General features: G+C 71.9%; 50 protein-coding genes and 1 tRNA gene (1 of these 51 running past the window's edge). 35 read left to right on the forward strand and 16 right to left on the reverse strand.

Going from position 1 to position 57,671, the window contains the following annotated elements:
* The first annotated feature begins 578 nt into the window (after positions 1 to 578).
* The 4 genes from DEJ24_RS14640 (at position 579) to DEJ24_RS14655 (ending at position 5,317) form a co-directional block, all read left to right on the forward strand.
* Positions 579 to 1,805, forward strand: a complete 1,227-nt coding sequence (locus DEJ24_RS14640) for an alcohol dehydrogenase catalytic domain-containing protein (protein ID WP_111079247.1) — start codon at positions 579 to 581, stop codon at positions 1,803 to 1,805.
* A 196-nt stretch (positions 1,806 to 2,001) separates the two neighbouring features.
* Positions 2,002 to 3,429, forward strand: coding sequence for a bifunctional UDP-N-acetylglucosamine diphosphorylase/glucosamine-1-phosphate N-acetyltransferase GlmU (glmU, locus tag DEJ24_RS14645; RefSeq protein WP_111079248.1), 1,428 nt, complete (start codon positions 2,002 to 2,004; stop codon positions 3,427 to 3,429).
* A 111-nt stretch (positions 3,430 to 3,540) separates the two neighbouring features.
* The gene (locus DEJ24_RS14650; RefSeq protein WP_111079249.1) at positions 3,541 to 4,518 is read left to right on the forward strand and encodes a ribose-phosphate diphosphokinase; all 978 of its coding nucleotides are present in this window, start codon (positions 3,541 to 3,543) and stop codon (positions 4,516 to 4,518) included.
* A 16-nt stretch (positions 4,519 to 4,534) separates the two neighbouring features.
* On the forward strand, positions 4,535 to 5,317 hold the full coding sequence (locus DEJ24_RS14655; RefSeq protein WP_258374642.1) for a putative protein N(5)-glutamine methyltransferase: 783 nt from the start codon (positions 4,535 to 4,537) through the stop codon (positions 5,315 to 5,317).
* A 192-nt stretch (positions 5,318 to 5,509) separates the two neighbouring features.
* Here the strand turns inward: DEJ24_RS14655 and DEJ24_RS14660 are convergent, their stop codons facing one another.
* Complete coding sequence (locus DEJ24_RS14660; RefSeq protein ID WP_309147020.1) at positions 5,510 to 7,087, reverse strand: molybdopterin-dependent oxidoreductase; 1,578 nt, start codon at positions 7,085 to 7,087, stop codon at positions 5,510 to 5,512.
* A gap of 116 nt (positions 7,088 to 7,203) precedes the next feature.
* Between DEJ24_RS14660 and DEJ24_RS14665 the strand changes: the two genes are divergently transcribed.
* On the forward strand, positions 7,204 to 7,902 hold the full coding sequence (locus tag DEJ24_RS14665) for a hypothetical protein (RefSeq protein WP_111079250.1): 699 nt from the start codon (positions 7,204 to 7,206) through the stop codon (positions 7,900 to 7,902).
* 168 nt (positions 7,903 to 8,070) lie between these two features.
* On the opposite strand, the gene gndA is transcribed toward DEJ24_RS14665, so the two are convergent.
* On the reverse strand, positions 8,071 to 9,528 hold the full coding sequence (gene gndA / locus DEJ24_RS14670; RefSeq protein ID WP_111079251.1) for an NADP-dependent phosphogluconate dehydrogenase: 1,458 nt from the start codon (positions 9,526 to 9,528) through the stop codon (positions 8,071 to 8,073).
* A gap of 113 nt (positions 9,529 to 9,641) precedes the next feature.
* On the opposite strand from gndA, the gene DEJ24_RS14675 reads away from it, so the two are divergent.
* Positions 9,642 to 10,169, forward strand: a complete 528-nt coding sequence (locus tag DEJ24_RS14675) for a gluconokinase (RefSeq protein WP_111079252.1) — start codon at positions 9,642 to 9,644, stop codon at positions 10,167 to 10,169.
* A gap of 36 nt (positions 10,170 to 10,205) precedes the next feature.
* On the opposite strand, the gene DEJ24_RS14680 is transcribed toward DEJ24_RS14675, so the two are convergent.
* The gene (locus DEJ24_RS14680; protein WP_111079253.1) at positions 10,206 to 10,451 is read right to left on the reverse strand and encodes an SHOCT domain-containing protein; all 246 of its coding nucleotides are present in this window, start codon (positions 10,449 to 10,451) and stop codon (positions 10,206 to 10,208) included.
* 216 nt (positions 10,452 to 10,667) lie between these two features.
* Here DEJ24_RS14680 and DEJ24_RS14685 point away from each other — a divergent pair, with 216 nt between their 5' ends.
* The 11 genes from DEJ24_RS14685 to mfd all read left to right on the forward strand — a co-directional run bounded on the left by DEJ24_RS14685 (position 10,668) and on the right by mfd (position 23,808).
* Positions 10,668 to 12,044, forward strand: coding sequence for a sensor histidine kinase (locus DEJ24_RS14685; protein WP_111079254.1), 1,377 nt, complete (start codon positions 10,668 to 10,670; stop codon positions 12,042 to 12,044).
* Positions 12,041 to 12,739, forward strand: coding sequence for a response regulator transcription factor (locus DEJ24_RS14690; RefSeq protein ID WP_111079255.1), 699 nt, complete (start codon positions 12,041 to 12,043; stop codon positions 12,737 to 12,739). Before DEJ24_RS14685 ends, DEJ24_RS14690 begins: the two co-directional genes overlap by 4 nt.
* 307 nt (positions 12,740 to 13,046) lie before the next feature.
* Positions 13,047 to 14,282: a D-mannonate dehydratase ManD gene (manD, locus tag DEJ24_RS14695; protein WP_111079283.1), complete on the forward strand. Its 1,236-nt coding sequence runs from the start codon at positions 13,047 to 13,049 to the stop codon at positions 14,280 to 14,282.
* A gap of 45 nt (positions 14,283 to 14,327) precedes the next feature.
* Entirely contained in the window at positions 14,328 to 15,293 is a 966-nt protein-coding gene (locus tag DEJ24_RS14700; protein WP_146245992.1) for a hypothetical protein, read from the forward strand.
* 78 nt (positions 15,294 to 15,371) lie between these two features.
* On the forward strand, positions 15,372 to 16,682 hold the full coding sequence (locus DEJ24_RS14705; RefSeq protein ID WP_111079257.1) for a sensor histidine kinase: 1,311 nt from the start codon (positions 15,372 to 15,374) through the stop codon (positions 16,680 to 16,682).
* Positions 16,679 to 17,335, forward strand: a complete 657-nt coding sequence (locus DEJ24_RS14710; RefSeq protein ID WP_111079258.1) for a response regulator transcription factor — start codon at positions 16,679 to 16,681, stop codon at positions 17,333 to 17,335. Before DEJ24_RS14705 ends, DEJ24_RS14710 begins: the two co-directional genes overlap by 4 nt.
* A 28-nt stretch (positions 17,336 to 17,363) precedes the next feature.
* Positions 17,364 to 18,551: a hypothetical protein gene (locus DEJ24_RS14715; protein WP_111079259.1), complete on the forward strand. Its 1,188-nt coding sequence runs from the start codon at positions 17,364 to 17,366 to the stop codon at positions 18,549 to 18,551.
* Between the two features lie 124 nt (positions 18,552 to 18,675).
* Positions 18,676 to 19,305, forward strand: coding sequence for a 50S ribosomal protein L25/general stress protein Ctc (locus DEJ24_RS14720; protein WP_111079260.1), 630 nt, complete (start codon positions 18,676 to 18,678; stop codon positions 19,303 to 19,305).
* A 44-nt stretch (positions 19,306 to 19,349) separates the two neighbouring features.
* A complete protein-coding gene (gene pth / locus DEJ24_RS14725; protein WP_111079284.1) occupies positions 19,350 to 19,934 on the forward strand; it encodes an aminoacyl-tRNA hydrolase in 585 nt (194 codons plus the stop codon).
* On the forward strand, positions 19,931 to 20,110 hold the full coding sequence (locus DEJ24_RS14730; protein WP_111079261.1) for a hypothetical protein: 180 nt from the start codon (positions 19,931 to 19,933) through the stop codon (positions 20,108 to 20,110). Before pth ends, DEJ24_RS14730 begins: the two co-directional genes overlap by 4 nt.
* A 104-nt stretch (positions 20,111 to 20,214) precedes the next feature.
* Positions 20,215 to 23,808 carry a transcription-repair coupling factor gene (mfd, locus tag DEJ24_RS14735; RefSeq protein ID WP_111079262.1) on the forward strand — a complete coding sequence of 1,198 codons (3,594 nt, stop codon included), beginning with the start codon at positions 20,215 to 20,217 and terminating at the stop codon, positions 23,806 to 23,808.
* Between the two features lie 72 nt (positions 23,809 to 23,880).
* Here mfd and nhaA read toward each other — a convergent pair whose 3' ends face one another.
* The gene (nhaA, locus tag DEJ24_RS14740) at positions 23,881 to 25,059 is read right to left on the reverse strand and encodes a Na+/H+ antiporter NhaA (protein WP_111079263.1); all 1,179 of its coding nucleotides are present in this window, start codon (positions 25,057 to 25,059) and stop codon (positions 23,881 to 23,883) included.
* A gap of 127 nt (positions 25,060 to 25,186) precedes the next feature.
* On the opposite strand from nhaA, the gene DEJ24_RS14745 reads away from it, so the two are divergent.
* The 8 genes from DEJ24_RS14745 to DEJ24_RS14780 all read left to right on the forward strand — a co-directional run bounded on the left by DEJ24_RS14745 (position 25,187) and on the right by DEJ24_RS14780 (position 33,473).
* Positions 25,187 to 25,978, forward strand: a complete 792-nt coding sequence (locus DEJ24_RS14745; protein ID WP_111079264.1) for a MazG family protein — start codon at positions 25,187 to 25,189, stop codon at positions 25,976 to 25,978.
* 216 nt (positions 25,979 to 26,194) lie between these two features.
* On the forward strand, positions 26,195 to 27,439 hold the full coding sequence (gene hisS / locus DEJ24_RS14750) for a histidine--tRNA ligase (protein ID WP_111079265.1): 1,245 nt from the start codon (positions 26,195 to 26,197) through the stop codon (positions 27,437 to 27,439).
* Between the two features lie 97 nt (positions 27,440 to 27,536).
* A complete protein-coding gene (gene eno / locus DEJ24_RS14755) occupies positions 27,537 to 28,820 on the forward strand; it encodes a phosphopyruvate hydratase (protein ID WP_111076424.1) in 1,284 nt (427 codons plus the stop codon).
* 402 nt (positions 28,821 to 29,222) lie between these two features.
* Positions 29,223 to 29,762 (forward strand): septum formation initiator family protein, encoded by a 540-nt coding sequence (locus tag DEJ24_RS14760; RefSeq protein WP_258366137.1) that lies wholly within the window; start codon positions 29,223 to 29,225, stop codon positions 29,760 to 29,762.
* Between the two features lie 35 nt (positions 29,763 to 29,797).
* A complete protein-coding gene (locus DEJ24_RS14765; RefSeq protein ID WP_111079266.1) occupies positions 29,798 to 30,346 on the forward strand; it encodes a DUF501 domain-containing protein in 549 nt (182 codons plus the stop codon).
* A gap of 44 nt (positions 30,347 to 30,390) precedes the next feature.
* Positions 30,391 to 31,863, forward strand: coding sequence for an NAD(P)/FAD-dependent oxidoreductase (locus DEJ24_RS14770; protein WP_110903349.1), 1,473 nt, complete (start codon positions 30,391 to 30,393; stop codon positions 31,861 to 31,863).
* A 94-nt stretch (positions 31,864 to 31,957) separates the two neighbouring features.
* A tRNA-Leu gene (locus tag DEJ24_RS14775) sits at positions 31,958 to 32,031 on the forward strand.
* 119 nt (positions 32,032 to 32,150) lie between these two features.
* The gene (locus DEJ24_RS14780) at positions 32,151 to 33,473 is read left to right on the forward strand and encodes a threonine/serine exporter family protein (RefSeq protein ID WP_181432920.1); all 1,323 of its coding nucleotides are present in this window, start codon (positions 32,151 to 32,153) and stop codon (positions 33,471 to 33,473) included.
* Between the two features lie 158 nt (positions 33,474 to 33,631).
* On the opposite strand, the gene DEJ24_RS14790 is transcribed toward DEJ24_RS14780, so the two are convergent.
* Positions 33,632 to 36,013 (reverse strand): Ig-like domain-containing protein, encoded by a 2,382-nt coding sequence (locus DEJ24_RS14790; RefSeq protein ID WP_111079267.1) that lies wholly within the window; start codon positions 36,011 to 36,013, stop codon positions 33,632 to 33,634.
* A 280-nt stretch (positions 36,014 to 36,293) separates the two neighbouring features.
* Between DEJ24_RS14790 and DEJ24_RS14795 the strand changes: the two genes are divergently transcribed.
* The gene (locus DEJ24_RS14795; RefSeq protein ID WP_111079268.1) at positions 36,294 to 36,878 is read left to right on the forward strand and encodes a LemA family protein; all 585 of its coding nucleotides are present in this window, start codon (positions 36,294 to 36,296) and stop codon (positions 36,876 to 36,878) included.
* Between the two features lie 33 nt (positions 36,879 to 36,911).
* On the opposite strand, the gene DEJ24_RS14800 is transcribed toward DEJ24_RS14795, so the two are convergent.
* Positions 36,912 to 38,174, reverse strand: coding sequence for a winged helix-turn-helix domain-containing protein (locus DEJ24_RS14800; protein ID WP_111079269.1), 1,263 nt, complete (start codon positions 38,172 to 38,174; stop codon positions 36,912 to 36,914).
* Positions 38,175 to 38,280: 106 nt separating this feature from the next.
* Here DEJ24_RS14800 and DEJ24_RS14805 point away from each other — a divergent pair, with 106 nt between their 5' ends.
* Both DEJ24_RS14805 and ilvA read left to right on the forward strand, forming a co-directional pair.
* Entirely contained in the window at positions 38,281 to 39,537 is a 1,257-nt protein-coding gene (locus tag DEJ24_RS14805; RefSeq protein ID WP_258374640.1) for an AI-2E family transporter, read from the forward strand.
* A 46-nt stretch (positions 39,538 to 39,583) separates the two neighbouring features.
* Positions 39,584 to 40,828, forward strand: a complete 1,245-nt coding sequence (gene ilvA, locus DEJ24_RS14810) for a threonine ammonia-lyase (protein WP_111079286.1) — start codon at positions 39,584 to 39,586, stop codon at positions 40,826 to 40,828.
* 238 nt (positions 40,829 to 41,066) lie between these two features.
* On the opposite strand, the gene greA is transcribed toward ilvA, so the two are convergent.
* Complete coding sequence (gene greA / locus DEJ24_RS14815) at positions 41,067 to 41,555, reverse strand: transcription elongation factor GreA (RefSeq protein ID WP_110903343.1); 489 nt, start codon at positions 41,553 to 41,555, stop codon at positions 41,067 to 41,069.
* A gap of 102 nt (positions 41,556 to 41,657) precedes the next feature.
* The gene (locus DEJ24_RS17015; protein ID WP_258374842.1) at positions 41,658 to 41,981 is read right to left on the reverse strand and encodes a DUF4307 domain-containing protein; all 324 of its coding nucleotides are present in this window, start codon (positions 41,979 to 41,981) and stop codon (positions 41,658 to 41,660) included.
* 231 nt (positions 41,982 to 42,212) lie between these two features.
* Between DEJ24_RS17015 and mca the strand changes: the two genes are divergently transcribed.
* Positions 42,213 to 43,103, forward strand: a complete 891-nt coding sequence (mca, locus tag DEJ24_RS14825) for a mycothiol conjugate amidase Mca (protein ID WP_181436628.1) — start codon at positions 42,213 to 42,215, stop codon at positions 43,101 to 43,103.
* Entirely contained in the window at positions 43,100 to 43,408 is a 309-nt protein-coding gene (locus tag DEJ24_RS14830) for a hypothetical protein (RefSeq protein ID WP_111079272.1), read from the forward strand. Before mca ends, DEJ24_RS14830 begins: the two co-directional genes overlap by 4 nt.
* 187 nt (positions 43,409 to 43,595) lie before the next feature.
* Here the strand turns inward: DEJ24_RS14830 and DEJ24_RS14835 are convergent, their stop codons facing one another.
* A complete protein-coding gene (locus DEJ24_RS14835; protein ID WP_111079273.1) occupies positions 43,596 to 44,318 on the reverse strand; it encodes a hemolysin III family protein in 723 nt (240 codons plus the stop codon).
* Positions 44,319 to 44,393: 75 nt separating this feature from the next.
* Here DEJ24_RS14835 and DEJ24_RS14840 point away from each other — a divergent pair, with 75 nt between their 5' ends.
* From DEJ24_RS14840 to DEJ24_RS14850, 3 genes are all read left to right on the forward strand, one after another.
* The gene (locus DEJ24_RS14840; protein WP_181432916.1) at positions 44,394 to 45,179 is read left to right on the forward strand and encodes an isoprenyl transferase; all 786 of its coding nucleotides are present in this window, start codon (positions 44,394 to 44,396) and stop codon (positions 45,177 to 45,179) included.
* A gap of 151 nt (positions 45,180 to 45,330) precedes the next feature.
* Positions 45,331 to 46,443: an aminotransferase class V-fold PLP-dependent enzyme gene (locus DEJ24_RS14845; RefSeq protein WP_111079274.1), complete on the forward strand. Its 1,113-nt coding sequence runs from the start codon at positions 45,331 to 45,333 to the stop codon at positions 46,441 to 46,443.
* 373 nt (positions 46,444 to 46,816) lie between these two features.
* Positions 46,817 to 48,199, forward strand: coding sequence for a PhoH family protein (locus DEJ24_RS14850; RefSeq protein ID WP_111079275.1), 1,383 nt, complete (start codon positions 46,817 to 46,819; stop codon positions 48,197 to 48,199).
* 516 nt (positions 48,200 to 48,715) lie between these two features.
* Here the strand turns inward: DEJ24_RS14850 and DEJ24_RS14855 are convergent.
* From DEJ24_RS14855 to xseA, 5 genes are all read right to left on the reverse strand, one after another.
* Positions 48,716 to 50,128, reverse strand: coding sequence for an aspartate ammonia-lyase (locus DEJ24_RS14855; protein ID WP_111079288.1), 1,413 nt, complete (start codon positions 50,126 to 50,128; stop codon positions 48,716 to 48,718).
* Positions 50,129 to 50,231: 103 nt separating this feature from the next.
* Complete coding sequence (locus tag DEJ24_RS14860) at positions 50,232 to 50,846, reverse strand: carbonic anhydrase (RefSeq protein ID WP_111079276.1); 615 nt, start codon at positions 50,844 to 50,846, stop codon at positions 50,232 to 50,234.
* A gap of 93 nt (positions 50,847 to 50,939) precedes the next feature.
* Positions 50,940 to 51,578, reverse strand: a complete 639-nt coding sequence (locus DEJ24_RS14865; protein ID WP_111079277.1) for a DUF4245 domain-containing protein — start codon at positions 51,576 to 51,578, stop codon at positions 50,940 to 50,942.
* Entirely contained in the window at positions 51,575 to 51,838 is a 264-nt protein-coding gene (locus DEJ24_RS14870; RefSeq protein ID WP_110903337.1) for an exodeoxyribonuclease VII small subunit, read from the reverse strand. Before DEJ24_RS14870 ends, DEJ24_RS14865 begins: the two co-directional genes overlap by 4 nt.
* Positions 51,839 to 51,971: 133 nt before the next feature.
* Positions 51,972 to 53,213, reverse strand: a complete 1,242-nt coding sequence (xseA, locus tag DEJ24_RS14875) for an exodeoxyribonuclease VII large subunit (protein ID WP_111079278.1) — start codon at positions 53,211 to 53,213, stop codon at positions 51,972 to 51,974.
* A 124-nt stretch (positions 53,214 to 53,337) separates the two neighbouring features.
* Here xseA and DEJ24_RS14880 point away from each other — a divergent pair, with 124 nt between their 5' ends.
* Together DEJ24_RS14880 and DEJ24_RS17020 are read left to right on the forward strand one after the other, a co-directional pair.
* Positions 53,338 to 54,402 carry a 4-hydroxy-3-methylbut-2-enyl diphosphate reductase gene (locus DEJ24_RS14880; protein WP_110903335.1) on the forward strand — a complete coding sequence of 355 codons (1,065 nt, stop codon included), beginning with the start codon at positions 53,338 to 53,340 and terminating at the stop codon, positions 54,400 to 54,402.
* Positions 54,399 to 55,241, forward strand: coding sequence for a DUF6264 family protein (locus DEJ24_RS17020; protein WP_181436629.1), 843 nt, complete (start codon positions 54,399 to 54,401; stop codon positions 55,239 to 55,241). The genes DEJ24_RS14880 and DEJ24_RS17020 overlap by 4 nt, the downstream gene beginning before the upstream one ends.
* 72 nt (positions 55,242 to 55,313) lie before the next feature.
* Here DEJ24_RS17020 and DEJ24_RS14890 read toward each other — a convergent pair whose 3' ends face one another.
* On the reverse strand, positions 55,314 to 56,573 hold the full coding sequence (locus DEJ24_RS14890) for a M18 family aminopeptidase (RefSeq protein ID WP_111079279.1): 1,260 nt from the start codon (positions 56,571 to 56,573) through the stop codon (positions 55,314 to 55,316).
* A 108-nt stretch (positions 56,574 to 56,681) separates the two neighbouring features.
* Positions 56,682 to 57,671, reverse strand: partial view of a class II fructose-bisphosphate aldolase gene (gene fbaA, locus DEJ24_RS14895; RefSeq protein WP_110903332.1) — the 3' portion only. 39 nt of this gene lie beyond the right edge of the window; 990 of the gene's 1,029 nt are visible here — the last part of the coding sequence; the start codon falls outside the window, past its right edge; the stop codon is at positions 56,682 to 56,684.

The following is a 57,671-nucleotide window of genomic DNA, read 5'->3' on the forward strand; positions in this document are numbered from 1 at the left end:
ACACCCCGCTCAGTTCCGCCGAGGTGTCGCGATCCGTCTCTCTCGGGCGCTCAGAGCGACGCATTGCGGCCTCTCGGCGTCGGGCAGCGGGGGTGTCGCGGTGGCCGGCGGCCGGCGGGCGGGAGGCGCGGTGCCGGACGCGGGGCGTGCCTCCCGTCCGCGGGCTGCCGCGGTCGCGCGACACCCCGCTCGGTTCCGCCGAGGTGCCGCGATCCGTCTCTCTCGGGCGCTCAGAGCGACGCATTGCGGCCTCTCGGCGTCGGGCAGCGGGGGTGTCGCGGTGGCCGGCGGGCGGCGGACGGGAGGCGCGGTGCCGGACGCGGAGCGCGCCTCCCGTCCGCGGGCTGCCGCGGTCGCGCGACACCCCGCTCAGTTCCGCCGAGGTGTCGCAATCCGTCTCGCGCGGGCCCCCAGAGCGACGCATCGTGACCTCTCGACGCCCTGCGCCCGCGCGCGTCGACGCCCTGCGCCCGCCCGGCCAGCGCGCCCGCCCGCCTGTCCGGATGCCGCTCCGCCCTCCGTGGCCGCGGAGACCCCCGCGCGTAGCGTCCGCCCGGACGACCCACGAGGAGGAACCCATGAAGGCAGTTGTCTGGCACGGCATCGGCGACATCCGGCTCGACGAGGTCCCGGAGCCCACCATCCAGGACCCCCACGACGCGATCGTGCGCATCACCCGCTCCGCGATCTGTGGCACCGACCTGCACTTCGTGCGCGGCACCATGGCCCCCATGATCGAGGGCACGATCCTCGGGCACGAGGCCGTCGGCGTCGTCTCCCAGGTCGGCGACGCCGTCCGCGGCTTCAGCCCGGGCGACCGCGTCGTCATCAACTCGACCATCTCCTGCGGCGCCTGCCGGTACTGCCGCATGGGCCAGACCGCGCAGTGCGACGTCGCGAACCCGAACGGACCCCAGGCGGGCACGAGCTTCTTCGGCGGCCCGCAGTCCACCGGCCCTGTCGACGGACTGCAGGCCGAGTACGTCCGTGTGCCGTGGGCGCAGAACACCATGCACCCACTGCCGGAGAACGTCAGCGATGAGCAGGCGATCCTGCTCTCGGACATCTTCCCGACCGGCTGGTTCGGCGCGGAGCTCGCCGGCGTCCGCCGCGGTGACGTCGTCGTGGTGTTCGGGGCGGGCATCGTCGGCCAGTTCGCGGCCGCGTCCGCCTACAAGCAGGGCGCCGGCCGCGTCATCGTGGTCGACGGGCACGAGACCCGGCTCGCCGCGGCACTCGCGCAGCACTGCGAGGTCGTCGACTACAACCGGGAGGACCCGGTCCAGGCGATCATGGACCTCACCAACGGCATCGGCGCCGACGCGGTCATCGACGCGGTCGGCGTGGACGCGGAACGGCCGAAGCACGGCCCGGCCGCCGTGTCGGACGAGCAGGCTGCCGCGTTCGACGCCGAGGTGCAGCAGGTCGCTCCGGACGCCTCACCCGACGGGTTCGGCGAGCAGCAGCAGTGGAAGCCCGGCGACGGACCGTCGCAGGTCGCGCATTGGGCGGTCGCCTCGGTGGCCAAGTACGGCCGGATCGGGATCATCGGCGTCTACGGCCCGACCGCGCAGTCGTACCCGATCGGCGAGGCGATGAACAAGAACCTCACCATCCGCATGGGCAACTGCGATCACCACTCGGTCACGCCGCCGCTCATCGACATGGTCGCGGCCGGGCAGTTCGACCCGACGGCGCTCATCACCGAGCACGAGGGCATCGGCTCCGCCATCGAGGCCTACGAGGCGTTCGACCGCCGCGAGCCCGGCTGGATCAAGGTCGAGCTGACGGACCTGACCGTCTGACGGTGGTGCCGGCCTGGAGGCCCGGTGCCGGTCCGACGGGCCGGCACCGGGCCTCCCGTGGTCCGGCCGTGACAGCCGGTGCGTGGCTCGGCGGCTCCGTGCGGCTTCCCCTGCACCGATGCGGTTCTCCGCGCAGTTGCCCACACATCGGCGCGACGGTCAGCCGCGGCCGAGGCAGTGCGCCAGGATGGGACGCATGACCGACCAGCGGATCGCCGTCGTCGTCCTCGCCGCCGGGCAGGGCACGCGCATGAAGTCCTCGCTCCCCAAGGTGCTGCACCGGCTCGCCGGCCTGCCACTCATCGCCCACGTGCTCCGGACCGCGGAGTCGCTGTCCCCGGAGCACGTCGCCGTCGTGGTGCGGCACGAGCGCGACCGCGTCGCCGCCGAGATCACCGAGCGAGCCCCCGACGCCCTCCTGGTGGACCAGGATGACGTCCCAGGGACCGGGCGTGCGGTCGAGGTCGCGGTCCACGCGCTCCCCGCCGACTTCGACGGGGTCGTCGTGGTGCTCTCCGGCGACGTCCCGCTGCTCGACGCGCAGAGCCTGCGCACCCTCGTCAACGCCCACGGCGGTGGTGGCCACGGCGCGACCTTCGTCAGTGCGATCGCTCCCGATCCGACCGGACTCGGGCGGATCGTGCGCAATGCCGACGGGTCGTTCGCCGGGGTCGTCGAGCACAAGGACGCCACACCGGAGCAGCTGCAGATCACCGAGGCCAACGCCGGCATCTACGCCTTCGACGTCACCGAGCTGCGCGCCGTGCTGCCGTCCCTGACGACCGAGAACGCCCAGGGTGAGAAGTACATCACCGACGTCCCGGCACTCATCGCCGCCCGCGGTGGCCGGGTGGACGTCGTCACGCTGACCGACCCGTGGCTCGTCGCCGGCATCAACGACCGCGCGCAGCTCTCTGACGCGGCGCGGGAGCTCAACGCCCGGATCGTCCGCCGGCACCAGCTGGCCGGGGTCAGCGTGCAGGACCCCGCCTCGACGTGGATCGACCTCGACGTCACGATCGAACCCGATGCCGAACTGCTGCCCGACACCCAGCTCCTCGGTGCGACGGCGATCGCCACCGGCGCTGTCGTCGGGCCCGGCACCACGCTGCGGGACACCGAGGTCGGGGCGGGCGCCACCGTGAACCGGGTCGACGCCACCCTCGCGGTCATCGGGGACGGTGCCTCGGTCGGACCCTTCGCCTACCTGCGGCCCGGCACGATCCTGGGCGAGCGGGGCAAGATCGGGACCTTCGTCGAGACGAAGAACGCCGTGATCGGCCGCGGGAGCAAGGTGCCGCACCTGTCCTACATCGGCGACACGGAGGTCGGCGAGGACTCCAACATCGGCGCGAACACCATCACGGCGAACTACGACGGCGTCCACAAGCACCGCACCGTCATCGGCTCCGACGTCCGGACCGGGTCGCACAACGTGTTCGTCGCCCCGGTTAGGATTGGTGACGGGGCGTACACCGGTGCAGGCACGACCGTCCGCAAGGACGTGCCGGCCGGGTCGCTCGCGATCAGCTACGCCCCACAGCGCAACACCGAGGGATGGGTCGAGGAGAACCGACCCGGTACCCCGGCGGCCGAGTCCGCTCGGCGTGCGCGAGGCGAATGACACCTTCGACGGTCCCCGTGCCGTCAGCGGTGGGCCCCGACCGGAGCCCAGGACATCGGCCCCGGCGGGTCAGATCGGCCCCTCCACGGGGTCAGGGAGTGAGCACCACACGTGTCCGGAATCAAGACAACCGGCCAGAAGCGACTCGTCCTGGTCGCAGGGCGAGCGCACCCGGAACTGTCGAAGTCGATCGCGGAAGAGCTCGGTGTCGACCTCGTCCCGACCGACGCCCGGACCTTCGCCAACGGTGAGCTCTACGCCCGCTTCGACGAGTCGGTCCGCGGCTGCGACGCCTTCGTCATCCAGTCGCACACCGCGCCGATCAACGAGTGGCTCATGGAGCAGCTCATCATGGTCGACGCCCTGAAGCGTGCTTCCGCCAAGCGCATCACGGTCGTCGCGCCGTTCTACCCGTACGCCCGGCAGGACAAGAAGGGCCGTGGCCGCGAGCCGATCTCGGCCCGTCTGGTCGCCGACCTGTTCAAGGCCGCCGGCGCGCACCGCATCATGAGTGTCGACCTGCACGCCCCGCAGATCCAGGGATTCTTCGACGGCCCGGTCGACCACCTGTTCGCGATGCCGGTGCTCCTCGAGCGCTTCCGCGAGATGCTCGACCCCGAGACGCTGACCGTCGTCTCGCCCGACATGGGTCGCGTGCGAGTCGCCGACATCTGGTCCGAGAAGCTCGGGGCGCCGCTGGCGATCATCCACAAGCGTCGCGACCCGCTCGTCCCGAACCAGGTCTCCGTGCACGAGATCGTCGGTGACGTCTCCGGTCGCTGGTGCCTGCTCGTCGACGACCTGATCGACACCGGCCGCACCATCGCCAAGGCGGCCGAGGCCCTCAAGGCCAGCGGGGCCAAGGGCGTCGTCGTGGCAGCCACCCATGCGGTGTTCTCCGACCCGGCGACCGAGCTGCTGCAGAGCGAGTTCATCGACCGCGTCGTCGTCACCGACACGCTGCCGGTCCCGCCCGAGAAGCGCTGGGACAAGCTCGAGGTCCTGCCGATCGCACCGCTCATCGCCCGCGCCATCCACGAGGTCTTCGACGACGGCTCGGTGACGTCGATGTTCGACGGCGCCGCCTGAGTCCTCGGACGCAGCCGTGGCACTGACCCCGCGGGACGCCCTCGCCGCCCGACTCCGCGCGGCGGGGAGCGTCTTCGCCGAGGACGAAGCCGACCTGCTGCTCGCGGCCGGCGACGGCGACCCGGCGCGGCTCCGCGGACTGCTGCAGCGGCGCCTGGCGGGGGAGCCGCTCGAGTACGTCCTGGGCTGGGCAGCGTTCGACGGGCACCGCGTCCGCGTGACGCCCGGGGTGTTCGTACCGCGAGCCCGGACCCGGGTCGTCGTCACCGAAGCCGCTCGGCGCCTGCACCGGTACGACCGCGTCGTCGACCTCTGCTGCGGTGCCGGAGCGATCGGCATGGCGCTGCTGGAACGGATCGGAGCGCTCGACCTCGTCGCGTCCGACATCGACCCGGACGCCACCGACGTGGCAGCGGAGAACCTCGGCGACCGGGGGATCGTCGTGACGGGTGACCTCTTCGCACCGCTGCCGACCCGGTTCCACGGGCAGGTCGACGTGCTCACCGTGAACGCCCCCTACGTGCCGACTGACGCCATCGGCACCATGCCGCCGGAGGCCCGGGACCACGAACACCGGGTCGCCCTCGACGGCGGCGCGGACGGCCTCGACGTGCACCGGCGGATCGCTGCCGGTGCGGCTTCGTGGCTGCGGCCCGGCGGGGCGGTCGTCATCGAGGTGTCGGGAGCGCAGGCGCCGGTGTCCGCGGGCCTCTTCCGTGCAGCCGGTTTCGCTGCCGAACTCGCCCGCGACGACGAGGTCGACGGCACCTGCGTGGTCGCGACCCTCCTCACCGCCTGACGACTGCGGTCCGAACGTCGCCGCCTGCCGGAACGCCGCCGAACCCCCGAGCGCCGCCGAACCCCCGAGACGCCGGCGAACCCCCGAGACGCCGCCGAGGTCGACGGCGTCTCGCGACTCCTGCGGCGCCGAAGGGAGACGGGGGCGTCTCGCCGGCGCGACGGACCCGTCGGCGGGGACCCGCGCCTCCCGTCAGGACGCGGAGATGGTGACCCCGTGCCAGCCGCTCGCACCGTTCGGAGCCGGCGGCCGCTGCACGCTCGTCTGCACCTCGCCCTCGGCGCTGACCGCGCGGACCTGCACCTCGTGCTGCCCGGCGACCGCCGTCCACCGGTAGACCCACTGCCGCCAGGTGTCGGACGAGACGGAGTCGGCGAGCTCGGCGTCCTGCCACCCGGCGGACCCGACCTTCACCTGCACGGCCTTCACACCGATGTGCGGCTGCCAGGCGACGCCGGCGATCGGGACCCGGTCACCGACCTTCACCGAGGTGCCGTCGGCGGGTGTGTCGATCCGCGACTCGAGCTTCACCGGCCCGCGCTCGGACCACCCGCGGGGCGTCCAGTAGCCCTGCGCCTTCGCGAACCGCGTCACCTCGAGCTCGGTCACCCATTTGGTCGCGGAGACGTACCCGAACAGTCCCGGGACGACGAGTCGCGCGGGGAACCCGTGTTCGGCGGGAAGCGGCGATCCGTTCATGCCGACGGCGACGAGCGCCTGCGTCCCGTCGTCCTGCAGCACGTCGAGCGGTGTGCCGGCGGTGAACCCGTCGATGCTCCGCGAGAGGACCATGTCGGCTCCCGGCTTCGGCCGGGCACGGGCGAGGAGCGACCGGATCGGGTAGCCGAGCCAGAGCGCGTTGCCGATCAGGTCGCCGCCGACCTCGTTCGAGACGCAGCTCAGCGTGGCCATGTGCTCCTCGAGGGGGAGGGCGAGCAACTCTGCCCAGGTGATCTCGACCGTTTCCTCGACCTCGCCGTGGATCTTCAGCGACCAGTCGGCGGGGTCGATCGACGGCACGCGGAGCGCGGTGTCGATCCGGTAGAAGTCGGCGTTCGGCGTGACGTAGGGCGTGATGCCCGTCACGTCGAGGCTCGCGCCGGTCGGCACCGGTGCCGCCGTGGTGGCCGGGGTCGGCAGCCGCACGGCCCGGCGGACCGCGGCTGCGGCCTGCAGGGACGCCGACCCCAGCCGGGAGGCGCTCCCCACCACCGCCGCGACCGCTGCGGTGGTCACCGCCCAGCCGATGAACGATCGACGCTGGACCCCGCCGGCACGGTCGGCACCGGCGCTCGGGACGGCGCGGGCGTCCTCCCACCGGCGGAGGCGCTGCAGCAGGAGTCGGAGTGCGATGATCGACGCGGCCACCCCGAGGACGGTGGGTGCGCCGTCGAAGGTGCCGCTGCCGGAACGGGTGGTGACGGCGAGCAGGGCGAGCACTCCGCCGGCGGCGAAGACCAGGGCGCCGTACGGCGGTCGGCGACGCTCGAGGACCCCGGCGCCGGCGGTGACGACGACCAGGATGACCGTCATCAGTGCGAACAACGCCACCTTGTCGCCGGTGCCGAACAGCGACACCATGAGGTCCTTCGCTCCCCGGGGCGCGAGGTCGATGACCGCCGAACCGACGGCGACGAGCGGACTGCCGGCACCGCCGAGCAGCAGCGCGCCGAGCTCCGCGACGGCCAGGAACGCGAGCATGGCGATCACCCCGACGAGCGCGGCGGCCCAGCGACGGTGCGGGAGGAGGCGCGGGTCAGGCTCGGTCACCCTCGGATGCTAGGTCAGCGCCGCTGGGAACGGGCGATCCGGTGCGGACACCGGTTGGGGGAGCGTTCATCCACGGACGTGCCGACGGAGTCCGCCGCCGTGGCAGGATCGTCACCGTGCCGAGGCGACCGATCCGTGTTCCGGGTCCTGGTCGTGCCCGCGGCGACCGGGAGCGTTGGTCGCCGTACCGTCGGCTCCTGGCCCTGCGGTGGGCGATCGTCGGACTCTGGGCAGCCCTGGTGACCGCGCGCATCATCGTCGTGAACGCCGATCCGGACGCGGACCTGACGGCGTTCGGCATCGCCGAGGTCGCCGCCGTCGCGATCGGGGTGACGGTCATCGTCATCGCCGTCCTCCGCGCGCGGGCCATCGCCCGGCGACGAGCGGACGACCTGCTCGCCGTGGCCGTCCGGCGCGTGGACCCGACCGTCTGGCTGGTCCCAGCGTCCGCCACACCGGAGCTGCGCGGCGCACTGGAAGCTGCACGCCCCGAGGTCACGCTCGCGCAGCACGTGACCTGGGCGTTCGGGGCGACCGAGGCGTCCCTGTGGGAACTCGACGGACGCCGCGCCACCCGGTTGCTCGTCATCCGGTGGAGCCGCGTCGTGCACGTCGGGGTCGAGGACGTCCTGGTCCCCGGTGCCGGGCGACGCACCGCGCCGGCGATCGTCCTGCACTACGTCCGACCGGACGACACCACGGCGGTCGCGACGTTCTTCGTCCGTGCGGCCCCGGGGTCCGACCGTCTGGTCGGCCGCGGCGACCGCCTGGACGAGCTGCTCGCCCGGTTGGCCCGCGAGCGCATCGTCGCCTGAGTCGGGCACGGCCCGGCGAACACGGCTCGCTGGACACGGCTCGCTGGACACCGACGGCCGACCACGCCCGCCGACCACGGCTCGGCCAGGAGCGGGCCAGGTCCACGCTGCCCCGGACGCACCGAGGGCCCCGTCGACGACGAGGCCCTCGGGCTGCAGCGGGTGCGATCAGTGCGTCGACGGCTCTTGCTCGACCTCAGGGCGGCCGTCTTCGGACCACAGCGTGTGGAACGTGCCGTCCTTGTCCGTGCGCTGGTAAGTGTGCGCTCCGAAGAAGTCACGCTGCCCCTGGATGAGGGCGGCGGGCAGGCGCTCCGACGCCAGCGAGTCGAAGTACGACAGCGCCGACGAGAACCCGGGTGCCGGGATCCCCGAGGCAGCTGCGATGCCGACGATGCGGCGCCAGGCGGCTTCGCCCTCGGCGACGGCGTTCGCGAAGTACGGGTCGACGAGCAGGGACGCGAGTTCCGGGTCCTTGTCGTACGCCTCGACGATGCGGTTGAGGAACTGGGCGCGGATGATGCAGCCGCCGCGCCAGATCTTCGCCATGTCCCCGAGTGCGATGTCCCAGCCGTACTCCTTCGCCCCGGCGATGATGAGGTCGAACCCCTGCGCGTACGCCACGACCTTCGAGGCGTAGAGCGCGGCGCGGACGTCATCGGCGAAGGTGTCGGGCACCTCGGCGATCGACGGGCGCTCCCGCACCGACTCCTGCACCGCAGCGCGCTGCGTCGCTCGTGAGGACACCGCGCGAGCGAACACGGCTTCACCGATGCCGGACACCGGGATGCCGAGGCCGACCGCGTTCTGCACGGTCCACACACCCGTGCCCTTCGAACCGGCGGCGTCACGGATGACGTCCACCAGCGGCTTGCCGGTGTCGGCGTCCTGCTGCTTGAGGACCTCACCGGTGATCTCGATCAGGTAGGACTCGAGGTCGCCCTTGTTCCACTCGTCGAACACCTGCACGAGCTGGTCGACGCTGTAGCCACCGACGCGGCGGAGCAGGTCGTACGACTCGGCGATGAGCTGCATGTCGGCGTACTCGATGCCGTTGTGGACCATCTTCACGAAGTGGCCCGCGCCGTCGGTGCCGACGTGCGTGACGCAGGGTTCACCCTCGGCCACGGCGGCGATCGACTTGAGGATCGGCCCGAGGGTCTCCCATGCCTCGTCCGAGCCGCCGGGCATGATCGACGGCCCGTGCAGTGCCCCTTCTTCACCGCCGGAGATGCCGGTGCCGACGAAGTTGAGGCCCTTCTCCTTCAGGTCGTGCTCACGCCGGATGGTGTCGTGGAAGTTGGCGTTGCCGCCGTCGACGATGATGTCGCCCTCCTCGAACCGGTCGGCGAGCTGCGAGATCACCGCGTCGGTGCCCTTGCCGGCCTGGACCATGATGATCGCGGTGCGCGGCTTCGACAGTGACGCGACGAACCCGTCGATGTCCTCGGACGCGATGAAGCCCATGTCACCGTGCTCGTTCATGAGCTCTTCGGTGCGGGCGTAGGTGCGGTTGTAGACCGCGACGGTGTTGCCTTCGCGCGACGCGAGGTTCCGCGCCAGGTTCGAGCCCATCACCGCGAGGCCGATGACCCCGATGTTCGCCTTGTCGTTGTTCTCTGCCACGTCGACTCCTTCGTGTCTGGACGGCCACCGCCAATCTATGCAGGGCCACGTGTGCTCACCCAGGTCTTCCGCATCCTGTGGATCGCGAGACCCCCTGTTCGTACTGTGGAGGAATGGCCGATGCGACCGTCCTCCAGCCCGTGCTCGTGATGGGGGTCTCCGGATCCGGCAAGTCGACGGTGGGTGAGGCGCTGACCCGTGCACTCGTCGATCGGGGGCAGGCGGCGGAGTTCGTCGACGCGGACGGGCTGCACCCGCAGGCGAACAAGGACAAGATGCAGGCCGGCATCCCCCTGACCGACGAGGACCGGCGCCCCTGGCTCGACGCCTGCTCGGCACGCATCGCCGAGGTGCAGCAGTCGGGCTCCCGGTGCGTCATGGCGAACTCGGCGTTGAAGCGCGCCTACCGCGACCGCCTGCGCGAGGACGCACCGGACCTGTTCATCGCGTTCCTCGACGGCTCGCGTGAGCTCATCGCCGAGCGGCAGAGCCACCGGCACCACGAGTACATGCCGAACTCGTTGCTCGACTCGCAGTTCGCCACGCTCGAGCGTCCCGGACCGGACGAGGCCTCGGCCGCGGTCCCGATCCGCGGATCGGTGGACGAGACGGTCGCCGCGATCCTCGCCGTCCTGCCCTGAGCATCCCGCGCCGGACGGCCTGACCGTCCGTCGGGCCTACTTCCGGCTGAGTTCCGATCGACGGGCGCGGTACTCCTCGGCATCGATCTCGCCGCGGGCGAACCGGTCGGCGAGCACGGATCGCGCGTCGGCGATCGCCCGTCCGGCACCGCGGCGCAGGACTCCGAAGACGAGCGCCCCGATGACGAGCAGGAGCAGGAGCACCGGGAACACGGGGAACCCGTGAGACGGCACCCCGCCACCGTGCCAGTACGGAGCGGTGGCAGCGAGTGTGGTGAGCATGGGGACCTCCGAGGTCGGTTGTGGTGCCGCGGTCGCGACACGACAAGGCTGTCGGTCGGGAGGCCCCACCCGCGTCCGCCAGGAGAGCCCACTCCGACCTGCTCCCGCCGGCCCACCCTCGCCCGTTCCTCCACAGGTGACTACTCCGTCGGGCGTAGTCCACAGGCCCTCCCGGTGCGCGATGTCCTGAGCGAGGCCCGACCGTAGGCTCGCTGCATGACCACCGACACGCGCTCCGACGCCCGCCCGGTGGGTGGACACCGGTTCGCCCGCGTGGGACGGGTGCTGCCGGTGGCGCTCGTGCAGATCGTCGGCACCCTGGTCGCCACCCGGTGGGCAGCCGGGGTCGGTCCCGGTGCCGTCGGTGGTGGTGGCCCACCGTGGACGCAGCGCCTGGGTGACGGCGTCGACCCGGTGTTCCTCGGGCCCCTGGCATGGGTGCTGCTCGTGGGCGGGACCGTCGTCCTGCCCTTCCGGTGGCGGTGGCCGGTCGTGGTCCTGGCCCTGACCCTCGGTACGACGATCGGCTACGCCCTGGTCGTCAGTCCGCGTGGACCGTTCGTCGCGGCGCTGACCATGGCGCTCGCGAACGCCTGGTTCCGCGGACACCGGGTCCCCACCTACGCCGCGGCCGCGGTCGCGACGGTCGTCCTGCCTTCGGCGGACACCCTGACCGGTCGCGCGCCCTTCCCGACCGTCACCACGATGACGCTCTGCCTGGCGTGGCTGACGGTCACCATCGCCGTCACCGAGCTCGTCCGGGTCCGGGTGGCCCGCGCCGCCGACGCCCGTCGTGCCCGACTCGCGGCGGAGCAGCAGCGCGCGGGTGCCGAGCGGGTCCGCATCGCCCGGGAACTCCACGACTCGGTCGCCCACAGCATGTCGCTCATCAACCTGCAGGCGGGTGTGGCCCTGCACCTCGGGGCGGAACTGCCCGAGCAGACGCGGGAGTCGTTGCTGAACATCCGCGACTCCAGCAAGCAGGCGCTCGTGGAACTCCGGACGATCCTCGGCGTGCTGCGCGCCGTCGACGCGCCCTCCGGCACCTCCGACCGGGCCCCGGTCGCCGGCCTCGACCGCGTCCCCGACCTGGTGGACCGTGCCCGCGCAGCCGGAGTGGACGTGGAGCTGCACCTCGAGGGCCCGGTGGACGCCGTCGCCGGCGTGGTCTCGCGCAACGCGTTCCGCATCGTGCAGGAGTCGGTCACGAACGTCATGAAGCACGCAGCCGACCACCGCGCCACGGTCGTTGTCGACGTCGGTGCCGAGGTCGTCGACATCACGGTGACCGACGTCCCGTCGTCCGTCTCGACCGTCGCCGGTGCTCCCCGAGCGGATGAGACGCACCATGGGCGCCGTCCCTCGTCCGGTCTCGCTCGTGCGGCGGGCCCGGACAGCGACGCCGAACGGGTGGACCGCAGCAGCGGCAGCAGTCAGGGCAACGGCCTCGTCGGGATGCGCGAGCGGGCCGCGGCCGTCGGCGGCACCCTCGCCGTCGGACCGACACCCGACGACGGGTGGTCGGTCCGCGCACGCCTGCCCATCGGCGAACCCGCACGCACCGCGACCGTGCAGAAGGAGAGCGACGGATGACCACGCCCGCGACCACCACCACGCCGGATCCGATCCGGGTGGTGTTGGTGGACGACCAGAGCCTCATCCGGGCCGGGCTCCGCGCACTCGTCTCCGCCGAGCCCGGGATGCAGGTCGTCGGTGAAGCGTCCGACGGTGACGCTGCCGTCTCGGTCGCCGCACGGGAGCTGCCCGACGTCGTGCTCATGGACATCCGCATGCCGGGGACCGACGGCCTCGCGGCGACGCGGCGGATCTCCGCGGACCCGGCGCTCGCCGCGGTGCACGTGGTGGTCCTCACGACCTTCGAGGAAGACGACACCGTGTTCGAGGCGATCCGCGGTGGTGCGGCCGGGTTCCTCGTCAAGGACACCGAGCCCGCCGAACTCCTCCGGGCGATCCGCACCGTGGTCGCGGGGGAGTCGCTGCTGTCGCCCGGACCGACCCGTTCCCTCGTCGAGGCGTACGCAGCGCACGCGAAGCCGGCGGCGCTCGCCCCCGAGCTCGACGCCCTGACCGACCGCGAACGCCAGGTCATGCGCCTGGTCGCGAGCGGGCTCACGAACGCCGAGATCGCCGAGCGCCTCTTCGTCAGCCCGGCCACGACGAAGACCCACGTCTCCCGCGCGATGATCAAGCTCGGCGCTCGTGACCGCGCCCAACTCGTGGTCTTCGCCTACGAGACCGGCCTGGTCACCCCCGGGTGGACGGGATGACCGGGAACACCGGGTCGATACCACTGCTCGACGACGTCCCGAGCATCGTCGGACACCTGACGCCCGACGTCTGTCACACCTGAGCCGGGTCGCCGGACGTGGACACGCGGCCGCCGCGGGTGCCAGGCTCGACACGTGGACGTCGGACGCACCCGCACCGCCGCGGAGGGCCGCCGCGCCCACCTCGAGGAGGAACGACGCCGTGACCGATCCCGCGAACCCGACCCCCGGTGCGACCGACGCCCTACCTGACGGCGGAGGTCCAGCCTCCAGACCGGACACCTGGGCGAGCACGGATCGCGGCCAGCTGCTCGACCGCGCCGAGGTCATCGTCACTAGCCCGGACCGCAACTTCGTCACCCTCAAGCTCACTACCGCCGACGGCGTCACCGGCCTCGGCGACGCCACCCTGAACGGCCGCGAACTCGCCGTCGCCGCGTACCTGTCCGAGCACGTCGTGCCGCTGCTGATCGGCCGAGACGCCAGCCGCATCGAGGACGCCTGGCAGTTCCTGTACCGGTCGTCGTACTGGAGGCGCGGGCCGGTCACCATGGCGGCCGTCGCCGCCGTCGACATGGCCCTCTGGGACATCAAGGCCAAGGTCGCCGGCATGCCGCTGTACCAGCTGCTCGGCGGGGCTTCGCGGACGGGCCTGATGGCGTACGGGCACGCCTCGGGCAAGGAACTGCCGGAGCTGTTCGACTCGATCCGCGAGCACCAGGCCGAGGGCTACCGGTCGATCCGCGTCCAGACCGGCGTGCCCGGGTTGGAGTCGATCTACGGCATCGCCTCGAACCGGACGACCGAGGGCAACACCGGCGTCCGCTACGACTTCGAACCGGCGCAGCGCGGCTCGTTCCCGGCGATGGAGGACTGGGACACCCGCGCCTACCTCCGGCACCTGCCCACCGTGTTCGAGGCCGTCCGCAACGAGTTCGGCCCGGAACTGCCGCTCCTGCACGACGGGCACCACCGGATGACCCCGATCCAGGCAGCGAAACTCGGGAAGTCCCTCGAGCCGTACGACCTGTTCTGGCTCGAGGACTGCACACCCGCCGAGAACCAGGAGGCGCTGCGGCTCGTCCGGCAGCACACCACGACCCCGCTCGCGATCGGCGAGGTCTTCAACACCGTCTGGGACTTCAAGGACCTCATCCGCGACCAGCTCATCGACTACGTCCGCGGTGCCGTGACGCACATGGGCGGGATCACGCCGCTGCGGAAGACGATGGACTACGCCGCGATGTACCAGGTGAAGTCCGGGTTCCACGGGCCGACCGACATCTCCCCGGTGGGCATGGCCGCCCAGATGCACCTCGGGCTCGCGATCCACAACTTCGGCATCCAGGAGTACATGCAGCACGGGGATCGCACGAACCGGGTGTTCCGACAGTCGTTCACCTTCACGGACGGGTTCCTGCACCCGGGTGACGAGCCCGGCATCGGTGTCTCGCTCGACGTCGACGAGGCCGGGAAGTACCCGTACGAGCAGGCCTACCTGCCCTTCAACCGACTGGCCGACGGCACCGTCCACGACTGGTGAGCCGTTCCCGGGCGTCCCACCGTGGGCGACGGGCAGAGTGGTGGCGTGGACTCCGCAGCACTCGCCGACATCGCCCGCGAGTTGCTGCGCACCGCCCCGGGTGACTTCGTGGCCGACCGGACGACCCGCCAACGAGCTGTCCGCACGGACGACCGGGAGCTCGCGGCCGCGATCGGGAAGCTGAGGAAGCCCACACCGGCCGCGTGGATCGTCGACCTGCTCGCCTCCGAGAACGCGCTCGACGACGCCGTCGACCTCGGCCCTGCCCTCCGACAGGCCCAGGCCTCCGCCGATCCGCAGCAGATCGCGACGCTCCGCAAGCAGCGGTCCCAGGTCGTGGCGGCGCTCGCCGACACCGGTGCCGCGCGGGCGGAAGCCGCCGGGCACCCGCCGACGCCCGCCGTGCTCGAACAGGTCCGCGCGACCATCGAGGCCGGCATGGCGGACCCGCACGCCGGTGCGGCGATCCGCTCAGGACTCCTCCTCCGGCCCCTCGAGAGCGTCGGCTTCGAGGACGTCGACCTGACGGACGCGCTCGCCGTCCCGGACGCCGTCCCCGACGCCTGGTCCGGCAGTGACGCCCCACCGATCCCGATCACGGCCGGGAGGCGCGGTGCACGCCGGTCCCGTGACTCCGGTCCCGCACAGGACGCCCCCGACGAGCCGGACGCCCGGAAGAGCCCCGCCGCCGACGAGGACCAGCGCGACCCCGCAGCCGAGCGTCGCTCCGCACGCGAGGCCGAGGCGGCAGCACGACGGGCCTCCCGGGACGCCGATGCCGCCCTCGACCAGGCGGAGTCCGCCCTCGAGGACGTCGAGGACCGACGCGCCGACCTCGACCGCCGCCGTCGGGACCTCGAGCGACAGCTCACCGCCCTCGATCAGGAGCGGGCCGACCTCGACGCCGAGGCCGAGCGGCTCGGGCAGGAGCGCGACGACGCCGAGGCCGCGAGCGACCGCGCCCGTGAAGCCCTCATCGCCGTCCGTCGTCACCGACGTGAGGGCTCCTGACCCGTCCGCTCATCCACTCGGATGAAAGCGGCCACCGGCGCTCGCTCCCGGCGTGACCCCCGCCCTACGCTCGGCGGCATGCTCCTCTTCCTCCGCCGGTGGCTCCGGCACCTCGTGGCCCCGGTGGCCGGTGCGGTGTACCTCGCACTGTGGATCGTCGCCGAGGCCGGTCGCGCGGACCTCACCGGGCACGTCCTCGTGGTGTCGGCCTTCGCGGTCACCATCGGCCTCGCGAGTTGGATGCCGTCGACGAGCCTCGCTCTGGTCGTCGTCGTCCCCGTCCTGCAGGCGCTCCGGCTGCTCGACCGTCCGACGAGCACGACCTGGCCCGAGTACCTCGCCATCGCGATCGTCGTCGGCATCATCGGTGCCGGTCGCTCCGGACTGCTCCGCTGGCTCGCGATCCCGGCGCTCGGCCTCGCGAGTTCCGCGGCGGCCTGGGCGATGGTCGTCCCCACCGTCGCCGACCAGGACGTCTGGGCCTCGTGGACCGGTTCGCTCTCCGGTACCCGGTCCGACCTGGCGTTCCTCGCCCTCGCGATCGCCGGCGCGAGCGGCATCGCCTGGGCCGTCGGGGTCGCGATCGGTGCGACCTGGCGCGTCGGTCTCGCGCGAGTCCGCGTCGTCGAGGCGGAGCAGGAGACGGAGGCCGCCAGCGCCGAACTCCGCGCCGAGCAGGAGCGTGCCCGCATCGCGCGGGACGTGCATGACTCGTTGGCGCACTCCCTCGCCGTGGTCGTCTCGCAGGCGCAGGGTGCCGCGGCGCTCACGGTCCGGGACGGACCAGCGGCCACGGCGTTGCAGGACATCGCCGAGGTGAGCCGGACCGCCCTCGGGGACGTCCGCGCCCTCGTCGAGCGGATCCAGGGCACCGGTCAGGAGGCCCGACACGGCCTGGCAGACGTCCCGCACCTGGTCGAGGACATGCGGGAGCTCGGCATGCGGGCCGTGTTCGAGCAGCACGGAGACCCGCGGCCGATCGGGGCCGAGGCCGGGGGAGCGGTGCACCGGATCATCCAGGAGAGCCTGACGAACGTGCTGAAACACCAGGGCCGGACGGCGTCCGCGCGGGTGGTGCTGGACTGGCGTGGGCCGGGGCTCGGGGTCGTCGTGACCTCCACCGGCAGCAGTCCACTCGTCGCGCTCGACGGTCCGGGGTCCGGCGTGGCCGGCATGCGGGAGCGCGCACGGCTGGTCGACGGTTGGCTGCGCGCCGGGGTCGGCGACGAGGAGCACGAGTACGTCGTGACCGCGTGGTTGCCGACGCTCGGCGGATCGTCGGTACCGTCCGGGACGGCCGCGACCACGGGCCTCCCGGCGGTCGTCGGAGCCGGAGCGGTCGACGCGACCGGACCCGGCGGGACGAGCACCACCGGAGCGTCCCGGTGACGGCGATCCGCGTCGCCGTCGTCGACGACCAGCGCCTGTTCGCGTCGGGCATGCGGATGCTCGTCGACGCCCAGGACGACATGACCTGTGTCGGCACCGCTGCCGACGGCGCCGAGGCGCTCGCACTCTGCGCGGCCGAGCGGCCCGACGTGCTGCTCCTCGACCTCCGGATGCCGGTGCTCAACGGCATCGAGACGATGGCGCGCCTGGCGGAGCAGGGCGACGACCGGCCGCGCGTGGTGGCGCTCACGACGATCCGCCGCGACGACGCGGTCCTCGCCGCGCTGCGGGCCGGAGCGGCGGCGTTCCTCACGAAGGACGCGCTGCCCGAGGTGGTCACGGCCACGATCCGTGACGTGCACGAGGGACGACCGGCACCCACGGAGACCGAGGCGCTCGACCTCCTCCGGGCCCAGGGCACCCTCGTCGAGTCCGAGCGGCGGGACGAGGTCCTCGACGCGCTCACGGCTCGCGAGCGCGAGGTGTTCCTGCTCGTCGCCAAGGGGCTCAGCAACCAGGAGATCGCCGCGTCCGTCTTCCTCAGCGAGGCCACGGTCAAGACCCACGTCCGCTCGGTGCTCACCAAGCTCGGGCTCCGGAACCGGATCCAGGTCGTCATCACCGCACACGAACGCGGACTCGTCCGCGCCTGAGACACCGCAGTCCGATCCAGGGGGAACCATGCACATCACCACCACGGCCGCGAAGACCGGCACCCTCGTGCTCGTGCTCGCCGGACTCGGCGGAGCCGTCCTGCACGGCCTACCGGAGCCCGTCGACCACGCCGTCCGACCGACGACCACGAAGGACGTCGCCGCGTGGACGATGCCCCTCGACGGGTACGTGCTCGCGTGGGGACCAGCCTCGTACGCCGAGAACCTCGTCGAACAGCCGTGCCTCCGAGCTGCCGGGATCGACGATCCGCCGCCGTGGGCGACGGTCGCGGGCCTCCGCGCCGAGGACGCCGCGCACGAGACCGCTGCACGAGGGAACCCCGCGCCGGCGCTCGCCGAGACCCGACCGTTGACCGCCGACGAGGCCTCCGCGCGGGGGTACCGCGGTCCGTCCCTCGCCGGCGCGAACAACGAGGGCTTCCGGCGGTGGGGCTTCTCCACGGAGCGCAACGCGGCGTTCGACGCACTCCCGGCGGGGACCGCCGCGCGGTGCATCCGGCAGGCGCGGGCGACGCTCGGTACCGACGCCGACGGAGCGGACCAGGGGGCGGCACTGGTGGCGCAGCGGCTCACCTACCTGGCAGCGGTGGCGGCGCGGTCGGACCCGGCGGTCGTCGCCGCAACTGCCGACTGGCGGTCCTGCCTCGCGGACGCCGCCGTCGGTCCGGTGGCCGGGGGTCTTCCGGCCGACCCGTCGGGGTTGCCGACCGCGTCGATGCGCGCCGTCGACTGGGTGACGGACCTGGACGACGAGGACGTCCCGCGTGCCGAGGTCCGGCTCGCGGAGCAGGACGTGGCCTGCCAGGAATCGACCGGCTACCGGCAGGCCCTGTACGACGCGGAGTGGCGGCGGCTGCTCCGGGTGACGGCGTCCGACGCGGCGGTGCTCGCGGCGGGTTCCCGGAATCAGGCGACCGTGGACAGGCGGGTGGAGGAGGCGATCCGGCGGGCTCGCTCCGAAGGCTCCGGCCGGCGTCCGCTGACCTCCGCTGCTCACCACGGACGCGTCGGGCCGTCGGCAGCTGCACCTGGGGGGAGCTGCCGCCGGCTCGGGCGCTCCGGACGGGAGGCACACGGACGACCGCTGTCGGGCCTCCCGTCCGGACGCCCTGACGCGGCACGGTGCGACACGCCCGGGCTGGTACTGGTAGGCTTGCGCACGACTTCGGCGAGGGCCGCGTACGCGCGACCGTGATCGACGCAGTGGGAGACCCGGCCAGACTCTGGGACCGTTCCTCACGCGTGCACGCGTTCGAGTTGCAACACCACAGACCCCCGATGCCGGCACTCCGGCGTCGTCCCCGACACCAGGAGGCATCATGGCTGACTACACCAAGCTCGCGGCGGAAGTCCGCACCAAGTTCGGCAAGGGTGCGGCCCGCAAGCTCCGCGCCGCCGACAAGATCCCCGCCGTCGTCTACGGCCACGGTACCGAGCCGCAGCACATCAGCCTGCCGGGCCACGAGACGATGCTGCTCGTCCGTACCGCCAACGCGGTCGTCGACCTCGACATCGAGGGTGCGGCCCAGCTCGCCCTCGTCAAGGACGTCCAGCGTGACCCGGTGCGTCAGATCATCGAGCACATCGACCTCGTCGTCCTGCGCCGTGGCGAGAAGGTCACCGTCGACGTCCCCGTGGTCATCACCGGTGAGTCCTTCGCCGGCACGATCCACGTGCAGGACCTCAACACCGTGTCGCTGCTCGTCCTCGCGACGGACATCCCCGAGCACGTCACGGTCGACGTCGAGGGCCTCGAGGACGGCAAGCAGATCGTCGCGTCCGAGCTGACCCTCCCCGAGGGCGCCGAGCTCGAGACCGACCCCGAGGCACTCGTCGTGCAGATCGTCACCCCGCGTGGCACCGCTGACGACGAGGCCGCGGACGAGGCCTCCGCTGAGGCGGGCGCCGAAGCCGGTGCCGAGGGCGGCTCCGCCCCGGTCTCCGAGTAACACCCCTTCGCAGGCATCTGGTCGACGCTGATGGCGACGTGCTCATGACGGGCACCACGTTCGTGGTGGTCGGGCTCGGGAACCCCGGGCCCGACTACTCGGGCAACCGCCACAACGTCGGCCAGATGGTCCTCGATGAACTGGCCGCCCGCATGGGCGCCACGTTCAAGAAGCACAAGACCCCGAACCAGGTCGCCGAGGGGCGCCTGGTGCCGGGAGGCCCGAAGCTCGTCCTCGCGAAGCCCGGGTCGTTCATGAACACCTCCGGGGGACCGGTCTCGGCCGTCCTCGGCTTCTACAGCGTCTCGCCCGCGGACCTGATCCTGGTCCACGACGAGCTCGACCTGCCCTTCGACACCGTGCGCCTCAAGGGCAACGGCGGACACGGCGGGCACAACGGCATCCGCGACGTCATCAAGGCGACGAACACGAACGAGTTCGCGCGGGTGCGGGTCGGCATCGGTCGTCCTCCCGGACGCCAGGACCCGGCCGACTACGTGCTGCGCGACTTCTCCGCGGCCGAGAAGAAACTGCTGCCGAACCTGTTGGCCGACGCCGCCGACGCGGTCGAGGCGATCGTGACCGACGGGCTGCTCGCGGCCCAGCAGCGCTTCCACGCCCCGGCATGACCACCGCGGTCGTGCTCGCGACGAGCCCCCTCGCGATGGGCACGATCATCGTCGTCGCGGTCGTGGGCCTCACGCTCGTCGGGACGGCGCGCTTCCTCGGCCGCCGTGCGGCCGTGCAGGCTCGCGAGAGCGAGCCGACGACCCCGCCGGACGACCTGGAGCCCGGCAGCTCCTGACCCCGGACCGGTCGGGAGGCCCGTCCCGACTCCGCCAGGCGCCTCCTGTTCGCCCGTCGCGCACGGGGCCACCGCTGTCGGGGGCCGCCGGTACCATCGTGTGAGTGACGATCTCGGGCCTCATCCCTGCGCTCTCGCGCGCCTCCTCCTTCGATCGTGCGCTCCGTGCCGCTCCTCGCGACGCCGACTTCTCGGTCGTCGACGGGCTCCGCGTGCCGCTGTTCGCCGCGCTCCTGGCCGCTCGCACCGGTCCGCAGTGCGCCTTCGTCATCACCGCCACCGGCCGTGAAGCCGAAGCGGTCCGTGACGCCCTGAGCTGCACGATCCTGGATGCCGACGTGCTCGAGTTCCCGGCGTGGGAGACCCTGCCGCACGAGCGCCTCAGCCCCAGCCCGCAGACCGTCGGCACCCGCATCGCGACGCTCCGCGCACTGCAGCGCTGGCAGGACACGCCGGTCGACGAGCGTCGCACGACCGTCGTCGTCGCCAGTGTCCGGGCCGCGCTGCAGCCGATCGCCGACAACCTCACCGAGCTCGCCCCGGTCGTCCTGCACACCGGGTCGCGGGGCAACGACCTCAGCCGACTCGCGTCGCAGCTCGTCGACCTGGCCTACGCCCGCGTCGACCTCGTCACCCGCCGTGGCGAGTTCGCCGTCCGCGGTGGCATCCTCGACGTCTTCCCGCCGACCGCCGACCACCCGGTGCGCGTCGACTTCTTCGGCGACGAGATCGACGGTGTCAAGGCCTTCTCGGTGGCCGACCAGCGTTCGACGGAGGACGACCTCGGCTCGGTCGAGCTCACCGCCTCCCGCGAACTGCTGCTGAGCGAGGACGTCCGGCAGCGGGCACGCGAGATGCTGCACGAGTTCCCGAACCTGTCGCAGATGCTGGCGAAGGTGTCCGAGGGGATCCCGGTGGAGGGCATGGAGTCCCTCGCACCCGCACTCGTCCGGAAGCTCGTGCCAGTCACGCACTACCTGCCCGACACAGCGACGATCGCGGTGTTCTCGCCCGAGCGGGTCAGCGGTCGTGCGCACAGCCTGGCCGAGACCAACCAGGAGTTCCTGCAGGCAGCCTGGAGCGCCGCGGTCTCCGGGGCGCAGGCACCGATCGACCTCGACGCCGGCAACTTCATGACGGTGCAGCAGCTCAGGAACACCCGCGGGCAGCGCACCTGGTGGACGGTGTCGCCCTTCGACTCCGGGGCCGACGAACCGATCACCGACTCCGACGCCGTCGCCGAGGCGGGGGAGTACATCCGCGTCCCGGGTGAGGCGATCCCGAGCTTCGCGGGCAGCGCCGACGGCGCGGTCGCCCACGTCAAGGAGCTCACCGCCGACCAGTGGGCCGTCGTGGTCACCGCGCAGGGGCAGGGGCTCGTCGAGCGTGCGGTGCAGGTGCTGGCCGATGCCGGGGTGGCCGCGCGCGCCGGGGCGTTGGACGGGCCTCCCGAACCGGGTGTCGCCATCGTCACGACCGCCAGTGTCGAGCACGGGTTCGCCGTCGCCGACCCGCGCATCGCGCTCCTGAGCGAGGCCGAGTTCTACGGCCGGAGCGTCCAGCAGGGCGCCCGGACCGTCAAGAAGCTGGCGAGCCGTCGCAAGAACGTCGTCGACCCGCTGCAGCTCAAGCCGGGCGACGTCGTCGTGCACGCGACCCACGGCATCGGCAAGTTCGTCGAGCTCGTCAGCCGAGAGGTGAGCTCCGGCGGCCGGAACGCCGTGAAGCAGCAGCGCGAGTACCTGGTGCTTGAGTACGCGCCGTCGAAGCGGAACTACCCGGGCGACAAGCTCTTCGTGCCGACCGACCAGCTGGACCAGCTCTCGCGGTACGTCGGTGGCGAGAACCCGACCCTGTCGAAGATGGGCGGCTCGGACTGGTCGGCCGCGAAGTCGAAGGCGCGCAAGGCCGTCCGGGACATCGCGGTCGACCTCGTGAAGCTGTACTCGGCGCGGATGGCATCGAAGGGTCACGCGTTCGGCCCGGACACCCCGTGGCAGCGCGAGCTGGAAGAGGCCTTCCCGTTCGCGGAGACCGCCGACCAGCTGACCACGATCGACGAGATCAAGCGCGACATGGAGAGCCCGATCCCGATGGACCGGCTGCTCTCCGGCGACGTCGGTTACGGCAAGACCGAGGTCGCGATCCGTGCCGCGTTCAAGGCCGTGCAGGACGGCAAGCAGGTCGCGGTGCTCGTCCCGACGACGCTGCTCGTCCGCCAGCACATGGAGACGTTCCAGGAGCGCTTCGCCGGGTTCCCGGTCAACCTGCGCGCCCTGAGCCGGTTCCAGACCGACAAGGAGACCAAGGAGACGCTCGCCGGCCTGGCCGACGGCACGGTCGACATCGTCATCGGCACGCACCGGATCCTGTCCCAGAACGTGCAGTTCAAGGACGTCGGCCTGGTCATCATCGACGAGGAGCAGCGCTTCGGCGTCGAGCACAAGGACCAGCTCAAGAAGCTGAAGACGAACGTCGACGTCCTGGCGATGTCCGCGACGCCGATCCCGCGCTCGCTCGAGATGGCGGTGACCGGCATCCGCGAGATGTCAACGCTCGCGACGCCGCCGGAGGACCGGCACCCGATCCTCACGTTCGTCGGTCCGCAGTCCGACCTGCAGATCGCCGCGGCGATCAAGCGCGAGATGCTCCGCGAGGGGCAGGTGTTCTACGTGCACAACCGCGTCAAGGACATCCAGTCCGTCGCCGCGCACCTGGCCGAGATCGTGCCGGACGCGCGGATCGGTGTCGCGCACGGGCAGATGGCGGAGGGCACGCTCGAGCAGGTGATGGTCGACTTCTGGGAGCGCCGCTTCGACGTCCTGGTGTCGACGACGATCATCGAGACCGGTCTGGACATCGCGAATGCGAACACCCTCATCATCGACAAGGCAGACAAGTACGGGCTGTCGCAGCTGCACCAGCTCCGCGGCCGTGTGGGTCGTGGACGCGAGCGCGGCTACGCGTACTTCCTCTACGACGCCGAGAAGCCGCTGTCCGAGACCGCCCAGGACCGCCTCGAGACGATCGCGGCGAACAACGAACTCGGCGCCGGCATGCAGGTGGCGATGAAGGACCTCGAGATCCGTGGCGCCGGCAACCTGCTCGGCGGCGAGCAGTCCGGCCACATCGCGGGTGTCGGCTTCGACCTGTACCTGCGGATGATCGGCGAGGCGGTGTCGCAGTTCCGCGGCGACGTCGCCGAGGGGCAGACCGAACTCCGGCTCGAGATCCCGGTCGACGCGCACATCCCGGACGACTACGTCGAGTCCGAGCGTCTGCGCCTCGAGGCCTACCAGAAGCTCTCGGCTGCGTCGGCTCCGGCCGCCCAGGCCGAGGCGATCGACATGGTCCTCGACGAGCTCACCGACCGCTACGGCACGCCGCCGCAGGCCGTGCTCACCCTGATCGAGGTCTCCCGTCTCCGCCGGATGGCGCAGCAGGTCGGCCTGTCCGACGTCGTCGTGATGGGCTCGAACCTGCGCGTCGCCGGCAAGGAACTGGCGGACTCCGCGCAGGTGCGTCTGAAGCGGATGTTCCCGGGAGCGCGCTGGTTCCCGCAGCAGGACGCGGCGAGCATCCCGGTGCCGAAGCCGCACGGCGAGACGCTGCCGGACGACGCCCTCATCGGCTGGGTGGAGAGCATCCTCACGGCCGTCTACGGGGCCCCGGCGCGCGAAGAGGCGTCGACCGTCTGACCGTCTGCACCCCTGACGGACGGGAGGCCCGTGGCGGATCCGCCACGGGCCTCCCGTCCGTCATCGGTCCTGCTACTCGGTGGCTTCGGCTTCGGAGAGCTCGCGACGCTGGCGGTAGCGACGGGCGCGGACGGAGACGACGATCGCGGAGGCGACCATCGCGATGCCCGAGCCGACGAGCACGGCGAGGACGCCCTCGTCGACGATCTCCTGGTTCGCGGCGAACGCCAGCTCGTTCATGAGCAGCGACACGGTGAAGCCGATGCCGCCGAGCACTCCGACGGTCATCACCGAGCCGAACGACAGCGTCGACCGGCCGGGGCCGCGGAAGACCCGACCGGCGATCGTGCCGAAGAGCGTGATGCCGATGACCTTGCCGATCGGCAGCGCGAGGACGACACCCCAGAAGGTCGGCGAGAGCTCGGCGATCCCGACGGCGGGGATGACCACCGCAGCGGAGACGAACGCGAACACGGGCAGGACGATCGCGTTCGACCACGGCTCGACGTGCTCGTGCAGGGTGCCACCCGGACGTCGGGGCAGGACGAGCCCCAGAGCCACCCCGGCGATCGTCGCGTGCACGCCGGAGTGGTACACGAGCCACCAGGTGACCAGGCCGACCAGGACCATCGCGACGATGAGGAACGGCTGCGCACGGCGACCGGGGCGCAGACGCCGGCCGAGCACCGCGAACAGCACGAGCAGGACCGCGGCACCGCCGAGCGCCAGGAAGTCGGTGCCGTGCGCGAAGACGACGGCGATGATGACGATCGCGATGAGGTCGTCGAGGACGGCGAGGGCCAGCAGGAACACCCGGATCGTCGAGGGCAGTCCGCGGCCGAACATCGCCAGGACCCCGAGCGCGAACGCGATGTCCGTCGCGGTCGGGATCGGCCAGCCGTGCGTGTACTGCGTGCCGGACGTGACGAGCAGGTAGACCAGCGCCGGGACGAGCACGCCGCCGACCGCCGCGATCGCGGGGACCACCGCGGTCTTCGGGTTCGCGAGCTCCCCGGCCACCAGCTCGTGCTTGAGTTCGACGGCCACGAGCAGGAAGAAGACCGCGAGCAGACCGTCGCTGACCCAGTGCGCGATCGACAGGTCCAGGCCGATCGCTCCCCACGGGGTGTGCCAGTCGAGGCCTCGCTCGAGCCCGGGGCCGAGCGCGGTGTTCGCGACGACCAGGCCGAGGACGGCGGCGGACAGCAGCGCGATGGCGCTGAAACGAGGGGAACGGACGAAGGAGGGCATGCGTCTCCGGAGGCGATCGGGTACGGGGAACGGATCGTCGACCAGACTTCCCGACACGCCTCGACCATCGTACCGGGCGCACCCTGGCGTCTGATCCGCGCGGAGCGGACGGTGGCAGCATGGCGTCATGACTTCCGTTGACGAACTCGTCGCCGTCGTGGACCGCCTGCTCGACCCGGAGCACGGATGCGTCTGGAACCGCGAGCAGACCCACGCGAGCCTCGCCCGGTACGCCGTGGAGGAGACCTACGAACTGGTCGACGCCATCGACGGCGACGACACCGACGAACTGCGTGAAGAGCTCGGCGACGTGCTCTACCAGGTGGTGTTGCACGCCGGGATCGCCGCGCACGAGGGACGGTTCGACCTGGACGACGTCGCCGACACCGTCCGCGAGAAGATGCAGCGCCGCCACCCGCACGTGTTCGGCGACGAGGAGGCGCACACGGTCGAGGACGTCGTCCGTGTCTGGCGCGCCGCGAAGGCCGCGGAGAAGGCCGGACGCAGCAGCGTGTACGCGGGGGTGCCGCGGGCGATGCCGCCACTGGAGCGTGCCGTGAAGCTCTTCGAACGGCTGGAGGAGCGCGGCGAGCTGCACGCGGCGGTGGCCTCGGTGACGGACGGCAGTGTCGTCGAGCAGGCCGGCGGGTCGGACGCGGGCGACGCGGGTGCGACAACGCAGCAGCCGTTCGGCAGCCGCGTCGACGTCGCCTGGGGAGCGGGGATGCTCGCCGAGGTGGCGGTGGTGCACGAGCAGGGCGTCGACCCGGTCGCGAGCCTGCGGGCGGCGGTGGCGCTGCTGGAGACGGCGGCTCGCCAGGCGGAGCAGGCGCTGGCCGGGCAGGAACCGGAGGCGCTGGCCGGGCAGGAACCGGAGGCGCAGACGCAGCAGGGCGAGGAGAAGCGGGCGTCCTCCTAACCCGAAAAAGGAGGACGCCCGCGAGCGGGAGAAGACGTCGCCAGGGAGCAACGTCGTCAGGGGATCCCGCTCGAACCGCGTGGGCGATTGCAGCACTTGCCCCCGCTGACGACCGACGAGTGGATCAGGCACCCGTCGGCCGAGGTTCTGGATGAAGCATATCAGCGGACACCACTCGGCTGCAACCGGGCTCCGTGCTCTGCGAGAATCGACGGCATGGCGACGACCGTGACGGCCCCCCGGGGCATGCGAGACCACCTCCCCGCGGACAAGTCCCGGCGCGAGCACGTGCTCGGGGTCATCCGGGGCGTGTACGCACGCCACGGGTTCGACGAGATCGAGACGCCCGTGCTCGAGGACGCCGCCCGGCTGCATTCGGGACTGGGTGGCGACAACGAGAAGCTCGCGTTCGCGGTGATGAAGCGCGGCCTGACCACCGACGACCTCCAGCGGGCCGGAGCGCCCCTGGACCTCGCCGACCTCGGCCTCCGGTTCGACCTGACCGTCCCGCTCGCCCGCTTCTACGCGTCGCACCGCGCCGAGCTGCCCACCGTCTTCCGCGCCGTGCAGATCGCGCCGGTCTGGCGGGCTGAACGGCCGCAGAAGGGCCGGTACCGCCAGTTCGTGCAGTGCGACATCGACATCCTCGGAGAGCCCGGGCAGCTGGCCGAGATCGAGCTGATCCGCGCGACCACGGCGGCACTCGACGCCCTGGGCATCGCCGGGACCTCGATCCGCATCAACGACCGCCGCATCCTGCTCGCGCTCCTCGCCTCGTGGGGGATCACGGAGCAGGCCGCGGCCGACCGGGCCCTCATCACCGTCGACAAGCTCGACAAGATCGGGCCGGACGGCGTCGCGAAGGAGCTGGGCGAGTCGCTGGACCTCGACGGCGCCGGACTCGCGGACACCATCCGCGCGCTCGAGTCCGCCGACTGGGACAGCGTCCGCGGCGCCGAGTGGCTGGACGCCGACGCGTTCGCCGACCTCGAGCGTCTGCGGGCAGCCCTCCCGGGCGTGGACCTGCGCTTCGACCCGACGCTCGTGCGCGGCATGGGCTACTACACGGGCACGATCTTCGAGGTCGCGCACCCGGACTTCGGGTACAGCCTGGGCGGCGGCGGGCGCTACGACGGCATGATCGGTCGCTTCCTGGGCCAGGACGTGCCGGCGGTCGGGTTCTCGCTCGGGTTCGAACGGCTCGTCGACCTGGTCACGCTGCCGGACGCTGACGCGGACGACGCGGTCGTGCTCGTGTACGACAAGGACGTCGACCCGGTGCGCCTCGCCGCCCTCAAGACCGAGGCCCTCGGGTCGCACCACCGGGTGCGTCTCGAGAAGCGCACGAAGAACATGAAGAACCTGCTCGCCGGCCTGGTGGAGCAGGGCTTCGGGTCGTTCGCCACGGTGGACGCCGAGACGACGACGCTCGACGGCGTCCCGTTCCGGTCGCTCGCCTGATCGACGCCCACCGGTCATCCACAGGCCGCCGTCGTCCGAGACCGGCGTCGCTAGGATCGACCGTGAACCACAACAACCCAACGACAGGGAGTACCAAGTGGCAGTGATCGATGCCGTAGGCGCACGCGAAGTCCTCGATTCCCGAGGCAACCCGACGGTCGAGGTCGAGGTCCTCCTGGATGACGGCGTCGTCTCGCGCGCGCTCGTCCCCTCCGGTGCCTCCACCGGTGCCTTCGAAGCGTACGAACTGCGCGACGGCGACGACTCGCGCTACGGCGGCAAGGGCGTGCTCAAGGCCGTCGAAGCCGTGCTCGACGAGATCGGCCCGGCGCTCGAGGGCTTCGACGCCACCGACCAGCGCCTCGTCGACGCCGCGCTCATCGAGCTCGACGGCACCGAGAACAAGTCCCGCCTCGGCGCGAACGCGATCCTCGGCGCCTCGCTCGCCGTCGCCCGTGCCGCGGCCGACTCGGTCGACCTGCCGCTGTTCCGCTACCTCGGTGGCCCGAACGCGCACACGCTGCCGGTCCCGCTCATGAACGTCGTCAACGGCGGTGCCCACGCGGACACCAACGTCGACATCCAGGAGTTCTTCCTGGTGCCCTACGGTGCCGAGTCCTTCTCGGAAGCGCTCCGCTGGGGCGTCGAGACCTACCACGCCCTCAAGGGCGAGCTGAAGAAGCAGGGCCTGGCGACCGGCCTCGGTGACGAGGGTGGTTTCGCCCCGGAGCTCGCCTCGAACCGCGCGGCGCTCGACTTCCTGCTCGCCGCGATCGAGAAGGCCGGCTTCACCCCGGGCAAGGACATCGCGCTGGGCCTCGACGTCGCCAGCACCGAGTTCTTCCACGACGGCAAGTACGCGTTCGAGGGCAAGCAGCTCTCGAGCCAGGAGTTCACGCAGTACTTCGTCGACCTGGCGCGTGACTACCCGCTCGCCACGATCGAGGACCCGCTGGCCGAGGACGACTGGGAGGGTTGGACCCACCTGACCGCCGAGCTCGGCTCGAAGCTGCAGATCGTCGGCGACGACCTGTACGTGACGAACCCGAAGCGCCTGCAGCGCGGCATCGACGAGAAGGCCGGCAACTCGATCCTGGTGAAGGTGAACCAGATCGGCACGCTGACCGAGACCCTCGACGCGGTCTCGCTCGCCCAGCGTCACGGCATGACCGCGATCCTGTCGCACCGCTCCGGTGAGACCGAGGACACCACGATCGCGGACATCGCGGTCGCGGTCGACGGCGGCCAGATCAAGACCGGTGCGCCGGCTCGTTCGGACCGTGTCGCGAAGTACAACCAGCTCCTCCGCATCGAGGAAGAGCTCGGCGACGCCGCGGTCTACGCCGGCCGCTCGGCGTTCCCGCGCTCGGCTTCGCTGTAACCAGCACCTCCGGAACGCCGTCCTCCCGCCGGAGGGCGGCGTTCCGCCGTGTCGGGCCGGTGCGTTCCCGGAGGCGGGTCGAGCCTCCAGGCCGAGACGCCCCCGTCTGCTCGAGACGCCCCCGTCTGCCCGAGACGCCCCCGTCTGCTCGAGACGCCGCCTCGTGCCCGAGACGCCGCGGATCCCGGCGGCGTCTCGCGGACTCCGCGGCGTCTCGCGGCCGCCCCGGCGTCCCAGGGCACGGACGTGCTTCGGCGCGGGAGCCCGGGGAGGCGAGCCGCCGGGGAGGCGAGCCGACGGGAGGCCCGGGGCGCGCCTCCCGGCCGGCCGCGGTCCCTGAGAGGGTCCGGCACACGCGCGTGCCGGAGTGGCGCACCGCTGGCACCGCGTTATCGTCGACGGGTGCCCAGCCAGAAGCCCCGAGTCCGCCGCGTTCCCGTGGCGATGCCCGAGGGAGCCGCCTCCGCGCAGCCCTGGTACCGCTCGCTGCACTTCTCCGGCTTCAGCCTGCTGATGCTCGCGATCATCGTGCTGTTCGTCGTCGTCCTGGCGCCGTCGCTCCGGACCCTCGTGCAGCAGCAGGAGCAGATCGCCGGCATGCAGCGGCAGGTGGCGGCGCAGAAGGCCGACGTGGCGCAGAAGAAGCACGACCTGGCCCGCTGGGACGACCCGGCGTACATCGAGGCGCAGGCTCGCGACCGTCTGCTCTACGTGTACCCGGGCGAGGAGAGCTACCTCGTGATGGGGGCCGAGAAGGGCACCACGGCGACGCCGCCGCCCACCACTGAATCCGGCACCCCGGTCAGTTCCACCGTGCAGACCCCGAAGGTGGACTGGGTGCAGTCGCTGCTGTCCTCCGTCATGCAGGCCGGTCTGTCCGACGAGACGCGCAGCGAACTCGAGCGCACGGGCAGCACGGACAGCGACTCGTCACCGAAGTAGGGGCGGCGCGCGGAGTCCGGTAGGCTCACGTCCCCGTGACGACCCCTCCGTTCGACCCGCCGACCGCCCACGACGTCGCGGTGGTGTCCGCTCAGCTCGGACGTCCCGCTCGTGACGTCATCGGCATCGCGGCGCGCTGCGTCTGCGGCAACCCGACGGTCGTGTCCACGAAGCCGCGACTCGGCAACGGCACCCCGTTCCCGACGCTGTACTACCTGTGCCACCCCGCCGCCACCGCGGCGGTGAGCACCCTCGAGGCGAACCAGGTCATGCCCGAACTGGCCGCGCTCCTCGAGGACCCCGACACCGCTGAGCAGTACCGCCGCGCGCACCAGGCGTACCTCGACGACCGCGAGTCGATCGAGCACGTCGAGGAGATCGTGGGCATCAGCGCGGGCGGCATGCCCACCCGCGTCAAGTGCCTGCACGCGCTCGTCGGTCACGCCCTCGCCGCCGGCCCCGGCGTCAACCCCATCGGCGACCTCGCGCTCGAGCGCGCGGACTGGTCGCCCTCCCGGTGTGTGTGCCGGGCATATGATGAGGATGCAGACGCCGGAGTCGGGGCGGGTGGCGGCGAGAACTGACCAGCCTCCCAGCAGCTCACCCCACCCCAAGGAGAACACGAACCGTGCCCAAGATCCTCGTCGTCGGCGGCGGTTACGCCGGCTTCTACACCGCCTGGAAGCTCGAGAAGCACCTTCGCAAGGGCGAAGCCGACGTCGTCATGGTGGACCCGCTGCCGTACATGACGTACCAGCCGTTCCTGCCCGAGGTCGCCGCCGGCTCCATCGAGCCGCGTCACGCCGTGGTGTCGCACCGCCGCCACCTCAAGTCCACGCGCGTCGTCACCGCGAAGGTCACCGCGGTCGACCACGCGAACAAGACCGCGACGATCACCCCCGAGCTCGGCGAGCCCTGGGAAGAGTCGTACGACCAGATCGTCATGACGGCCGGCGCCGTCTCCCGCACGTTCCCGATCCCGGGCGTCGCGGACGAGGCCATCGGCCTGAAGACCATCGAAGAGGCCGCCGCGATCCGCGACAAGATCCTCACCAACTTCGCCAAGGCCGCGAATCTGCCGGCCGGCCCCGAGCGTCAGCGTCTGCTCACGGTCGTCGTCGTCGGCGGTGGCTTCGCCGGCATCGAGGTGTTCGCCGAGCTCCGCTCCTTCGTGTCGGACCTGCTCAGCAGCTACCCGCAGATCGCCTTCGAGGACACGCACTTCCACCTGGTCGAGGCGATGGGCCGCATCATGCCCGAGGTCTCGCTCGAGACCTCGCACTGGGTCCTCAAGAACCTCGCCGAGCGCGGTGCCACGGTGCACCTCGAGACCCAGCTGGCCTCGGCCGTGGGTGGCGTCTGCCAGCTCAAGGCCAAGGACGAGTCGATCGAGGTCATCGAGTCCGACCTGATCATCTGGACCGCCGGCGTGATGGCGAACCCGATGGTCAAGGGCACCGACTTCCCGCTCGAGCCCCGCGGCCGCATCACCGTGCAGCCCGACCTCCGCATCGTCGACGAGGGCACCGTCATCGCCGACGCCTGGGCCTGCGGCGACGTCGCAGCAGTCCCGGACCTCACCGGTGGTGGCGTCGGCGGCATGTGCGTGCCGAACGCCCAGCACGCCGTGCGTCAGGCCAAGCAGCTGGCCAAGAACCTCGTCGCCACGATCCGCGGCGAGGCGACGGTCGACTACAAGCACGAGAACCTCGGCGCAGTCGCGGGCCTCGGTCTCGGCATCGGCGTGTTCCAGTCCGGCAAGTTCGCCATGAAGGGCTTCCTCGCCTGGGGTGCCCACCGTGGTTACCACGGCCTGGCCATGCCGTCGTGGGAGCGCAAGATCCGTGTCGTCGGCGACTGGGTCGGCAACTTCTTCCTGGGCCGCGACATCGCGTCCCTCGACGACCGCGAGACCCCCCGCGCCGCCTTCGAGGCCTGGGCCTCCCGCCCGAAGCCGGCCGTCGAGGCCGCTCCGGAAGCGGAGTCGCCGGCTGCCGGCCAGCCCGCCGGTGCTGCCGGTCCCGCCTACGCGACGCCCGCCGAGGACGTCTCGAAGGAAGCCGAGCCCGTCGCTGCCGGCGAGTCGGCGAAGACCGAGTAGGCACCGCACGTACGCAGTCGAGAGGGCGGTCACCCGATGGGTGGCCGCCCTCCGGCGTCGGTAGGCTGTCCCGGCCCGACCGTCACGGTCGTGCGCCCCCGTGGCCCAATCGGTAGAGGCATGCGACTTAAAATCGTCGAGTTGTGGGTTCGAGTCCCACCGGGGGTACGAGCACGGACGGGTAGGCGACTCAACATCGTCGAGTTGTGGGTTCGAGTCCCACCGGGGGTACGAGCACCGGGCGGGCAGCGCACCGTCGGAACGCCACCACTCGTTACGCTGACCCTGTGGTCGGGATCGGGAGTGCGCTGACGAACCTCCGGGACGCCCTCCGGCGACCCGAGGCCCACGTCGAGGTCATCGACGGTGAGACCGTCCCGATCGGCATGCTCCTCGGTACGCTCGGCACCCTGCTGCTGGACGCCGGCAGCTCCGTCACCGACGTCCGGTCCGCGCTCGAGAAGACCCGCGACGCCGCCGGTGTCGGCGACGGTCTGGCGATCGGCGTGCTGCCGGCGCTCGTGATCGTCAGCGAGACGGCGACCGGCGCCGCCACCATCGTCAACGCCGAGGGCATCGAACTGTCGTTCCGCCAGTCGGCGCGCGCCAACCGTCTGGTCCTCGGCCTGGAACGCGGCGCGATCGCGCTGGCCGAGATCCCGGCCCGTGTCCGCAGCATCCGGCAGGGCACCCGTCCGCCGGCACCGCTGCCGTGGGTGCTCGGCAACGCGCTGACGTCGGCCGGGCTCGCCGTCGTGTTCCGGGTCCCGTGGTGGGCGGTGCTCGTGGCCCTCGTCGTCGGGGCGCTGGTCGGGGTGATCGGGCTGCTGCTCCGACGCTTCCGGGAGGCCGTCGCCGTCGTCCCGTTCCTGGCGGCCTTCTGTTCGACCGCGGTCGTCGGGCTCGTCGCGGCGAGCACCGGGTTCGACCACGTCCCCCTCTACGCCGTCTGCGCGCCGGTCGCGGTGTTCGTGCCGGGAGCGCTCATCACCAACGCGCTGCTCGAACTCACGGCAGCCGACATCGTCACCGGTTCGGCGCGGCTGATGCAGGGGCTCATCATGCTCGGCTTCATGGCGGCGGGCATCGCGGCCGGTAGCGCCGTCACCGGGTTGCGCGTCGACCCGACGTCCGCGGCGCTCGTCGGCGAGGTCGCCGGCATCGGCACGGACCGCGCGGGCTGGGAGGCGGTCCCGGCCCTCTGGGTGTCGTGGGTCGCCGTCGTGGTCCTGGCGACCGGCATCAGCCTGGTCTTCGGCTCGGGATGGCGGCTCACCGCGGCCTCGGTCGTCGTGATGGTCACCGCCTACGCGGTCGTCTCGTGGCTGACCCCGTTCAGCGGCAGCGTCGTCGCGACCGGCCTGGCCGCGGCACTGCTCTTCGTCGCGACGCGCGTGCTGGAGCGGATCGTGCCGGTCATCCCGGCGACGGTGTCGTTCCGACCCGCGTTCCTGCTGCTCGTCCCGGGCACGGTCGGCCTGGTCGCGGTGGCGACCTTCGACGCCGGAGCGCTCGCGACGCCGCTCGCGACGTTCGTCAGTCTCTGCGTCGGCACGAAGATCGGTGGCCTCCTGCCCGGCCTGTTCGCCCGCTCGGCCCCCACGCACTGAGCGCGGTCCCGGGACACCGCCGACGGCGGACGGGAGGCCCGTGGCGGGCTCTTGCGGAGCCTCCCGGCAGACAGACAGACAGACAGGCAGACGGACAGACAGGCAGGCAGACAGACAGGCGAGGTGACCGGCCGCAACGGCAACCGTCGCCGGGCCCGTCAGGACCGGATACCGGCCCCGGCGAACCGGAGCCACGCCCAGGCGGCCGCGGCCGCCACGAGCACCACGCCGACCCCGGTGGCCATGGCGCCGACCGGGACGTGGGTGCCGGCCGTGCCGGAGTAGACCGCCGCGGCCAGGCCGACGCCGACCGCCGTGAGGGCCGCGTACCTCGGTCGCGAGACCGAGGCGAGCGCCGCGCCCGCGGTCCCCCGGAGCGGCAGCAGCGTCACGACGAGTGAACCGAGTCCACCGACGCAGAGTGTGCTGGCGAACTCGGAGACGAGCGACCCGGCGAACCCGGAGGCCGGGGTGACGCTGTGCAGCACCCATCCGACGACCGCGAGGACGAGCAGCGCCACCGAGCGCCAGGTCGCACTCCGCGCACACGCGGCGAGGCCCCGTCCGAGGTGCATGGCGGCGGTACCCACGTCGGTGCGGGCGACCGGGACGAGGAGGACCCCGACGACGAGGGCGGGGGAGAGGTCGGCGGCGCGTGTCAGCCCGCTCGCCAGGACCGCGGCGAGGAGCAGACCCGGGGACAGCCGGTACGTGACGGTGTGTCGGTCCTCGCCCGCGGTCCAACGGGTGGCGAGGACGACCACGGCGCTGAGCACCGCGACGCCGGCGACGACGCCGATCGCGAGACGGACGTAGCGGGCCTCCAGCGCGATGCCGGTGCCCAGGAGCGTGAGCACCCCGGCGACGGCGATCCCGAGGGTGATCGTCACCCAGCTCGCCACGGCGTCGTCGCCGTGGCGACGTTCGGAGCGGGTGCGGTTGCGGCCGGTGAACCGGGCGGCCCGCAGCGGCACCCGTTCGCGGAGGGCGCCGGCGAGGACGCGGACCGGGCCGGCGACGAGCAGGAGGAACACGGCGGCGACGCCGGCCGCGACGGCGAGGGTGCGCCACGAGGACGCGGACTGGATGGTGGGCACGGCGTGGTCGTACCCGGTGGCGACGGTCCAGTCACCGGCGGGACCCGTCCAGTCGGGACGGCCGCCGTGGCTGCCGGAACCGCCGGCGCCACCGCCGGGCAGCGCGCTGCCGGACGTACCGTCGTCACTCGACCCGGTTCCGGGCGTGCCGATGCCGGACCCATGGGTCGTACCGGAGCCCGATCCGTGGGCCGGACCGGTGCCGCTGCCGTGGGGACCGCCGCCGTCCGCGCCGCCGCCACTGCCGGGGGTGGTGCCGGGGGAGCTGGCGGCCGGGGCGACGGAGGCGCCCCGGGAGACGCGGAACACGACGGCGGTCGCCGCGGACGAGGTGTTGCCCGCTTCGTCCTGGGCGACCGCACGGGCCATGTGCGACCCGGCGCGGAGGCTGTCGGCTGCGCGGCAGGACCACGACCCGTCCGCGGCGACGGACGCCCGGCAGACCGCGGTCGAGTCGACGTAGGCGGTGACGACGGTGCGCGGCTCGGCCGTCCCGGCGATCCGGACCCGCTGCGCGCTGCCCGCGGCCGATCCGGCCGGCGCGGTGATCCGTGGCGCGGCCGGGGCGGTCCGGTCGACGACGAGGGTCCTCGCGGCCGAGGCGGCACTCCGGAGGTCCGATCGGTAGCCGGTCACGGTGCTCGCGGTCTGCGTGGCACTGACACTGACGCTGCCCTCGGCCGGTGCGCCCGGGCCGGTGCCCCATCGAGCCGACCAGGTGCCGGCCGCCGTGACGACCGCGGTGAGCGCGGCGGAGGAGCCGGCCCGAGCGACGGTCACGGTGGCACCCGGGTGGCCCGTGCCGGTGACGGTCCCCGTGGTCGGGCGTCGGGCGTCGATGGTCGGCGGCACGATGACGTCCGACGGTGCCGCGTCGGCGTTCGGCAGCGCGGACGCCGTCGTGTCCAGGACGGTGAAGACCTGGGCCGGGCCGGAGCGCACCGTCCCGACGCAGGACCAGGTCCCGCCGGGCGTCGCGGTGGCGCGGCAGACCGACGCCGAGGGGACCGCGGGTTCGGCGACGCGGACCTGGTGGCCCGGCGTCGCACGACCGGCGAACCGCGCGAGGGCGGTCGTGATGTCCCCCGGGTCGACGATCGTCGGCGCGGTCGGGGTACCGCCGGACGGCGGGGTGGGGGTGTTCGTCGGGACCGGGCTCGAGGCGTCCCCCGCGCCGGGCGCCGGCGCGGGCACCGGGTTGGAGTAGACGGGAGGCTGCGTCCGGGACGGCTGCGGCGCGTCCACCGTTCCAATGCCGGCTCCGGTCCCGGTCCCGGCGCCGGGGAGCGTGGTGGTCGTCGCGAGGGCGGGAACGGACACCAGGGGCAGGAGCACCAGCCCGACGATGGTGACGAGCGACCGGGCGGCAGTCCTCCGGGATCGTCGACGACGGACGTCGCCCCCGACGTCCTGGTGCTGCACGTTGTCCCCGCCCGTGTCCATCCTGTCCATCCCATGCGATCTGGGCCCTCCGGTCAACACCCCGCGCGGCGGAACACCCCGGTTCCGCATCATCCGTGCCCTTCCGTGCGTCGATCCGGGCCCCCTCCGGACGCGGTCCGCGAGCCCGGTGTGCGTCACTCGGGAATCGGCCGTGAAGATCGGCGAGCGGCGAGGTCGCTCCGAGGCGCTCGGTAAGATCGATCCGGACCGCTGAGGTCCGACAGCGGGCTGCGGAGGTCCGCACGCAACTGCGGCCCGACGCGCAAAGGAGTACGCCCGAATGGACACCGGACTCGTCACGACGCTCATCGTGATCGGCGTTGTGGTCGTCGTCCTCGTGGTGGTGATCGGCATCTGGTTCTGGTCCAGCCAGAAGTCCCTCGTCGCGTTGCAGCAGCGCGTCGACACCGCCTGGGCCGAGATCGCCGCGCAGCTCCACGAACGCGCCGAGCTCCTCCCCACCATCGTCGACACCGTGCAGGGTCATGCGGCGCACGAGAAGTCCGTCCTGACCGCCGTCACCGACGCCCGGGCCGAGACACTCGCTGCGCACGACGCCGTCGCCGCCTCCACTGCCGAGGGGCACATGCAGAAGGCGCTGAAGAGCGTGTTCCGCGTGGCCGAGGGGTACCCGCAGCTGCAGTCCAGCCAGTCCTTCCTCGAGTTGCAGTCGCGGCTCGTGTCCACCGAGGACAAGATCCAGTCCGCCCGCCGGCACTACAACGGTGGCGTGCGCGAACTCAACACCAAAGTCAAGTCGTTCCCGGCTTCGAGCATCGCGAAGCGTCGGGGCGTCGGGCCGGCGCCGTTCTTCGAGACCGCCGAGCCGGCCGCCATCGCCGAGCCGCCGCGGGTGCAGTTCTAGCGGTCCCGGCCATCGGATCCCCGGCACGCCTCGTCAGGGCCGGGGTGTGACTCCGAGCGCTGCGGCGAGTGCGTGTGCCGCCGTGCCGCGGTCGGTGACCTCGACCCCGTCGAGCCCCTGCCACGCCGCCGTCCGCCGGAGTAGCGCTGCGAGCCGCTCGACATCGATCACGGCTCCGGGCTCGTGCCACGCCGTCCGGACGTGCAGGACGCCGCGCTGCCGATCGCTCTTCAGGTCGACCCGCCCGACCAGGGCGTCGTCCTGCAGCACCGGGAGCACGTAGTACCCGAACACCCGTTTCGGCGCGGGCGTGTAGATCTCGATCCGGTAGTGGAAGCCGAACAGCCGCTCAGCCCGCGGACGGAACCACACCACCGGGTCGAACGGGCTGAGGACGGCGTCGACCTCGACCCGACGCGGCACCCGGGCGTCGACGTGCATCCACGCCCGGTCCCGCCAGCCCTCGACCGTGACCGGGACCAGCTCGCCGGCGTCCTGCAGGTCGGCGATCGCGGCAGCGGTGTCGTCCGCACGCAGTCGGTGGTGGTCGGCGAGGTCGGCGCGCGTGCCGACGCCCACGGCCCGGGCCGAGCGGCGGACCAGCTCCCGCACGGCGTCGGCCCGGCTGGGTGCGGTCGCGAAGTACCCCGACGGCAGCACCTGCTGCGGCAGGGCGTAGACCCGCTCGAACCCGGACCGTCCCGCGCTGACGACGTCTCCCCAGCGGAAGAGCTGCTCGAGCCCGTGCTTCACGTCGCTCCAGCCCCACCACGGGCCCCGTCGGACGTTGGACTCGTGTTCGACCGCACTCGCAGGCATCGGTCCCTCGGTGGCGAGCAGGGCCAGGAGCTCGCCGCGCACGCGGGCAGTGCGCTCCACGCCGGGGATCCGGAGCGGGTTGGTCGTGTCACGCTGCCGGTACGCGTCCATCCGCCACCGGAACAGCCGGAGGTCGTCACGCGGGACGAACGCCGCCTCGTGAGCCCAGTACTCGATCCACGGGCTGCGCTGCGTCAGGGTCAGCCGGTCGAGGGCGCCTTTGTCGTACGGACCCAGTCGGGCGAAGAGCGGCAGGTAGTGGCTGCGCTCGAAGACGTTGACGGAGTCGATCTGCAGCACACCGAGTCGGGCGAGGCCGGCCGACACCGCCCGGTTCGGCACGAGCATCGCCGACGAGCCCGAGGGCGACGGGACCGCCCCCGAGGGCGACGGGACCGCCGAGGGCGTCCGACCGAACCCCTGCGCGGCAAGGGCGACGCGGCGGGCCTCGGCAGCGGAGAGCGTGGTCCTGACCATGACGGGAACGCTACCGAGCCCCGCCGACGCCCGGACCAGCCCCTGGACCGACGTCGCACATGCCCGGACCGGCACCTGCCCGGTTCCGCGTGGCTACAGTGGCGGAATGGCATGGGGAAAGAAGACTCATCCCGACCCCGTGGTCGAGGATTCGGTACCACTCGGCATGCGCATCGCGGGGGCGTTCTCGTGGCGCGTGCTCGTCGTCGCGGGCGTCATCGCCCTCTTCGTCTGGCTGATGACGATCTTCAGCGAGATCCTGATCCCCTTCCTGATCGGCGTCGTGATCTCCGCCCTGCTCGTGCCGCTCTCGAACCGGCTGCAACGCTGGCACGTCCCGAAGTGGCTCGCGGTCATCATCAGCCTGCTGGGCGGGCTCGCCGCGGTGGCCGCCCTCGTGTGGCTCGTGATCGACCAGATCGTCGCCTCGTACCCGTCGCTCCGGGACCGCACCGTGTCCCAGTACGGCAACGTCCGGTCGTTCGTGCTCAACTCCGGATTCGGGATCTCACAGAAAGACGTGAACACCTGGCTCGACGAAGCCACCAAGTGGGTGCAGGACAACTCCGGCACGATCCTGTCGGGCGTCGCGAGTGCCGGCTCGAGTGCCACGCACGTGTTCGAGGCGCTGTTCATCATCCTGTTCACCACGATCTTCCTGCTCATCGACGGCAAGAACGTCTGGCGCTGGACGGTACGGCTGTTCCCGCGCAAGGCCCGGGCGACCGTCGACGGTGCGGGCGTCGCCGGCTGGATCACCCTGACGAGCTTCATCCGGGTGCAGATCTTCGTCGCCTTCGTCGACGCGGTCGGCATCGGCCTGGGTGCGTTCATCGTCGGCCTGTTCTTCGGCGGCATGCCCCTGGTCATCCCGATCGCCGCGATCGTGTTCCTCGGTGCCTTCATCCCCGTCGTCGGTGCGATCGTCACCGGCTTCCTCGCCGTCTTCGTCGCCCTGATCTTCAACGGCCCGCTGGCCGCGCTCCTGGTGCTCGGTGTCGTCCTGCTCGTGCAGCAGATCGAGGGCCACATCCTGCAGCCGCTCGTGATGGGCAACGCGGTCAAGGTGCACCCGCTGGCCGTCGTGCTCGGCGTGACCGCAGCCTCCGGTCTGGCCGGCATCGCCGGTGCGTTCTTCGCCGTCCCGCTGATCGCCACCCTGAACGCGATGGTCACCACGATCGCGAGCGGTCGCTGGCGTGGGCTCGACTCGGACCACGTGCTCGAGGCCACCCCGAAGCACGGTCAGCACGGCAGGATCCAGCTGCTGCGGCGACGACGGCACCAGGTCGGCGACGACGTCCCGGCGCCCGGCAGCGACGCGCAGCCGGCCGCCGAGCCCGGCACCGCCAGCACCAACTGAGCGTCACGTGGCAGCCGCGGAGTCCGCGACCGACGATGATGGGATCGTGACCGACACGACTGCGCCCCCGATCCCGACGCTCGCCGACATCGAGGCGGCGCGCGAGACGATCGCCGGGGTCGCACGGGTCACCCCGATGGAGACGTCGAAGTTCCTCGAGGGACTGCTCGGCTCACCCGTCCACCTGAAGTGCGAGAACCTGCAGCGCACCGGTGCGTACAAGGTCCGCGGCGCCTACAACCGGCTGTCGACCCTGTCGGCGGCCGAACGGGAGGCCGGGGTCGTCGCCGCCAGCGCCGGCAACCACGCGCAGGGGGTCGCTTTCGCCGCCCGTGAGCTCGGCATCCCCGCCACGATCTTCACGCCGGTGGGCGTCGCCCTGCCCAAGCTGCAGGCCACCCGCCGCTACGGCGCCGACGTGGTGCTCCGCGGGCACTCCGTCGAAGAGGCGCTGTCCGCCGCGAAGGAGTTCGCGGCCCGCACCGGAGCGGTCTTCATCCCGCCGTTCGACCACCCCGCCGTGATCGCCGGTCAGGGCACGCTCGGGCTCGAGATCCTCGACCAGGTCCCCGACGTCGACACGGTCGTCGTCCCGATCGGCGGCGGCGGGGTCATCTCCGGCATCGCGATCGCCGTCAAGGGCCTCGCCGAACGCCTGGGCCGCGAGATCCGGGTCATCGGCGTGCAGGCCGAGAACGCCGCCGCCTACCCGTCCTCGATCGTCGCGGGGGAGCCGATGACGATCACCACGTCACCGACGATCTCCGACGGCATCGCGGTGGCACGTCCGGGCGACATGAACTTCCCGATCATCCGCGACCTGGTCGACGAGATCGTCACCGTCTCGGACGACGACACCGCCCGCGCACTGCTCGTGCTCCTCGAGCGCGCGAAGCTCGTGGTCGAGGCCGCCGGAGCGGTCGGCGTCGCCGCGATCATGTCCGGCGCCGTGCACGACACCGGCCGGACCGTGGTGCTGCTCAGCGGCGGCAACATCGACCCGCTCATGATGGAGCGGATCATCACCCGCGGCCTCGTCGCGGCGTCGCGCTACATCGGCATCCGGATCATGCTGCCGGACCGCCCGGGCCAGCTGGCCCGCGTGTCCCAGATCATCTCGGACGCCGGTGCGAACGTCGTCGAGGTCCTGCACACCCGGCACGGCCAGGGACTCGTCATCAACGAGGTCGCGCTCGACCTGTCCATCGAGGCGCGCGGCCCCGGCCACGCGGACGAGGTGATGGCGCGCCTGCAGGAAGCCGGGTTCCGCCCGGAGCAGCTCACGAACTGACGGATCGACGGACGGCGGCAGCGGCCTGGAGGCCCGCCCCGGCTCCGACGTCCGGCGCACGCCGGACGGGCCACGGGCTTCCAGGACGGTGCCGGCCACCGTCGACGGGGTCCGGACGCGGATAGGGTGTCGTGACCACTCGGCGGGCACGCACGAGCCCGCACACGCAACAGCCCGGCGTGCGCGAGGGAGAGCGCACCCCGGGCTGGAGTGTCAGGCGCCGGACGGCAGCGACGGCCTAGGGCTCGTAGCGCTCGACGTTCGTGACCTCGACCGCGATCTCCTTGCCGTTCGGCGCGGTGTACGAGGTCTTGCCGCCGGTGCGGAGGCCGAGGATCGCGGCACCCACCGGGCTGACCGGGCTGTACACGGTGAGGTCCGAGCCCTCGGCGACGATCTCGCGGTTGCCCACCAGGAACGTCGACGGGTCGCCGGCGATCGTGGCCGTGACGACGGTGCCCGGCTCGACGGTGCCGTCGAACTCGGCCTCCGTCACCGTGGCGTGCTTGAGGAGCTCGGTCAGCGACCGGATGCGGGCCTCGATCTTGCCCTGCTCGTCCTTGGCGGCGTGGTAGCCGCCGTTCTCCTTGAGGTCGCCCTCTTCACGGGCGGCCTCGATGCGGCTCGCGATCTCGATGCGGGCCGGGCCGGTGAGCTGCTCGAGCTCGGCGGTGAGACGGTCGAACGCCTCCTGGGTCAGCCAGGTGCCCTGCGTGTCGTTGCTCATGTCGTTTCCCTTCGGCCGTGGTGGTCGGGACCGGTCACGGCGTGTGGCGCAAAAGAATCGAGACCGGCCGGCGGCCGGTCTCGATTCGTGATTCCGAGCAGTCTAGGGAACCCAGCACGAGTGGATCAACCCGGTGACCGCCCGCGTCGTCGTGTTCACCTGCGTCGAGATCGAGCGGTCGCGCTGCTCCTCCGCGGGCAGCGTCACGACCCGCCATCCGACGATCGTGTACGACTTGTCCAGCGCCTGCACCGCGCACTCCACACGGGTGCCCGGGTCGACGGCGACCTGGGTGTGGACGACGACGCTGTGGTCGGACAGGACCTCGTACCCGACGTCGTCGGTGTCGAGCCCGTGCGTGGTCTGACCGGGGCCCGCCCAGATCACCCAGACGGCGAACACGACCGCGATGCCCACCGCGATCACGACGGCCAACAGCTTGCCGCGCCGCCGGGTGTCCGCGCTGCGCCCGTACCGGTCGTCGAGCGACGTCCGGTCGTCGAGGACGGTGGACGTACCGCGTTCGGTACCGCCTGCTGGGGCGTGGTGCTGATCGGACAGTTCGGGGCTCCCGGGGTGATTATCCTGATCCCAGGGTAGTTCACGCTCGCCGTGCGCCACCCGCGACCGCAAGTCCGCGAGCTGTGGAGGAACGCCTTGCCCCATCGTCTGCTGGCCGTGCACGCCCACCCCGACGACGAGTCGAGCAAGGGAGCGGCCACGGCGGCGAAGTACGTGGCCGACGGCGCCCAGGTCCTCGTCGTCTCGTGCACGGGTGGCGAAGCGGGGGACATCCTCAACGAGCAGCTCTCGGACACCGCGAAGGCCCGGGCACACCGCGACATGGCCGGCTTCCGGCGCACCGAGATGGCCGCAGCGCAGGCAGCCCTCGGCATCGACCACGTGTGGCTCGGGTACCACGACTCCGGCCTGCCCGACGCCGAGAAGGGCGAGACCGTCCGGCCCGGCACCTTCGCGACCGTGCCGCTCGAGTACAGCACCGAGGCACTGGTCCGCGTCATCCGGCGCTTCCGTCCGCACGTCCTGGTCACGTACGACGAGAACGGCGGGTACCCGCACCCGGACCACATCCGGACGCACGAGGTCTCGGTCGCCGCCTGGCGCGATGCCGCCGACCCCGAGACGTACCCGGATGCCGGACCGGCCTGGTCGGTCTCGAAGCTCTACTACGAGCGGACGATGAACCCGCGCCGGTTCACCGCCTTCCACGAGGCGCTGCGCGAGCGGGAGCCCGAGAACCCGCTCCTCGAGCAGCTCGGCGAGTGGGTGGAGCGGTTCGCGGACCGCCCGGACCTCGCCACGTCCCACGTCGACGTGCACGAGTACTTCGACGCCCGCGACGCCGCACTCCGCGCACACGCCAGCCAGGTGCCGCCGGACAGCCCCTTCTTCTACTGGCCGAACGACCTGCTCGCCGAGGTCTGGCCGACCGAGGACTACCAGCTCGTCGAGTCCCGGGTCCCCACCGAGCTCCCCGAGTCCGACCTGTTCGCAGGCATCCCATCCGAAGAGGACGCACACGCGTGAGCACCATCGCCGCGGTACTGGCCGCCACCACCCCCAGTCCGAGCCCGAGTGGCGTCCCGGACGTCGACGTCACCCCGGGGGTCGCCGGCTTCGTCGCGATCGCCCTGGTCGCCATCGTGACGATCCTGCTGGTGGTCGACATGACCCGACGCATCCGCCGGACCCGCTACCGGGCCGAGATCCGGGAGCGCCTGGAGGCCGAGGTCGCCGGTGACTCCGGCGACGGTGCCGTGACGGACGAGCCGGCGCGGCGTGCCGCGGAGGACGGCCGGGCCGACGTCGGCGACGACACCGAGCGCGGCTGACGCGACCCACTGACGGACGGGAGGCTCCCCACCGGCTGGTGGGGAGCCTCCCGTCCGTGGGTCGCGCCCCGCCGTCTGCGGGAGACGCCCTCGTGTGCGCAGGACGCCGCCGGCGAGGTCTTGCACGGACGGCGGTGTCTGGCTCGGACGGCGGCGTCTGGCGCGGACGGGGACCCTGACGGCCGGGTCAGCGCACCGGGTGCAGCGCGATCACGAGGATGCCGGCCCACTGTGCCGCGAAGGCGACGACCGTGAGGGCGTGGAAGACCTCGTGGAAGCCGAAGAACGTCGGCGAGGGGTCCGGACGCTTGAAGCCGTAGACGGCCGCGCCGAGGATGTAGGCCAGCCCGCCGGCGAGCACGAGCACCGTCATCGGCACGCTGGCGGCGAAGAGCTGCGGCAGGATCAGGAACGCCGCGCAGCCGAGCGCCAGGTACAGCGGCACGTACAACCACCGTGGTGCGCCGATCCAGAAGACGCGGAACGCGACGCCGAGCAACGCGCCGCTCCACATCACCCACAGCACGATCACCATCAGTGCGTGCGGCAGCGCGCAGACCGCGACGGGTGTGTAGGTGCCGGCGATGAGCAGGAAGATGTTCGTGTGGTCGATGCGCTTGAGCACGCGCTTGACGACCGGTCGCCAGGGGAAGCGGTGGTAGGTCGCCGAGACGCCGAACATGATCAACGACGTGGCCATGAACACGGCGCTCGCACCCTTCGCCGCCGGGGTCGCCGCGAGCGTGATGAGCACGATGCCCATGGCCGCTGCGAACGGGAACGTGCCGGCGTGGATCCAACCCCGCCATGCCGGGCGGGCGTCGGCGGGACCGGTCGTGGTCGGGGTGGTCTCGGCCTCCTCCGTGAACGGCACGTGGGGGAGGGCGGGCACGCCCTGGTCTGACTGCATGCTCCGACCGTACGGCCGGCGGACGGGACGGTGGCTGAGAGTCAGCACGAGGGGTGCTTGCACTACAGTCGACGCGTGACGGGCAGGCTGGGATGGGCGGGACGCGGGCTCCTCTACCGCGCCTACCAGAACCGCATCCGCCGTCAGATCGACGGGGCGCAGAAGCCCCGGCACGTCGCGATGATCGTCGACGGGAACCGACGGTGGGCCCGACAGCTGGGCCTCGAGACCGCCGCCCACGGGCACCGGGCCGGCGCGGCGAAGATCCCCGAGTTCCTGTCCTGGTGCGAGGACCTCGACATCCAGGTCGTCACGCTCTACCTGCTCTCGGCCGACAACCTGAAGGGCCGTGGCGGCGAGGAGCTCGACCAACTCGTCGGGATCATCGCGGACCTGGCCGAGCGGCTCTCGCACCACCGCACCTGGCGTGTCCAGCACGTCGGCTCGAACGACGGCCTGCCGCCGGAGCTCGTCGCGGCACTCGCAGCCGCCGAGGAGCGCACCGCCGACCACACCGGGCTGCACATCAACCTGGCGGTCGGCTACGGCGGCCGGCGGGAGATCGCCGACGCCATGCGGAGCATCGTCCGGAGCCACGGTGAGGGCGGCGGGACGCTCGACACCCTGGCCGAGGTCCTCACGCCCGAGCTCATCGGCGACCACCTGTACACGCAGGGGCAGCCGGACCCGGACCTGATGATCCGGACCTCGGGGGAACAGCGGCTGTCGGACTTCCTGCTGTGGCAGAGCGCACACAGCGAGTTCTACTTCGTGGAGGCGTTCTACCCGGACCTCCGGGAGGTCGACTTCCTCCGGGCGGTCCGCGACTTCGGGTTGCGGTCGCGCCGGTTCGGCGGCTGACTTCACGGGTCTGAGTGCCCGCACAGGAAGCGAGAGCTTCTCATGACCTCCGATCGCCGGCATCCGCCTCGTGGCGTTCCGCGGACTGCATTCGCCCGCATGCACGGGTCCCAGTAGGCTCACAGGGTTCTGCCCACTGGAAGGTGCCCCCGTGACCACGATCGACGAGTACGTCGCCGGCTTCGCCGAGGAGCCCGGATACCTCGACCACGCTGCCTTCGGTCCCGTGCAGACCGCCGTCCTCGAGGAGCAGCGCGTCCTCGGCCACATCCAGGAGCACATGCGCTTCGGGGCCATGGAGACGCTCGACGAGCAGGACGCCCGCGTCCGCGCCGTCGCCGCCCGGCTCGTCCGCCGCCGCGAGGACCAGGTCGTCTCGCAGACCGCCACCACCCCCGGCCTGCTGCACACCGCGTTCGGCCTGACCGGCGGGGTGCTCGTCGCCGCCGACGAGTACCCGTCGCTCCCGCTCGCCCTCGCCAGCGCCGCTTCGGCCACCGGCGGCCGCGTGCAGCCCGTCGTCATCGAGTCCGGCGCCGGCTGGCTCACGCCCGACCTCATCCGCGAGCGTCTGTCCGACGACGTCACCGCGGTCGCGCTGTCCCTCGTCGACTGGCGCACCGGGTACCTCGCCGACCTCGCGGCCATCCGCGACGTCATCGGTGACCGTCTGCTCATCGTCGACGCCATCCAGGGCTTCGGCATCGTCGACGCTCCGTACGAGGTCGCCGACGTCGTCGCCACCGGCGGCCAGAAGTGGCTGCACGCCGGGTGGGGCACCGGGTTCACCGCGTTCAGCGACCGTGCGCTCGAGCGCGTCAAGCCGGCACTGTCCGGACCGCACGGCACGACCGGCTGGCCCACCGACGTGCCGAGCGTCCGCCCCGCAGCCGCCGCCTTCGCCATGTCGCGCGTCGACCCGGTCTCGCAAGCTCGCCTCGCCGTCTCACTCGAACGCCTCACCGCGGTCGGCGTCGCCGCCGTGCAGGAGCGCATCGCCGACCGGGTGGACCGGATCATCGACATCGCGGACGAGTTCGGGCTGCCCGTCGAGTCCAGCCGCGACCCCCGGGAGCGTGCCGGCATCGTCGTCCTCCGACCCGCCGCCGGACGGCTCACGGCGCTCACCGCGGCGATGCACAACCACGGTGTCACCGCGACCGCTCGTCTCGGCGAGGTGCGGGTGTCCGCGTTCGCGTCCACCACGGACGAGACGCTGGGCATGTTCCGCGACGCGTGCATCTCGTACGCCACGATGGGCTGACGCTGGCGCTTCTGGCCCGGCGCCGAGCGGTCACGACTGCCCGTCTGCACTCCGCCGAGCGGTCACGTCGTGTCGCTCTGGGGTGGCTGGAGCGACGTCCTGTGACCGCTCGGCGCCGGGTGCTGGGCGTGGCGAGACGGGCGGGAGGCGCGTGGCGGGTCCGCACCGCGCCTCCCGGACGTTCAGCCGGACGACACACGACCGTAACCGCAGGACCAGGCGTGTCGCTGGTGCCGTCGCACCGCGCGTCGTAGCTTGGCGACATCGGGCAACGCGCCCGGTCGGAGCGGCCACGGTCGGTGCTCCGGGACCGCTCCAGTGGCCGCGTCGAAGGACATGACCGGGCCGAGCGCGGCCCGGGGATGGAGCGGTCGTGACCTCTCAGAACGTCTCTCGCGGAACGTCTTCCACCTCGCCGCAGCACACCGCTGCGAGCAGCCGGGCCGCGGACTCGTCCACGCCGGTCGCCCAGCGCACGTACGTGCTGGACACCTCGGTGCTGCTCAGTGATCCGCGCGCCCTGTTCCGCTTCGACGAGCACGCGGTGGTCCTGCCGGTCGTGGTCGTGAGCGAACTCGAGTCGAAGCGCAACGACCCGGAGATCGGGTACTTCGCCCGGCAGGCGCTGCGGATCCTCGACGAGCTGCGCATCGAACACGAACGACTCGACTTCCCCGTCGCGGTCGGTGACGGCGGGTCTTTGCGCGTCGAGCTCAACCACTCCAACCAGTCCGTCCTGCCGTCCGGACTGCAGCTCGGTGACAACGACTCCCGGATCCTGGCCGTCGCGTCGAACCTGGCCAACGACGGGCTCGACGTGGTCGTCGTGTCGAAGGACCTGCCCCTCCGGGTGAAGGCCGCCTCGATCGGCCTCGCCGCGCAGGAGTACCGCGCGGAACTCGCCGTCGACAGCGGCTACACCGGCATCACGACCCTGCAGGTGTCCGGCGACCAGGTCGCCGACCTCTACGAGACCGAGGAGATCCGGACCCCCGACCTCGACGGCGTGCCCGTCAACACCGGCGTGGTCATCCACTCCGAACGTGGCTCAGCGCTGGGCCGCGTGCACTCCGCCGGCGCGGTGTCGCTGGTGCGCGGCGACCGCGAGGTGTTCGGCCTCCGCGGCCGCTCCGCCGAACAGCGACTGGCGATCGACGCCCTGCTCGACCCGGAGATCGGCATCGTCTCGCTCGGCGGCAGCGCCGGCACCGGCAAGTCGGCGCTCGCGCTGTGCGCCGGACTCGAAGCCGTCCTGGAACGCCAACAGCACAAGAAGATCATGGTGTTCCGTCCGCTGTACGCCGTCGGGGGGCAGGAGCTCGGGTTCCTGCCGGGCGATGCCTCCGAGAAGATGAACCCCTGGGCGCAGGCGGTGTTCGACACCCTGGGGGCACTCGTGTCCGACAACGTCCTCGAGGAGGTCGTCGAACGCGGCATCCTCGAGGTCCTGCCCCTCACCCACATCCGCGGACGGTCCCTGCACGACGCGTTCGTCATCGTCGACGAGGCGCAGTCCCTCGAACGGAACGTCCTGCTCACCATGCTGTCCCGGATCGGACAGAACTCCCGCGTCGTGCTCACCCACGACGTCGCCCAGCGGGACAACCTGCGCGTCGGGCGGCACGACGGGGTCGCCTCGGTGATCGAGCGGCTCAAGGGGCACCCGCTGTTCGCACACGTGACGCTGACGCGCTCGGAGCGGTCCGCGATCGCGGCGCTCGTGACCGAGATGCTCGACTCGCCGGACCTCGCGTAGCGGGCAGGCGGCGCGCCGCGGCCGCGGCGCTGGCGCAGCCGTGGCGCCGCGCAGCGCGGCCGCCGCGGCGGCCGGCCCGCCGGCGCTGGCCGGACAGGCACAACGGAAACCGCTCCGAACCACGGGATGCCGTGGTTCGGAGCGGCTTCCGTTGTGCGCAGCCGCCTCAAGCCGCGGCGCAGTGGACGCGAGCAAGGACGGGCGGGAGGCGCGGTGCGGGCCCGCGCCGTGCCTCCCACCCATCGCGGTGCGAGACGCCGCCGGGCTGGCGAGACGCCGCCGGGCTCGAGGGACGGTGCCGGGCTCGCGAGACGCCGCCAGACTCGCGAGACGGCGCCGGAGGTGCGAGACGGCGCCGGAGGTGCGAGACGGCGCCGGGCTCTCGGGACGCCGCCGGAGGTGCGAGACGGCGCCGGGCTCCCGGGACGCCGCTGGACGCGCGAGACGCCGCCGAAGTCGGCGGCGTCTCGTGCACTCGGCGGCGTCTCGTGCAGACGCCGGCGTCGTCCGGACGGGTCAGTTCGGGTGGGTCATGCTCAGGACGTCGAGGGCGCTGTCGAGCTGCTCCTCGGAGACCTCACCGCGCTCGACGAACCCGAGGGCCACGACGGCCTCGCGGACCGTGAGACCCTCGGCGACGGCGTACTTCGCGACCTTCGCGGCCGACTCGTAGCCGATGACCCGGTTCAGCGGCGTCACGATCGACGGCGAGGACTCCGCGAAGGCACGCGCCCGCTCGAGGTCCGCCTGCAGTCCGTCGACCGTCTTGTCGGCGAGCACCCGGGAGCTGTTCGCGAGCAGTCGGATTGACTCGAGGAGCGCCGTCCCCATCACCGGGATCGCGACGTTCAGCTCGAACGAGCCGGAGGCGCCTGCCCACGACACGGTGGCGTCGTTGCCGATCACCCGGGCGGCGACCATGAGCGTGGCCTCCGGGATGACCGGGTTCACCTTGCCGGGCATGATCGACGAGCCCGGCTGCAGGTCGGGGATGTGCAGCTCGCCGAGGCCCGTGTTCGGCCCGGAGCCCATCCAGCGCAGGTCGTTGTTGATCTTGGTCAGGCTGACGGCGATGACCTTCAGGGCGCCGGACGCCTCGACGAGGGCGTCACGGGCGCCCTGCGCTTCGAAGTGGTCGAGGGCCTCGGTGATCGGCAACCCGGTGTCCTCGGCGAGCTGGGCGATGACCTGCTGCGGGAACCCCTTCGGCGTGTTGATGCCGGTGCCGACGGCGGTGCCGCCGAGCGGGACCTCGGCGACGCGGGGGAGCGTGGCGTTCACCCGCTCGATGCCCAGGCGGATCTGCCGCGCGTAGCCACCGAACTCCTGCCCGAGGGTCACCGGGGTGGCGTCCATCAGGTGCGTCCGGCCGGACTTCACCGCGTCCGCCCACTCGACGGCCTTGCGCTCGAGGGACTCGGCGAGGTGTTCCAGCGACGGCACGAGCGACCGGATGAGGGCATCGGTGACGGCGACGTGCACCGAGGTGGGGAAGACGTCGTTCGAGGACTGCGACGCGTTGACGTGGTCGTTCGGGTGGACCTCGGTGCCGGCGACGCGGGAGGCCAGCGTCGCCAGGACCTCGTTCATGTTCATGTTCGACGAGGTGCCGCTGCCGGTCTGGTAGACGTCGACCGGGAAGTGGTCGTGGTGCTCGCCACCGATCACCGAGTCGGCCGCGGTGGCGATGGCCTGCGCGACGGCGTCGTCGAGGATGCCGAGGCGACCGTTCACGAGCGCCGCGGCACGTTTGATGCGGGCGAGGGCCACGATCTGCGCCGACTCGAGGCCGGTGCCCGAGATCGGGAAGTTCTCCACGGCCCGCTGCGTCTGGGCACGGTAGAGGGCCGACGCGGGGACCCGCACCTCGCCCATCGTGTCGTGCTCGATGCGGAACTCGCCGTCAGCGGGGGTGGTGGTGTCGGTCACGTCGTCGTGGTCCTTCCTCGTGGTGCTCACACCGGGTCGCGGTCGCGGCGGTGTCGGTGGCGCTCCGGCGGCTCGTCGCTGCCGGAGCGGTCACGTCGTCGGGTCAGGCCTGTCCGACGACGGTGTCGATCGTGACCTCGCCCGTGGTGAGGTCGTAGGTCGCGCCGACCACGGCCAACCTACCGTCCGCGATCGCGTCGGAGACGGCCCCCGACCGGTCCAGGATCGCCTTCAGGCTGGACTCGAGGTGCGCAGCCCCCACGGCCTCCTGGGCGACGTCGGGGTCGGTGGCGCGGACCCGCTCGACGCTCGGGGTGATCGCGTCGACGAGAGCCTGCAGGTGCGGGGCGGGTACCGGCTCGCCGGACCGTGCTGCAGCGACGGCGCCGCACTGGGTGTGGCGGAGCACGACGACCAGTGGGGTGCCGAGCGCGACGACGGCGAACTCGATCGAGCCGAGCACCACGTCGTCCACGATCTGCCCGGCGTTGCGGATCGCGAAGACGTCACCGATGCCGGCGTCGAAGACGTGCTCGAACGGCACGCGGGAGTCCGAGCAGCCCAGGACGGTCGCGAACGGGGCCTGGGAGCCCTGCAGCTCGGAGCGGCGCTCGGGGTCGATGCGGCCGGTGCGGCGCTTGTCGGCGGCGAAGCGGGCGTTGCCCTCGACGAGGAGTCGCAGGGCGTCGGCGGGGGTGGAGGCGGCGCGGTCGGTCATCGTGTGTCGTTCCTCGGGCTGTTCGGGTTCACGGGGGTGTTCGGGTTCTCGGCGGTGTGCGGGGTCGCGTGCTGCTGCCGGCGGAAGTGCTGCCTAGCGGGTGAGTTCCTTGCCGACCGCCGTCGCCACCGTCGTGAAGGACTCCTGGTCGGCGGTGCCGGCGAGCACCACGGTGTCCTTGCCCGAGGTGGTCACGAGGGCGTACGCGTTGTTGCCCGCGCCCTTGCCCTCGTCACGGCGGTCGTAGACGGTCCACTTCGTCCCGGCGATCGTGCGCGACCCGGTCGCGGGCTTCTGCTCGAGCTGGTCGGCGATCCAGGTGTCGTTGGCGTCGATGCCCTGGTGCATGCCGATGTACTGGTCGTCGGGCGTCAGGAGGCCGATGGTCCACACCGCGACCCCCCGCGCCGAACCGGACTGGTACTCGGCGTGGTTCGAGGTGTACGAAGACGGCAGGTCCGGCACGAGGAGCTGCGCCCCGGAGACGTCGGCCTGCTGCGCGACCTGTCGGTAGTCGACCGAGCGGTCGACGGCCTGGTCGGGGCGGACCACGACGGCGACCAGGAACAGCACGATACCGAGCGACGCGATGAGCGCCAGCACGAGGTTGAACGCCGTCTGGTGTTCACGGCGGGCTCGGCGGGCGGTGTCCTTACGCGCCCAGGTCTCCTCCGCCGTCTCGGGGCGCCCGAGTTCGGCGACGATCGGGCGGCCGGTCTCCGGATCGCTCATCGGGCGTCTCCCGCTGCGGACTGGTCCGCGCTGCCGTTCTCGGTCGCGGAGCGCGCCGCGTCGAGTCGGGCGCGGGCGCCGACGAGCCACTCTTCACACCGCGCGGCGAGGGCTTCGCCGCGCTCCCACAGGCCCAGGGACCGCTCGAGGGTCGCCGACCCCTGCTCGAGCTCGGAGACGACACGGACGAGTTCGTCACGCGCCGCTTCGTAGCTCAGCGAGCGGACGTCGGACTGCTCGGACTGCTGCTCGGAAGACACATGCCGATCCTACCGAGCCGCCACCGACGTGGCGGCTGCCGCCCGCTCCTGTGGAGGACCGCTCCTGTGGAGGACGGCAGCGGTGGAGGGGCGGTGGCGTGCGTCCTGGCGGAGTGTGGACGGGCCTCCCGGCTCAGGAACCCGAGCCGTCGGGACCGGGCCCGTCCGCCTCGAGCGTGCCGACCGCGGTCCCCGTGCCGAGCGTGACGTGCACCGGTGTCGCCCCGTCGAGGTCGTCCGCGCCGCGCACCACCGCCCCGGTGTCCGTCTGCACGATCGCGTACCCGCGGCGGAGGGTGTCCCGCGGGGACAGGGCGCGGAGCCGACCGGTCAGGTGGCCGACCTCGGAGTGGGAGCGCTCGATGCGCCGGTCGAGGAGTTCCCGGGCGCGCGAGAGGTCACGAGCGACCTCTTCGGCGCGGGTGTCCACGAGCCAGGCGGTGGACGCCAGTGCCGGACGCGAGCGGAGGGCCGCGATCCGGTCGGCCTCCACCGAGAGCGTGTGCGAGAGCCGCAGCCCGAGCCGGGCGCGGGCCTGCCGGACGTTGGCCAGTTCCTCGGCCACGTCCGGGACCACGCGCTTCGCCGCGTCGGTCGGGGTGGAGGCGCGGAGGTCCGCGACCTCGTCGAGGATCGGTCGGTCGGCCTCGTGCCCGATCGCGGAGACGATCGGCGTCGTCGCGGCCGCGGCGGCCCGGACCAGGCCCTCGTCGCTGAAACCGAGCAGGTTCTGGAAGTCGCCGCCGCCGCGGGCGACGATGATGACGTCGACCGTGGGGTCGGCGTCGAGTTCCTGAATGGCTGCCGTGACCTCGGCGACGGCTCGGTCGCCCTGCACCGCGGTGTGCACGGTCCGGAACTCGACCTGGGGCCACCGGAGCTGCGCGTTCCGCTTGACGTCCTTCTCAGCGTCGGAGTCCTTGCCGGTGATCAGCCCGATGCGGTGCGGCAGGAACGGCAGACGCTTCTTGCGCGCGGGGTCGAAGAGTCCTTCTTCCGCCAGGGCCCGACGCAGCCGCTCGAGGCGTTCGAGCAGGTCCCCGAGCCCGACGTGCTTCATCTCGACGACCTGCATGGTCAACGAGCCGCCCTTGACCCAGTAGTTCGGCTTCACCGCGGCGACGACACGGGCGCCCTGCTTGAGGTCCGACGGCACCCGGGAGCGCACGCTCGACCAGATGGAGAACGAGACGGTGGCGTCGACCTCGACGTCCTTGAGCTTGCCGTAGACGTTGCCGCCGGCGACGTTCCACTGGGTGATCTCACCCTCGACCCAGGCCACCCCGAGTCGGTCGATCCAGTCCCGGAGCTTCGCGCCGAGCAGCGCGACGGGCCACGGGTCCTCTGCCGTGGGCGGCCCCTGTTCGATCGCCATGGCGCCCCTCTCTCGTCGTGCGGTCCATGCTGCCGGACACCGGGGACATCCCGGGCGGCGACGCTCCTCCACAGGCTCGTCGGTGCCCAGGCTGCGCGGGTCCTGCTCACCTATCATCGGGGACGTGACGATCACCAACGGCCACTCGGTCCCGCTCGCCCCGCCGCGGGTCCCCGCAGCGCGCGGTCGACTGCGCGACGTCCCGGTGAGCGGGCCCAAGCGGGTCCTGCTCGCCGCACCACGCGGGTACTGCGCCGGCGTCGACCGGGCCGTGGTCGCCGTCGAGAAGGCGCTCGAGCAGTACGGTGAGCCGGTCTACGTCCGCAAGCAGATCGTCCACAACGTCCACGTGGTGTCCACGCTGGAGCAGCGCGGAGCCGTCTTCGTCGACGACGTCGCCGAGGTGCCCCGTGGGTCGCACGTCGTCTTCAGCGCGCACGGTGTCTCCCCGGCCGTCGTGGCCGGTGCCGCGGACCGCGACCTGCACGCCATCGACGCGACCTGCCCGCTCGTCACCAAGGTGCACCGCGAAGCCACCCGGTTCGCCAAGGCCGAGCGCACCATCATCCTCATCGGGCACGCCGGCCACGAAGAGGTCGAGGGCACCATGGGCCACGCACCCGACCGGACGATCCTGGTGAACGGTCCGGCCGACGTCGCTGCGCTCGACGTCCCCGACCCGGACAACCTCGTGTGGCTGTCGCAGACCACCCTGAGCGTCGACGAGACCATGGAGACGGTGCGGCTCCTGCGCGAGAAGTACCCGTCGATCGAGAACCCGCCCTCCGACGACATCTGCTACGCCACCCAGAACCGCCAGGTCGCGGTCAAGAAGGTCGCGCCGGCAGCGGACCTGGTCATCGTCGTCGGCTCCGCGAACTCGTCGAACAGCGTCCGTCTGGTCGACGTCGCCCTCGAGTACGGCGCGAAGGACGCACACCGCGTGGACTACGCCGAGGAGATCCGCCAGGAGTGGCTCGACGGCGTGCAGACCGTCGGGGTCACGAGCGGCGCCTCCGTGCCGGAGGTCCTGGTCGCAGAGGTCCTCGAGCAGCTCGCCGACGCCGGCTACGGTGCGGTCGAGGAAGTCGTCACCGCGCACGAGGACCTGATGTTCTCGCTGCCCCGCGAACTCCGCACCGACGCGGACGGCAAGCCGACGCGTCCGCTCGGCGGGCGCACCCGATGACCGGGCCCGACCCGCAGACGGACGGCTGGGCCGGGGTCCCGCCGCGGGCGACGACGGCGGTGGACGGCCGGGAGGCCCGGGTCGTCGCCGACGCGTCCGTCGACCCCGCGGGTGGTGGCGCCGGTTCCGGTACGGCCGGCGCGGCCGGTACAGCCGGGGCGGCCGGTACGGCCGGTACGGCCGGTGTCTCCAGCGCGGCCGGTCGTCCGGCTCCGCAGTACGGGGAGTACGCACCCGATGGTTGGGTCAACCCCGTCCTCGTCGAACAGGAACGGCAGGAGCAGCGGGACCGCGATCACGCCGCCGCGTCGGCCGTCGCATCCACCGAGCGCTCGAACGGCACGGCGCGTTCGAACGGCGCGGCGCGTTCGAACGGCACGGCGCGTCCGGACGGCTCGGCCCGCTCGCCGCAGGGGGACCGCGGTCGGGGAACGACCCGGCGGGAGGGCCCGTCCGTCCGCCGGCTCGGTGCATCGCCGGTCGACGTGCTCCTGACGTTCGTCCTCCTGGCGATGGGACTGGTCAGCGTCGTGCAGTCGCTGTCGATCGGCTCGGTCGCCTCCACCGTCCGCCAGACCCTCGAGACGAACTACACGGAACTGCAGGACCCGGGCACGCTCAACGGCGCCGCGATGATCAGCGCCGTCGGCATGCTCGTGGTCTTCGCCCTCGTGCTCTGGTGGTCCGTCGTCCGGCTCCGGGCCGGCAGGCGCACCTTCTGGGTGCCGCTGCTCGGCGGTGCCGTCGCGACGGTGTTCAGCTCGATCGTCTTCGTCATCGTGGTGTTCCAGGACGACGGCTTCGTCGCAGCGATGATGCGTCAGGCCTCGGGCGGCTGAACCAGGGTCTCCGGACCGGGGTTCCAGACCCGGGCCTCGTGACACGGGCCTCGTGACCCGGGTCCGCCCAGGTCAGGCGAGGAACGCCGCGACCGCCGCGTGCAGGTCGGCGAGGTCATCGACGTGCACCAGTTCGCGGACCGAGTGCATCGACAGCAGGCCGACGCCGATGTCGATCGTGGGGATCCCCAGCCGGGTCGCCGCGATCGGACCGATCGTCGATCCGCCCGGGATCGTGTTCACGTTGACGAACGGCTGGTGGTCGACACCGGCCGTCCCACACGCGGCGGCGAACACCGCGGTGCCCTTCGCCTCGGTCATGTAGCGCTGGTTCGCGCTGATCTTCAGGAGCGGACCACCACCCGGCCGCGGGCGGTTGGTGGGGTCGTGCTTCTCGGAGTGGTTGGGGTGCACCAGGTGTCCGGCATCGCTCGAGAGCAGCCACGAGGCACGGAAGGCACGGGCGGACTCGGACCGGGTGGCGCCGAGGCCCTCCTGCACGCGGGCCAGCACGTCCTCGAGGAACGGTCCACCCGCACCCGACGGCGAGGACGACCCGATCTCCTCGTGGTCGAACGCCGCGAACACCGGGATGTGGTCACCGTCACCCGGGGCCTCGAGCAGCCCGCGCAGTCCGGCGTGCACGCTCGTCAGGTTGTCCATCCGGCCCGAGGCCAGGAACGCCCGGTCGATGCCGATCCGCGACGGGGCCTGCGTGTCCGCGAAGAAGAGGTCCCACGAGACGGCGGTCTCGCCGAGTCGGGAGCGTAGCCACTCCATCACGTCGGTGCCACCCGTGCTGGCGTCGGTGCCGACGATCGGCAGCGTGTGCCGCTGCTTGTCGAGTGCCGGACCGTCGTTGGCGCCGCGGTCGAGGTGGATCGCGAGGTTCGGGATGCGGGCGACCCCGTCGACGGTGTCGAAGAGCGCGGTCGTGCCGTCGCGGTGGACGACCCGTCCGGCGATGCGGAGGTCACGGTCGAACCACGTCGACAGGACCGGGCCGCCGTAGACCTCGACGTTCAGCTGCTCCCAGCCGCCGACGCGCACCGTCGGGTTTGGCTTTATCCGGAAGCCGGGGGAGTCGGTGTGTGCGCCCAGGATGCGGAAGGGCGTCGTCGCGGTCGCGCCGTCCGGGAGGCGCCAGGCGATCACAGCACCGTCGCGGACCACCACGTAGGCACCTGGTTCCGTCGGCCACGCCTGGGTCTCGTCGAGGTCGATGAAGCCGGCGGCGACCAGACGGTCACGGGCGACCGAGGCCGCATGGAACGCGGTGGGGGACTCCGTGACGAAGTGGGCGAACTCGCTGGCGATGGCGTCGACGGTCATCCGACCATCGTGGCACGTCGTCGTGAGCCGGCATGCAGTGGGCGTTCGCGGACGCAGACGGGGGCGCGTCCGCCGGACGCGCCCCCGGGCCTCCTGGCCGGTCCGACGTCAGCTCTGGGACTGTCCCGCCGAACCGAGGACCTTCGTCGCCTCGACGACACGAGCGGCCATCGCGGACTCGGCGACCTTGCCCCAGGCGCGCGGGTCGTACTGCTTCTTATTGCCGACCTCGCCGTCGAGCTTGAGGACGCCTTCGTAGTTGGTGAACATCGAGCCGGCGATCGATCGTGTGAACGCGTACTGCGTGTCCGTGTCGATGTTCATCTTGATGACGCCGTTGCGGACGGCCTCGTGGATCTCGTCGTCGGTCGACCCGGACCCGCCGTGGAAGACGAGGTCGAGCGGGTTCTGGCCGGTGCCGTGCTTCTGGGCGATGGCGTCCTGGATCTCGCCGAGGAGCTCGGGGCGGAGCTTGACGTTGCCCGGCTTGTAGACGCCGTGCACGTTGCCGAACGTCAGCGCGGCGATCCAGCGGCCCTGGTCACCCATGCCGAGCGCCTCGACGACACGCTCGACGTCGTTCGCGGTCGTGTACAGGGCGTCGTTCGTGCCCTCGTGCTGCACGCCGTCCTCTTCGCCGCCGACGACGCCGATCTCGACCTCGAGGATCGCGTTGATGTTGCGCGTCTTCTCGATCATCGTCTTGGCGATGTCGATGTTCTCGTCGAGCGGTACGGCCGAACCGTCCCACATGTGCGACTGGAAGATGGGGTTTCGACCCTGGCGGACCTCTTCCTCGCTCGCGGCGATGAGCGGCAGGACGAAGCCGTCGAGGGCGTCCTTCGGGCAGTGGTCGGTGTGCAGCGCGACGGTGATCGGGTAGTTCTTCGCCACCTCGTGCGCGAAGGCCGCCATCGCGAGCGCACCGGCGGCACGGTTCTTGACGGTCTGGCCGGCGAAGTAGTCCGCCCCGCCGGTGGTCACCTGGATGATGCCGTCGGAGCCCGCCTCGGTCAGTCCCTGGAGGACCGCGTTGATGGTCTGCGAGGACGACACGTTGACCGCGGGGTAGGCGAACTTCCCGGCCTTCGCGCGGTC

Origin of the sequence: Curtobacterium sp. MCPF17_001 (assembly GCF_003234615.1) — a bacterium.
In the GTDB taxonomy this organism is placed as follows: domain Bacteria; phylum Actinomycetota; class Actinomycetes; order Actinomycetales; family Microbacteriaceae; genus Curtobacterium.

Excerpts from the sequence above, each read along its gene's own strand:
- DEJ24_RS14745 (WP_111079264.1), top strand. The coding sequence starts at position 25,187 with ATGACTTCCGTTGACGAACTCGTCGCCGTCGTGGACCGCCTGCTCGAC.
- pth (WP_111079284.1), top strand. The coding sequence starts at position 19,350 with ATGACGGGCACCACGTTCGTGGTGGTCGGGCTCGGGAACCCCGGGCCC.
- DEJ24_RS14795 (WP_111079268.1), top strand. The coding sequence starts at position 36,294 with ATGGACACCGGACTCGTCACGACGCTCATCGTGATCGGCGTTGTGGTC.
- DEJ24_RS14640 (WP_111079247.1), top strand. The coding sequence starts at position 579 with ATGAAGGCAGTTGTCTGGCACGGCATCGGCGACATCCGGCTCGACGAG.
- DEJ24_RS14865 (WP_111079277.1), bottom strand. The coding sequence starts at position 51,578 with ATGAGCGATCCGGAGACCGGCCGCCCGATCGTCGCCGAACTCGGGCGC.
- DEJ24_RS14800 (WP_111079269.1), bottom strand. The coding sequence starts at position 38,174 with ATGGTCAGGACCACGCTCTCCGCTGCCGAGGCCCGCCGCGTCGCCCTT.
- DEJ24_RS14680 (WP_111079253.1), bottom strand. The coding sequence starts at position 10,451 with ATGCTCACCACACTCGCTGCCACCGCTCCGTACTGGCACGGTGGCGGG.
- DEJ24_RS14790 (WP_111079267.1), bottom strand. The coding sequence starts at position 36,013 with ATGGACACGGGCGGGGACAACGTGCAGCACCAGGACGTCGGGGGCGAC.
- DEJ24_RS14730 (WP_111079261.1), top strand. The coding sequence starts at position 19,931 with ATGACCACCGCGGTCGTGCTCGCGACGAGCCCCCTCGCGATGGGCACG.
- DEJ24_RS14860 (WP_111079276.1), bottom strand. The coding sequence starts at position 50,846 with ATGACCGACCGCGCCGCCTCCACCCCCGCCGACGCCCTGCGACTCCTC.
- DEJ24_RS14835 (WP_111079273.1), bottom strand. The coding sequence starts at position 44,318 with ATGCAGTCAGACCAGGGCGTGCCCGCCCTCCCCCACGTGCCGTTCACG.
- DEJ24_RS14690 (WP_111079255.1), top strand. The coding sequence starts at position 12,041 with ATGACCACGCCCGCGACCACCACCACGCCGGATCCGATCCGGGTGGTG.
- xseA (WP_111079278.1), bottom strand. The coding sequence starts at position 53,213 with ATGGCGATCGAACAGGGGCCGCCCACGGCAGAGGACCCGTGGCCCGTC.
- DEJ24_RS14675 (WP_111079252.1), top strand. The coding sequence starts at position 9,642 with ATGGCCGATGCGACCGTCCTCCAGCCCGTGCTCGTGATGGGGGTCTCC.
- DEJ24_RS14720 (WP_111079260.1), top strand. The coding sequence starts at position 18,676 with ATGGCTGACTACACCAAGCTCGCGGCGGAAGTCCGCACCAAGTTCGGC.
- DEJ24_RS14805 (WP_258374640.1), top strand. The coding sequence starts at position 38,281 with ATGGCATGGGGAAAGAAGACTCATCCCGACCCCGTGGTCGAGGATTCG.
- nhaA (WP_111079263.1), bottom strand. The coding sequence starts at position 25,059 with ATGCCCTCCTTCGTCCGTTCCCCTCGTTTCAGCGCCATCGCGCTGCTG.
- greA (WP_110903343.1), bottom strand. The coding sequence starts at position 41,555 with ATGAGCAACGACACGCAGGGCACCTGGCTGACCCAGGAGGCGTTCGAC.
- glmU (WP_111079248.1), top strand. The coding sequence starts at position 2,002 with ATGACCGACCAGCGGATCGCCGTCGTCGTCCTCGCCGCCGGGCAGGGC.
- DEJ24_RS14890 (WP_111079279.1), bottom strand. The coding sequence starts at position 56,573 with ATGACCGTCGACGCCATCGCCAGCGAGTTCGCCCACTTCGTCACGGAG.
- DEJ24_RS14715 (WP_111079259.1), top strand. The coding sequence starts at position 17,364 with ATGCACATCACCACCACGGCCGCGAAGACCGGCACCCTCGTGCTCGTG.
- DEJ24_RS14705 (WP_111079257.1), top strand. The coding sequence starts at position 15,372 with ATGCTCCTCTTCCTCCGCCGGTGGCTCCGGCACCTCGTGGCCCCGGTG.
- hisS (WP_111079265.1), top strand. The coding sequence starts at position 26,195 with ATGGCGACGACCGTGACGGCCCCCCGGGGCATGCGAGACCACCTCCCC.
- DEJ24_RS17020 (WP_181436629.1), top strand. The coding sequence starts at position 54,399 with ATGACCGGGCCCGACCCGCAGACGGACGGCTGGGCCGGGGTCCCGCCG.
- DEJ24_RS14685 (WP_111079254.1), top strand. The coding sequence starts at position 10,668 with ATGACCACCGACACGCGCTCCGACGCCCGCCCGGTGGGTGGACACCGG.